This is a genomic window from Bacillus sp. Xin1, assembly GCF_013314535.1.
Taxonomy (GTDB): Bacteria; Bacillota; Bacilli; order Bacillales; family Bacillaceae_G; genus Bacillus_A.
In genome coordinates, this window is record NZ_JABUAE010000027.1 from 1 (window position 1) to 57671 (window position 57671).

The window sequence follows — 57671 nt, forward strand, 5'->3', positions numbered from 1 at the left end:
CATTTTTGCGGAAGTAGTTCAGTGGTAGAATACAACCTTGCCAAGGTTGGGGTCGCGGGTTCGAATCCCGTCTTCCGCTTTTTTACTTCGGGGCCTTAGCTCAGCTGGGAGAGCGCCTGCCTTGCACGCAGGAGGTCAGCGGTTCGATCCCGCTAGGCTCCATTATAAATTAGAAAAAACCTTACATCAAAAGATGTAAGGTTTTTTGTTTATCCTGCTTAATAAGGACAAGTTTCCATTCATTTCGTTTACAATAGAAAGATAGAGTAAAATAGGCTTCGAATTAAAGCTTGTTTGGATACGGGGAATGGGGGGATGAGTGTTGAAAATTGTTATTGCATCTGATTCATATAAAGAAAGCTTACGAGCGATAGAAGTATGTAAGGCTATTGAAAAGGGATTTACTAAAATTTTTCCTGAAGCTGAGTATGTAAAAGTCCCAATCGGAGACGGAGGAGAAGGTACTGTCCAGTCCCTTGTTGATGCTACGGGTGGAAAGATTATTTCACTTTATGTAACAGGTCCACTTGGAGGGCTTGTAGAGGGATTTTACGGCATTTCGAAGGATGAAAGAACGGCTTTTATTGAAATGGCAGCAGCATCTGGATTACATCATGTTCCAGTTGACAAGCGAAATCCTCTCATCACAACAACAAAAGGAACAGGAGAGCTTATATTAGATGCGCTGGATAAAGGCGCACAGCACATCATTTTAGGGCTTGGAGGAAGTGCTACGAACGATGGGGGGACTGGCATGCTTTCTGCCCTAGGTGTAAAGTTTTTAAAGAAAGATGGACAAGTAATAGAACCTGTCGGTGGAAATTTACATTCAATTGATTCTTTAGATTTAGTGAATTTGGATTCTCGTTTAGCACATGTAAAAATAGAAGCAGCGTGTGATGTAGATAATCCTTTAACAGGACAAAAAGGAGCATCTTTTGTATTTGCAAAACAAAAGGGTGCTAGTAGAGAAATGATTGTACAGTTAGATTATAACTTAAAGCATTATGCTCATTTATTAAAACAGCAGTTACATATTGATGTAGAAAAGATTTCAGGTGCAGGAGCAGCGGGGGGATTAGGTGCAGCAGTTGTTGCTGTACTACAAGGGGAATTAAGAAAAGGAATTGAAATTGTATTGGATTATACAAATTTTGATGAACATATAAAAGAAGCCGATCTTGTCCTTACCGGTGAAGGAAGAATAGATGTACAAACAGCTTATGGAAAAGCTCCAGTTGGGGTTGCTAGGCGTGCGAAGCAATTTCATATACCTGTTATAGCTATTGGAGGTTCTGTACTATCTAACCACATTTTAGTGTATAAAGAAGGAATAGATGCTGTGTTTAGTGCCACATCAAGTCCAATGACACTAGAAGAAGCTTATATAGTAGCAAAGGAAAATATTGAAATAACCGCACGAAATATCGCATCTGTATGGAAACTAGCATCAGAAAAACGTCTCTAATATAGGAGGCGTTTTTTTATTTTCAATTATTTATGAATACATGTGCAATGAGGTTTCTGTAGAAAAGGTTCATTTTATACATGAAATTTCTTTAGGATATAGATTTCTACGTAGATATGGGTGAATAGAGTGTATATACATACAAAAAAATGTCGAGTTGAGTCAGACTATATAAAAGATTTAAAATATTTAGTGAAGGCATAAAAGGGGGAGACTATCTATGAAGAAAGAAATTTCAATCGTTGGAGTTCCAATGGACTTAGGACAAATGCGTCGCGGGGTTGATATGGGACCAAGTGCAATTCGTTATGCGGGAGTAATTGAAAGAATTCAAAATATTGGGTATGACGTAGAAGATATCGGAGACCTATGTATTGAAAGAGAACAGGAGATAGATGAAAATACAAAATTAAGAAACCTTACACAAGTTGCAAATGTTTGTGATGAACTAGCAAGTAAGGTTGATCGTATTATAGAAAAAGGTCGTTTTCCACTGGTACTAGGTGGAGACCATAGTATTGCTATTGGGACACTTGCAGGAGTGGCAAAGCACTATAAAAATTTAGGAGTTATTTGGTACGACGCACATGGGGATTTAAATACGGAAGAGACATCGCCGTCTGGTAACATTCACGGCATGTCACTTGCAGCGAGCTTAGGATATGGACATCCTTCACTCGTTAATTTATATGAAGAGTATCCAAAGATTAAAAAGGAAAACGTTGTTATTATCGGTGCACGTGCATTGGATGAAGGTGAAAAAGATTTCATTCGTAATGAAGGAATTAAAGTATTTACAATGCATGAAATTGATCGTATGGGTATGACTGCTGTTATGGAAGAAACAATTGCTTATTTATCTCATACAGATGGTGTTCATTTATCATTAGATTTAGATGGACTTGATCCACATGATGCGCCAGGAGTTGGCACACCTGTAACTGGTGGGCTATCGTATCGTGAAAGCCATTTAGCGATGGAAATGTTAGCAGAGGCTGATATTATTACATCTGCTGAGTTTGTTGAAGTAAATCCAATTCTAGATGAGAAAAATAGAACGGCAACAACGGCGGTAGCTTTAATGGGTTCTTTATTCGGTGAAAAACTAAAGTAAATGTAAGAAAAGCAGCTGAGATGCTGCTTTTTTTATTTTAAAATGAGAGTATAATAGTGAGTTATATTATACCGTTCTGCAAAAAAAAGTTCGACATCTTACCAATTTCCACCAAGGCGGTAATGTCGTTTGTAATTGTCGTTTCTTTCATGTATGGTATAATTAACTAGTTGTTGTAAATACATACAGATAGAGCAGAATAATAATATTTCAGTATATGGATAAAATTGCTCAGAAGTAGGAGGAAGGGTTAGCATGCCTTTTGGAGATATGAACCTTTTGAAATATCTCAGTACGATATTAGACATCGCCGTTGTGTGGTTTGTTATATATAAGCTAATTCTTGTAATCCGAGGCACAAAAGCTGTTCAACTTTTGAAAGGGATTACAGTCATTATTATCGTTCGTATATTAAGTTATTTATTTGAGTTGCATACATTGCAGTGGCTCACAGACCAAGCTTTGACATGGGGATTTTTAGCCGTAATTATTATTTTCCAACCAGAGCTTAGACGAGCGCTTGAACAATTGGGAAGAGGAAGCTTATTCTCCCGTGCAATTGGTCAGGAAGAAGAAGAATATGAAATCGTTGCGAATGCAGTGGCAAAGGCAACCGAATATATGGGTAAACGACGTATTGGTGCGCTTATTACGTTATCTAGAGAAACTGGAATGGGAGATTATGTGGAAACTGGAATTCCTTTAAATGCGAATGTCTCATCAGAACTTCTTATTAATATCTTTATTCCAAATACGCCACTTCATGATGGAGCAGTTATTATGCAAGGAAATACGATTAAAGCAGCAGCTTGTTACTTGCCATTATCGGAAAGCCCGTTCATATCAAAAGAATTAGGAACGCGCCACCGGGCTGCGATGGGAGTTAGTGAAGTCACTGATAGCATTACAGTAGTTGTATCAGAAGAAACAGGCCAAATTTCTTTAACTAAAAATGGAGAATTACATCGTAATTTAAAAGTCGAACAGCTGAAAGAAATGCTTTTAGCAGAGTTTAGTGGAAATGTGAAAACAACTTCTTCATCTTTATGGAATTGGAATTGGAGGAGAAAGCGTCATGGATAAGTTAATGGAGAACCACTGGTTTTTAAAAGGAATTTCATTACTATTGGCGTTCATGCTTTACATGTCAACGAATTTGTCAGACAAAAATACAACAGGGAATAAGAATACATCACCGTTTCCAACAGGTGATATAACTGAAACAGTGTCTAACATTGTAGTAGCAGTAAACTACGATGAAGATAAATATATTGTAAACGGCATCCCGAAGTATGTAAAAGTAAAATTGGAAGGACCCAAAAACGTGATTACTGCAGCAAGATCACAACGCGAGTTTGGTGTATCTTTAGATTTACGTGGGTACTCTACTGGAACATATGATGTTCCTTTAAAATATACCGGGATGGAAAACAATTTAAAAGCAACCGTTCAACCAGAGAAAGTTAAAGTTACGATTCAAAATAAGGTGAAAAAATCATTTCCTGTGGAAGTGAAGTATTCAAATGAGAATCAAATGCCGGGTGGTAGTATGGGGGCTAATCCAACTATTAAACCAGGGACTGTTGAAGTTACCGGTACAGAAGAGGAACTAGCAAAAGTTGCGCTTGTCAGGGCGTATATTGATTTGAAGGGGATAACAAAAACAGTCACAAAGACAGCTGAAATTGTATTGTATGATGAGGATGGACGGAAGTTAGACTTACAAGCAACACCGTCTAAAGTAAATGTTACAATCCCAGTTTCAAATTCAACTGCGACAAATAATATTGAGAAAACAGTTCCATTAACTTATGTGAAAAAAGGAAATGTACCGGAAGGGCTAGCTGTTACAAATATCAGTATCGAGCCAAATGAGGTGACAATAGCGGGTCCCAAAGATGTTTTGGATAATATAAAGTCCTTGGAGGGCGTCGAAGTAGATCTTAGTAAAATTACGGAGTCTACAACATTCGATGCCTCTGTTTTATTACCGAAAGGTGTAACAAATGTAAGTCCCAGCCAAGTCAAGGTTTCTGTCGAAGTGCAAAAGCAAAAAAGTACAAAGCATAAGACAATCGACGGCATTTCTATACAAAAAAATGGACTATCAGATGAATTCACTTTACAACTACTTTCTCCGCAAAATGGAGAGATAAGCGTTGATATTTCAGGGGAAGCAAGTATAGTAGATAAAATAACAGCAGCACAAATAACAGCGGCAATTAATCTACAAAATATATCTCCTGGTACGCATGATATTCCAATTCAGGTTAGTGGTCCTAATGGTATTTCAATAGAAGCGAAACAAAAAAATGCGAAGGTAACTCTTGTTAAGAAAGAAAAACCAGATCAAGAAGTACAAGGTAAGCCAGAGCAACCAGATTCACCAAAAGATAATGAGACTGAAACAGAAAAACCAAAAGAAGAGGATCAAAACAAAGAACCTGAAAAAGAGAATGAAGAAAAACAAGAGGAAACTCAAAAACAAAAAGAGCAAGAAAAAGGAGCGAATAGCAATGGGTAAATATTTCGGTACAGATGGTGTGCGCGGTGTCGCGAATGAGGAATTGACGCCTGAATTAGCGTTTAAGATTGGACGTTTTGGAGGATATGTATTAACAAAAGATACAGATCGTCCAAAAGTTATTATCGGTCGTGACACACGTGTGTCTGGTCATATGTTAGAAGGGGCGTTAGTAGCAGGTCTATTATCAACTGGAGCTGAAGTTATGCGCCTTGGCGTTATTTCAACTCCTGGAGTTGCTTATTTAACAAAAGCACTAGATGCACAAGCAGGTGTTATGATTTCAGCATCTCATAACCCAGTACAAGATAACGGAATTAAATTCTTCGGTTCAGATGGATTTAAACTAACTGATGAGCAAGAAGCAGAAATTGAGGCTTTATTAGATAAGGCAGTAGATGAATTACCACGTCCAACAGGAACAGAACTTGGACAAGTGAACGATTACTTTGAAGGTGGACAAAAATACTTACAATACATTAAACAAACTGTAGAAGAAGATTTCTCAGGCTTACATATTGCTTTAGATTGTGCACATGGGGCAACGTCTTCTTTAGCACCATATTTATTTGCAGATTTAGAAGCTGATATTTCTACAATGGGAACTTCACCAAACGGCATGAACATTAATGATGGTGTTGGTTCTACGCATCCAGAAGGCCTAGCAGAACTAGTAAAAGAAAAAGGTGCAGATATTGGACTTGCATTCGATGGCGATGGAGACCGTTTAATTGCAGTAGATGAAAAAGGAAACGTCGTTGATGGCGATCAAATTATGTATATTTGTGCAAAATACATGAAAGAAACTGGTCAGCTAAAACATAACACAGTTGTTTCAACAGTTATGAGTAACTTAGGTTTCTATAAAGCGCTTGAAGCAAACGGTATTACAAGTAATAAAACAGCAGTTGGTGATCGCTACGTAATGGAAGAAATGAAACGCGGTGGTTATAACCTTGGTGGTGAACAATCTGGTCATATTATCTTACTTGATTACATTACAACTGGAGATGGAATGTTAAGTGCACTTCAGCTTGTAAACATTATGAAAATGACGAAAAAACCATTGTCTGAGCTTGCAAGTGAAATGACAAAGTTCCCACAATTATTAGTGAACGTTCGTGTAACAGACAAAAAATTAGCATTAGAAAATGAAAAAATTAAAGAAATTATCCGTGTGGTAGAAGAAGAAATGAACGGAGATGGTCGTATCCTTGTTCGTCCTTCTGGAACAGAACCACTTATTCGTGTAATGGCAGAAGCACCAACACAAGAGATTTGTGACGGATATGTACATCGTATTGTAGAAGTTGTGAAAGCTGAAGTTGGCGCTGAATAATTCGTTGATTCTATACAAAAAAGGAGCACAAAGAGTGCTCCTTTTTCATATGTTTTATAGACAATGAAAAATTTTTATTGACGGTTTATGTTGTTTGTTATAAGATTGTCTTGTTCTTTTTCTCAAAGTAAATATAGGAATTTTAAAAGCGCCAGAACTACAAGTTGTGTAGTTGACGAGGAGGAGTTTTATCGAGGTTTCGGCGGATGACTCCCGGTTGTTCATCACAACCGAAGGCTTTTACTTAAATCACTAAGGTGACTTGGTGGACAAAGGTAAAAGTGTGATGAGAGAAAAGGAACGGATGAATACTAGCTGTATAAGAAGTATACGGACTTAAACCCAATCGAGAGGAAGGTGAAAGCCGTTACAGACTTACAGGGCTAGCAATATGTAATCCGTTTTTTATATATAAATAATGGGATCGGACTATGTCGTTACATGTTCGCAGAGCAATGTAAGCATTTGTAACGGCGACTAAACATGTGTGGAATCGTAGGATTTATTGGAGAGCAGGATGCAAAGGAAATTTTATTAAAAGGTTTAGAAAAGCTAGAATACCGCGGATATGATTCAGCGGGTATTGCAGTACAAGCAGAGAACGGTGTTGTTTTATACAAAGAAAAAGGCCGTATTGCAAAACTTCGTGAAATCGTAGATGGGGACGTAGCAGCAAGCGTGGGAATCGGTCACACACGCTGGGCTACACACGGTGTTCCAAGTACAGTAAACGCACATCCGCATCAAAGTACATCAAAGCGCTTTACGCTCGTTCATAATGGTGTAATTGAAAACTATGAACTAGTGAAAAAAGAATATCTTCAAGATGTAACGTTTGTAAGTGAAACAGATACAGAAGTTATCGTGCAGCTTATGGAACAGCAAGTAAACACAGGATTAAGTGTAGAAGACGCATTCCGTCAAACGTTATCGATTTTACATGGTTCTTATGCGATAGGGTTACTTGATGCTGAAAATCCAAACATGATTTATGTTGCTAAAAACAAAAGCCCGCTATTAGTAGGTGTTGGTGACAACTTTAATGTTGTTGCGAGCGACGCAATGGCGATGTTACAGGTTACAGATCAATTTATCGAGTTAATGGATAAAGAAATGGTAATCGTAACACAAGAAAGTATTACAATTAAAAACTTACAAGGTGAAACGATTGAGCGTGCACCGTTTACAGCGGAATTAGATGCAAGTGATATTGAAAAAGGAACATATCCTCATTTCATGCTAAAAGAAATTGATGAGCAACCACTTGTAATCCGTAATATCATTCAAAAATATCAAGATGAAAATGGCGAAATTGAATTAAATGAAGACATTCGTAATGCGATTTTAGATAGCGATCGTATTTATATTATTGCATGCGGAACAAGTTATCATGCAGGGCTTGTTGGAAAGCAATTCATTGAGAAATTTGCAAAAGTACCTGTAGAAGTACATGTAGCAAGTGAATTCTCTTACAATATGCCATTATTAACAGAAAGACCATTCTTCATTTACATTTCACAAAGTGGTGAAACTGCAGATAGCCGTGCAGTACTTGTACAAACAAATGAAATGGGTCATAAAGCATTAACAATCACAAACGTACCAGGTTCTACGCTTTCTCGTGAAGCAGATTACACATTACCTTTATATGCAGGACCAGAAATTGCAGTTGCTTCTACGAAAGCTTACACAGCTCAGCTTGCAGTGCTTTCAATCTTAGCAGCTGACATTGCAAAAGCTAAAGGTGAAGTTCTTGATTTCGACTTAACACACGAATTAGGTCTTGTAGCGAATGCAATGGAAGTGCTTTGTGATCAAAAGGAAGAAATGGATGCACTAGCAAAACGATTTTTGGCAACAACTCGCAACTGCTTCTTCATCGGACGTAGCGTAGACTTCTTCGTAGGATTAGAAGGGGCGTTAAAATTAAAAGAAATCTCTTACATCCAAGCAGAAGGATTTGCTGGTGGAGAATTAAAACACGGTACAATCGCGTTAATTGAACAAGGTACACCAGTTATCGCACTTGCTACACAAGAGCACGTAAACCTTGGGATTCGCGGTAACGTGAAAGAAGTAGTAGCACGCGGAGCAAACCCATGTATCATCTCAATGAAGGGCTTAGAAATGGAAGGTGACAGCTTCGTACTACCAGCTGTACATGAAGCATTAGCACCGCTTGTAGCAGTTATTCCATTACAACTTATCTCATACTACGCAGCGCTTCACCGTGAGTGTGATGTTGATAAGCCTCGTAACTTAGCTAAGTCTGTTACGGTTGAGTAGGAAATTAAGCAATTTATAATCTTTTTGTAGATTTAAAATAAAGTCGCGATGTTTATAAAAAAGTTGCGAAGCTTCGCCCCTTTGGATATGGTTATCTAAAGGGGTGTTTTTGTGTCGAAAAGAAAAAGAACATCTAAAATCGATAAGTGGATTAAAGAGGGGCGAGAAACTGGCAGTGGGGGAGATTATCAGCCTTGGCTTAAAATTCAAGATGTTTCCTCATTAGGTCGGTCGACAAGATTAAAAGGTATAAAAACCGGCAGACAACATGAGTTTTTATCGGATTTGGAACGGAACTACTTTTATCTGACTGAATTTTCTGATTTTATTTTGGATATTCGTGAACAATTTCCTTTATTACCACAAGAAGAGACGATAGATTACTAGACATTACGAGGGGGGGTATTAATAAAAATGATTGAAAAAACATATCTAAGTATAGAAGAGATTATTTCATTACCAACCTTATCAGGTACAAATATAAGTGATGATGGCAAAAACGTAGCATTTGTCAAGAAGACAGCTAACTGGAAAGACAATAAATATAGGAATCATGTATGGATATATGAAAAAGATAAGGGGCAGAGCTACCCATTAACAACTAGGGATATAGATAGTACATACCCATTATGGTCTCCAGATTCTAGATATATCGCATACCTTAGCCCAGTTGGTGACAGGGATAATAAGAAAAATCAGATCTTTGTTAAGTCAATAGATGGTTATAGTGGGGTTCAAATTACTGATGAGAAAGAAGGGGTCAGTAAATTCAAGTGGGAGCCTACTGGCAAGGGTTTTTATTATGTTGCACAGTCAAAAGAATCTGAGGCGATAAAGAAACGTAAGGAACTATATGGAGATTTCCATCATATAGGTAAGGAATACAAGAATAATTGTTTATATTACATTGAAAAAGAAAAAGTGATAGAAAATGATAAATATGAACACCCGAAAAATTCTGATAGTGCTGGTAAGAATAAAGATGAGCACGAAAATAGCGTTGTTTATCAACTAACTGATGGTAAGGATTTTCATATCCATGAATTTGATATTTCAAATGATGGGAAAAAGGTTGTATTAATGGCTACACCAAGCCCAAATATGGGAGATTATATTAATGGAGATCTATACATACTAGATATTAAAGCTGGAGAACTACAAAAGATGAATATAGATAAGTTGTTGGGAGGGAGCGTTTGCTTTTCTCCTGAAGGCAGCAAAATATGTTACTCAGCAAGCATAAGGGAGAAGGATTACTATAAGACCCATATACAAGACAGTACATTAGAGATATATGATATTAATAATGAGGAGCTAATTCAACCTTTAACAGATTTTGATAGTACGGTTATTCCATTACGGTGGACAGCTAAAGGAATTTTAATTAGATGGCAGAATAAAACTAATTATCTTATTGGGTTGTTATCTGAGAATGGCACTGTGGAAATGTTAAGCGAAAAAGTAGATAGCTTTATAATGGATGCTTCTATAACAAGGGATGGAAATCATATATCCTATAGTAAGGCTATTACAAATGAAACCTTTGAAGTCTATTTAGACGATAAAAAAATAACGAATGAAAATAGCTTTTTCAAAGGAAAGCTTAAAAGTAACAGGGAAATAATCTCATGGCAAAGTAGTGATGGTCTTGAAATAGAGGGAGTTTTATCAACCCCAGTAGAGTTTGACGCAAATAAAAAATATCCCTTATTAGTGGTAATCCATGGTGGTCCAGCTTGGGCATCATTTCCAATATTTTCAGACTGTTTTAATGAGAAATATCCTATTGAACAGTTTATCGAAAAAGGCTTTATAGTTTTAGAACCAAACTACAGGGGAAGTTCTGGTTATGGTAATGAGTTCTTAAAAGCAAACTATAGAAAACTGGGAATTGCTAACTACGATGATGTTATATCTGGAGTGGATAAACTAGTTGACAAAGGGATTGCAGATAAAGATAGAGTAGGGGTTATGGGATGGAGCAACGGAGGATATATATCAGCTTTCTGTTCTACATTTAGTAGTAGATTCAAAGCTATTTCAGTTGGAGGTGGAATTACTAATTGGAGTACCCATTATGTAAATACAGATATACCTTACTTTATTAGGATGTATTTAGGAAATAATCCATGGAATGATCCAGAGATATATACTAAAACATCACCAATGACATATATTGGATCAGCCCGTACCCCCACTTTAATCCAGCATGGCGAAAAGGATGCAAGAGTCCCAACTCCAAATGCATATGAGCTATATCAAGGATTAAGGGATATGGAAGTTGATACAGAATTAATTATATTTAAAGGAATGGCATATAGTTCTGACCAGCCAGGAATTAATGTGGCTATTATGAAGCAGAATTTGATGTGGTTTTCACACTATATTCTTGGAGAAAGTATGAAAGATTTTAGGGTTTTATAATGGATATCCTTACAGGATACATAAGGATGAAACAGTCTTCATAAGGAAGCTTTTTTTCTTATTTAGCCTGTGATTGTAGCTCTATGATTTCCATGTGAATTTCCACTGTATAATACTCTAGCAACTACATTGACTTACAATTGTATAGCAACGTTATGGTATTAAGCTCCCTTTACCTTTATAGGTGTACGGAAACGATTCGTGTAAAAGCTGCAATAGGATAAAAATGTGGATCAGATATGGAAATTTCCAAATCTAATGCTAAAAATTGCGTGGAATCAGCCTATGTTTACCGATCATGGCACATTTATTATTGGTTTTAGCATTGCCAAACATCATTTGGCAGTTGCACCTGAAAAGGTAGGGATTGATCATTTTTCTGATGAAATTGTGCAGGCTGGCTATGATTACACCAAGCAGTTGGTACGTATCAAATGGGATAGTCCGGTTGATTTCTCATTACTTGAGAAAATGATCAAGTTTAATATTTTGGATAAGGCAGACTGTTCAACTTTTTGGTGGAAATAAAAAAGCGGATTATTAAGGATGAACTGAACCCCGAATAGGTCCACTTTTTTAGTGTCCACTATTCGGGGGTTGGTATTTCAGTAGGATTATTGGTGATAACTCAAAAATTTGCATATGGAATGTTAGAATTACAAACTCCAATCTATTTCATTTTTTCAGTTGGTTTGTATATTTTTGCTTTGTATCATTATTATAAAAGTCATGTTAAAAAACTTCAGGCACCAATAAAGGAATCAAAATCACTGAAAGGAAAGAGCGGTTTTAGGGTAGTGGCTTTTGTAGGATTAGGTCAACTCATTGCTAATATCAGTCTTGGTTTTGCAACACAACAGATGGTAGCAATTGTATTAATGTGTGTATACTCAATGCTTTCGTTTATTTTGTATCATTTCATTATGGAGCTTCATAGGTATTATTATTTACGGAAGCATATAGAAGGTGAGGGGAAAATACATACAACCTATTAAAGAGACTCTATTGCATGTTAAGTATATAATTGCATTCCTCTTATAGTCATTAAAGGCTAGGGAAAATAGAAGTTGTTGTAAGCAGGTGAAGTATACAATGCCACTTAATACATACTTTTAAATCCTCCAATTTTCACTTTAGATAGTGAACTATATTCAAAAATCAACTATCGGGGAGCTTTAGTTGAATAAAAATAATTAAACTTTATTCGAAACCTACATAATAATGTGGCTTTGAAATAAAGTCACGGTGTTGTCCTCCTTTAGATATGATTATCTAAAGGAGGATTTGTTATGTTCAAAAGAAAAAACAATTGAAGGTGAATGAAAGGAGGTTATGATACAGGAACAGGCTATTGGTATATGAAGTGCATAGAATCAGAAACATTTTTAAGTTTTGTTAGGATTATCTAAAGTTATTACTACATTTCCTTTTTTGTGCCCTTTCTCTACATATTTATGAGCTTCAGGAATTTGTTCTAGTGGATAACGTCTATCGATGACGGATGTTATTTTCTCTGCCTCGATAAGCTCTTTGAGGAAAAGTAAATCTTCAGTACGTACTTTTGCTATCATTCCTTCGACTGACACGTATGTCCCGTTCGAAGTGAGTGCTTTCTTGCAATTAGATTTGGTGTTTTTCCCGACTGCATCAAAGATAATCTCATAGCGTTCTTCTCTTTCTGTAAAATCTTCTTTCGTGTAATCAATTACGTTATCAGCCCCTAAAGATTTTACTAACTCTAAATTTGTAGTACTACAGACCCCGGTAACTTCTGCCCCAAAGTATTTGGCAAGCTGTACCGCGGAAGTTCCTACGGCTCCAGAAGCTCCATAGATAAGAACTTTTTGCCTACTTTGGATAGTTGCTTTTCTAAGAAAATGTAATGCTGAAGTTCCACCAAAAAGAACAGCAGCGGCTTCCTCATAATTCATGTTTTCCGGTTTCGGTGCTAACAATCCATCTTCAGGTATACATGTGTACTCAGCGTAAGCCCCAACACTCATCCCCGTTAATGCAAAAATTTGATCCCCTTTCTTGAATTGTGTTACATTTTTTCCTATCTCTTCAATTTCTCCTGCCAATTCTACCCCCAATATAGGTTTTCTCGGCTTTCTAAGACCTAGGATGATTCGCATGGGAATCCAGTACAAAAGAGGACTATTGAAACCTCGAATTCTACAGTCCCCAGATGTTACTGTTGTCGCATGAATTTTTACTAGTACCTCATTATCCTTGGGGATAGGTTTTTCGACCTCTTTGAGTTGAAGAACATCAGGTGGTCCGTATTTTGTGCATACAATTGCTTTCATAGCGAGCCTCCTTTAATCATTTTAATCCCATGATATTTTCTCTATTTTAAAAAAATGCTCTTTTCTATTGTTCTTTTATAGAGTTTATTTCACTTTAGTGGATATATGATGTGATAGATTTAGAACTTGCATGTTGACATAAAAATCATTCAGGAATATAATTTTTATTAATTTAAAAATTCAATAAATAAATTCACTTATCAAGAGAGACTGAGGGACAGGCCCTATGACGTCCGGCAACCTCCGAAATTCGGAACGGTGCCACTTCCTGCAGAATGGATTCATTCTGAGAGATAAGCCATCATATAATTTTTATGGACGATGCCTCTTTCAGATGAAAGAGGCTTTTTTATGTTGTAAAGGAGGGGGAGTATAAAATTTAATAGTTTTTTGAATGGATATAACTGTTTCCAAGCATTTTTAATGCTATATTGCACGGAAAAATAATTAGAAGAGGTTGGATTATTATGGAATATACAAATGAAGATAGTCAAACAAAGCTGCAAAGAACGATGAAGAGTAGACATTTATTTATGCTTTCATTAGGGGGAGTAGTTGGGACAGGGCTCTTTCTAAGTTCGGGATACACGATTAATCAAGCAGGTCCAATCGGAACAATGATTGCATATTTAATTGGTGGTTTGATTATGTATTTGGTGATGTTATGCCTTGGAGAGTTAGCGGTTTCAATGCCAGTTACTGGAGCTTTTCATACATACGCAACGAAATATATAGGACCTGGGACTGGCTTTACGATTGCTTGGATGTATTGGCTTACTTGGACTGTTGCATTAGGTTCGGAATTTACGGCTTCAGGTCTACTTATGCAAAGGTGGTTTCCCGATACTTCGGTTTGGATGTGGAGTGCAATATTTGCTGCAACCATTTTCCTTTCCAATGCTTTTTCAGCAAAATTCTTTGCAGAATCAGAGTTTTGGTTTTCCAGTATTAAAGTAGTCACCATATTATTATTTATTATTTTAGGTGTGGGAGCTATGTTTGGTATTCTTTCTATGAAAGATGTATCTTCAGCACCTATGCTATCAAACTTTATTGGGGAAGATGGGTCTTTTCCAAATGGTTTCTTTCCAATTTTCATGACTATGCTTTCAGTAAGTTTTGCTTTTTCAGGAACAGAATTGATTGGTATTGCGGCTGGAGAGAGTATAGACCCAGAGAAAAATGTACCGCGGGCAATCAAAAATACTGTTTGGAGACTCTTTATCTTTTTTATTGGTACAATCTTTGTTCTTTCAGGGTTAATTCCTTGGAGAGAAGCTGGAGTAATTGAAAGTCCGTTCGTTGTAGTCTTTGATAGGATTGGTGTACCGTATGCCGCAGATATTATGAATTTTGTTATTTTGACGGCATTACTTTCAGCTGCGAACTCAGGGTTGTATGCCTCATCTCGTATGCTATGGTCCCTTTCAAAAGAGAAGATGATCAATCCTTCTTTTGCAAAATTAACATCAAAAGGAATTCCTCTTCATGCTTTAATTTTTAGCATGATCGGTGGATGTTTATCTCTTCTTTCTAGTATAGTTGCACCTGATACTGTGTATATCGTTCTTGTATCTATTTCGGGTTTTGCGGTGGTCGTTGTTTGGATGGGAATTGCAGCTTCACAATTTATGTTTCGGAGACGTTTCTTAGAACAAGGTAATTATGTAGAGGATTTGAAATATAGAACCCCTCTTTATCCAATCGTTCCTATTGCGGCTTTTCTATTATGTTTTGCATCTTGCATTGGTATAGCTTTTGATCCTAATCAAAGGATAGCTCTTTATTGTGGTATTCTATTTTTAGCTTTATGTTATTTTACATATTACTTAAAAAGTAATAGAAATCGCCCACGGGCAATAAAAAAATTGAATGATGCAAGATAATGGACTCTTTTTGGTTAAAGCTCTTTGGATTTTAAAATCATTATGAAAAGGCGTGTGATTCCTATGAATAATTATCGTAACGTAAATCCGATAGAAAATATTTTAAGAGAATTTCCATTGATGATACTAGATGGTGCAATGGCTACGGAGCTTGAGCGTCATGGCTATGATTTGAATGATAATCTTTGGTCCGCGAAAGTTCTTATAGAAAATCCAGAGAGTATAAAACAAATACATATGGATTACTTTAGAGCAGGTGCGGATTGTGCGATTACTGCCAGTTATCAAACGACTGCCGAGGGTTTTATCAAAAGGGGATTGAGTGAGGCAGAAGCATTCCAGCTTATCAAAAAATCTGTTCAGATAGCTACAGAAGCTAGAGATGAATTTTGGTCAGACAGTAGCAATCATTTTAACCGCCCAAAACCTTTGGTTGCAGCATCAATTGGGCCATATGGTGCCTTTCTAGCTGACGGCTCGGAGTATCGAGGGGATTATAATGTAACGGAAGATGAATTAATGGATTTTCATAGAGAGCGTATGGAGATCCTTATTCATGCCGGGGCAGATGTCCTTGCTTGTGAAACGATACCGTGTTTAATAGAAGCTAAGGCAATTGCTAGATTATTAGAAGGGTTTTCGGGAACTTATGCGTGGATTAGTTTCAGTGCAAAGGATGAACTGCATATTTGTAGTGGAGAATTAATTACAGATTGTGCAAAATGGTTGGATAAGAGTGAACAAGTAGCAGCTGTGGGAATAAACTGCACACAACCTCGATATATTCCTTCTCTTATAAAAGAAATACGTCACCAAACTAACAAACCAATTGTTGTGTATCCCAATTTAGGTGAAGAGTATGATCCGAAAACTAAGACCTGGCATGGAGCACCAGTTCAAGAGGACTATGGGACTAGTGCTCAAATTTGGTATGAATGTGGAGCGCAATTAATTGGTGGATGTTGCAGGACGAAACCTGAAGATATAAAAAGAATTGTAGGTTGGGCACGAGAAAAATTATAAAACATGTGGATGAAAAAGAAGATCGTAAAACCTGTCCTTAAAAAGAGTGGATTTTACGATCTTTATTTTTAATATTTTAGGTTAATGCATCTGTGTAATCCCCTGCATAATCCCACCTATACTCATTAAAGCAGTTGTAATGATAAATAACACAATCACAAGTACCATAACTTTCTTCTTATGTAATTCCGTTAAAATATATAACCCAATACCTAAAACGATATAGTACCAAATGGCGAATACATCTATCCTTTGCGCCATAGCATGTAAGATGAGGTTATCGGTTAATAAGGATGCTAAACTCGTATAGGAAATTTGATAATTTCCTAGTAAAATAGCGATGGTTCCGTTCAATAACATCCCAAGTTTCATAATGAATACGGAATAGAGCGTAACGCAAAGTAATTCTTTATAAGTCGTGTCGACTCCAAAAAAGATCATGATGTTTTTATAGAAGATAGGGGCGAAAAACACGGATATTATGCCGCTAACTGCAGTAAAGCCGAAAGTGGTTAAGAAAGTAATATGAGTAGGGATTTGAAAAGCAGAATTACTATTCATTTGTTTTATTGCAGGATTATTTAGTGTGACATATGAGAAAAGAGCACTTGTAATAATTGTTAAAAGTAGGATTATGAATAACGGTACTATAATTGGCTTGTGAGTACGCATTCTTTGGAATTGTAGTGCGGGTGATGTAATCATGCTGAATAAAGATGGTTTTTTCATTAAATCATTTTTAAAAGCTGTATTTGTTTCCATATGTATGCTGTCTCCCTTTATGAATTTATTTCCAATTTTATCATAAAGATATTTTATATTCCCATTTTTACCTCATTACCCCTTATTTGGTATACTAAAAGGAAAGACACAATAAAAGGAGACATTACCTTTGATTAAATTTATAGTTTTAGCCATTCTCACATTGTTTTTGATTCCATGGACAAGGAGCGGTAAGCCACTTCGTACAGTGGATAAAGAAGGATCTGAGAAAGTTGTAAAGAAAAAGGCGGCAACGACTTTAGTTATTCCGATTCTACTTTGGATTGGTATTGCAATCTATGAATATCTTTGGTTAATTGATGACCGCGTGGATTCGATTCTTACGCATTATTCTGTTGTAATTGCAGTATTAATTGGAGTAGTCCTGGTTTCTCAGGAGAGAAAAGGGAGATTAGAAGTTAAGTTGAAAGCGGCAGTAATGTTTGCTTTACTTGTATCTTACGGCTATTTTGGTTACTTGCATGATATAGTAATCTCGCAAAATAAATATGATTCAGTTGTAAAAGTAGAAAAAGATATTTCAGAGCCATTTACTGAAAATGACCAACCGTTTACTGTTCCTCCGAAAACGGCAGAAAATAAGATGAAAAAGGTATTTGGGGATATTCCAAAAGTCGCGTATTTTGAATTAGGGGAACTTACACCACAAATGGTGAATGGAGAAGCGTTATATGTAGCTCCAATCGAGGTTTCTGGATTCTTTAAGGCTCGTAAGGCAGAAGCAATTCCAGGTTATGTGACGATGTCAGGTACAAACCCTGATGCGGAGGCAAAATTACATCTTGGTTATAAAATGAAATACGTACCAAGTATGTTTTTCGGTAATAAATTGGAACGTGTTGTTCGAAAAGCAGAACCAAGCCTTATCTTTAAAGGAAAACCGAAGTTTGAAGTAGATGATAAAGGCAAACCATACTATACAATGACATATGGTGAATTTATTTCAGGTCGATCTGGATTTGAAGTACAAGGTGTTGTAGTTGTAGACGCGCAAACAGGTGATGTAAAAAGATATGATAAAGGGCAAGCACCTAAGTTTATTGATGGTGTCTTAAATCATGAAACAGCAGCAATGCTAAATACGTATTTCGGTAAGTTCATACATGGTTTTTGGAACACGAAGTTTTCTCAAAGTGATGTAAAGATTCCAACTGAATGGGGAACGAAGGAAGGGGTTACACCAATATTCGGGAAGGATAGAAAATTGTATTACTTTACAGATTTCACTTCTCCAAAAGAGGGTGTCGATTCCGCTTTAGGTTACTCCTTAGTGGATGCACGTACAGGAAAGCTTTATTACTATAATGGAAAAGAAATAAAAGGAATTATGGATGGTTCAGCTGCTACAGAAGTGGTGGATAATTCCTTCAAGAGGGAGAAATGGCATGGAACAATGCCTGTAATTTATAATGTATATGGTAAACCGTCTTGGATTGTACCTGTTATTGATGACGGAGGGTTAGTACGTGCTCATACCGTGATCTATGCTTCAAACGCAAAAGTATCTGCGACAGGTTCAACGCAAAAAGAAGCGCTTGAAAAATATAAAAGTGTGCTAACAGGAAGTGGTGATTCATTCCGTCCAACTTCTAGTGGAAAAGAAGCACAAAAAGAAGGCGTTGTACAACGTGTTTATAAAGAGAAATCTGGAGAAAATACAATTGTCTTTGTACTACTAGAAAATGAGCAAAAAGTATTTATGATTTCTGCAAAAGATTTCCCATATGCTATGTTTACAGAAGTTGGAGATCTAATTCAAATCACATATTTAGACACAGGAGAAACAATGTCTTCTGTATCTAAATTTACAAATGGCAACTTGAAAAAGTAAAGCGATAGAGATTCTATCGCTTTTCTCTTTTCGTTGCATAGGAAAGTACGATATACTTGACGTATATTTAATGTTGTAACTATAATTGTTACGATTTGAAGTTTATATTAGAAAGGGTGAATGATGGAAGTGAATGAAGTTAATCACGATGTATATAAACCTGTAAAAGCAAACAGGTTATGGACGATTCTTGTATTAGGGACACTTACAGCAATTGGACCATTGTCCATTGATATGTATTTACCGTCTTTACCAAAGCTAACGGATGATTTACAAACGAATGCTTCTCTCGCTCAGCTTACTTTAACAGCTTGTTTACTAGGGCTTTCGGTTGGACAATTATTTGTTGGGTCAATTAGTGATATTTATGGACGGCGCAAACCGCTTATTATTGCTCTTATTATTTATGTTGCATCTTCTTTACTTTGTGCTGTTGCACCATCTATTTGGAGTTTAGTGTTATTACGTTTCTTACAAGGAGCTTCAGGTTCAGCTGGGATTGTTATATCTCGTGCGATGGTACGTGATATGTACTCAGGCTCTGAGATGACGAAGTTTTTCTCACTACTTATGCTAGTAAATGGAGCAGCACCGATTTTGGCTCCAATTATTGGAGGACAGTTATTGCAGTTTACATCATGGCGTGGAGTCTTTATCGTTCTTGGAGCGATAAGTGTATTTATGTTAATATCCGCTACTTTTGTATTAAGGGAGACATTACCTCTTGAAGAGAGGGAGACAGGCGGTTTAACAGGAACATTATCAACATATGGAAAGTTATTAAAAGACCGTTTATTTATGGGATATGCTTTGTCCCAAGGTTTAGTGTCAGCGGCGATGTTTGCTTATATTTCGGGATCACCGTTTGTGTTGCAAAATATATACGGAGCAACACCACAAGCATTTAGTTTATTCTTTGCCATTAATGGTATTGGTATTATTATTGCCAGCCAAATTACCGGGCGTTTAGCAGGGAAGTTGAGTGAGAAAACATTGTTTGTAGCAGGTATTGGTATTGCTGCATTTGGTGGTATTTCCTTACTTCTTACGATTGTATTAGAAATCGGACTAATTGGTGTTTTATGCTCATTATTTCTTGTTGTGTCAAGTGTTGGGGTGGTATCGACAACAGGTTTTTCACTCGCGATGAGAAACCAAAAACAAGCTGCTGGTACAGCTTCTGCTTTACTTGGATTGTTACAGTTTATTTCTGGAGCACTTGTTGCACCTTTAGTGGGGATTGGAGGTAGTAATACTGCACTTCCTATGGGTATTGTAATTGCTCTTTGCGAAGTGGGCGCAGTTTTATGTTATATCTTTATGGCAAATCGTAGTGAAAAGCAGCTAGTACTTCAAGAAAAGCAAAATATAAATGCATAAAGAATGCTGAAAAAGAGCTGATTCAAAATTTGTTTTGGATCAGCTTTTTATGTGTGCTTACATTTATATAAGATGTAAGGAAGGAGTTATGGAGATCCTGGTCGTATAAAGTGACGATACTGTGACAAAAATGGTGGTGTGTGTATAAAAATAGGATCATAAGTACAAAGTTTGAATGGTTCTCGTTATAATAGCAAGAGGAGACAAGTAGTAAACGTAGATAAAAGGAGAGTAACAAATGAAGAAAGTATGGGGTATTGCCTTGCTTGGAAGTATGCTTCTTCTAGCAGGATGTAATGGAAACAAGGATGTAAAAGAATCAAAAGAAAAAGTAGAGCAGTCAACTGCTCAGTCAGAAGAGATGAAAGCATATCGTGATGTGCATAAGAAGTACGATGAAAAAATGAACAAAGAACTAAATGAATCCCTGAAGTTATGGGAAGAAGCAAAAGAAAAAGGTGGGAAAGCTTTAGTTCATCCGAAGTTTAAAGAAGATGTACAAAAAGTAACAGCAAGTATGCTAGAAGATATTGATCATGTTCGTAAAGAAATTCGTGTTCCGGAATCAAAAGAAGAAGAACATAAGCTATATATTGGCTTCTTAGATGAAACAGAACAAGCAATAAAAAAATTAGAGAAATTAGCGAAAGAAGAAGATTCATCATTAATTCATGATATAGAGGTTCATTTCTCGACAGCTTCAACATACTATAAACGTTTTCTGAAAGAATTTCAAAAATAACCTTGCGATGCGCAAGGTTATTTTTAGAATGTTGGGAAACCAGAACTGGAAGACTCTTGTTTTTTGTCGTTTTTTATCGATTGGTCGATATCCCTTGTCGAATCTCCGATATATTTATATATTGTGAGAAATGGTCTATATATTTGAAAAACCGCTGATAAAATTTCATTGACCATTTTAAACCAAAAGATTCTCGGGATTTCACTATGTTTCTTCTGCTATTTTTTCTTTTTCCCATCCCCGTTTTCATCTTCAGCTACTAAAACTTTCTGTTCTTCGTGAAATTCTGAAATTGTTTGACTGGTAATGTTGTCAAAAGGGGTGTAAAAGGAAGTGATATTTTTCCTTTTTATAAATAGTTTATAGAAGCCGATTACAACTAATATTACAATTGTTAACGGTAATCCTATAACGGCCATAAGTAAAGGATCCATGGTAAATCTCCTTTTTATATCTGGTTTAGAATACATGATTGGCTCTGAACCAAGTTTACGATATGCCAAAAAATAAACAGAAATAAAGAAGTAGGCAAATCGCCTACTTCTTTATTTTATTTCCTTCTTATACTCTTTCTTCGTTCCATCTGAGAAAACAACTTCTAATTCGAACTTTTGATAGTCTTTATCAAGTTGGAATACGTCGACAACTTGATCGATTACTTCTTGATCTGGAGTATCTTTATCGAATTTTAATTTTTGAAGAAGAGGGCCTAGTTTTGTTGCAGCTTCATCACCTGTTAATTTTGCATCTGTTTTATGATCTTCAATTTTAGCTTCCATTTGTTTTTCGTTTGCTTTATTTTTGTAGTCTGCGTCATAATCTTTTTTCGTATCTTGATAGTCAGTATCTAAACTGAATTCATTAAAATTAAGCTTTAAATCTTGCGTTGCTTCCTGCTTTGTTTCTTCAGTTGTTTTCTTGTTCTCAGATGCTGCATTATCCTGAGTATTTGCGTTACACGCTGTCATTACGGGTACAAGCATAAGAGTTAAAAGAATTGAAAGTAGAATTCTCATTATATATTCCTCCTTATTGTATCTTTCCTTCTATATAAGTTTTTCCCATTTTTATGTAATTATGTATGTATTTGAGATAAATTATTTCCCGTGACGTATGTGGCGACTGGTTATTTTACGATAGTATTTGATGGTGGGAATTTAAATAAGAATATTATTTCTCTATTATTTATAATTGTCATCAAACAAATTGTAGCTTTGATTGTTGGGGGGTATCATGTGTATCAAAAGGAAAGAGATATGTGGAAAAAGAAGCCGAAAAAAGGCATCCTCTTGAAGGATGCCCTTTTTTCTTGAAATTGAAGCTTTTGCTAAAATGAAATGTTACAAGAGTAGTTTACTTCTCAACTTTTGCCCATTTGAAGTTAAGTGGCCCCGCAAAATCAACTTCAACTATGCCTTTGACATAAGAACGCTCTAAGTATGTTGTTCCATTTTGATAAAGAGGAGAGATAACGGCATCTTTAAATAAGATTTTTTCTGCTTGTTTTAAAGCTTCCCAACGAGCTTTTTCATCACCGGCTAAGTCATTTTTTACTTTTTGGATTAGATCATCAAATTCTTTGTTAGAATAGTGATCTAAGTTGTATGAGTTATCAGTTGTAAATAACTCTAAGAATGTAATTGGATCGGCAAAATCCGGGCTCCATCCGTCAATAGCAATCTCATAATTTCCTTGTAGTAATAATGTGACTTGTTGTTTACGTGGTTGAGGCTTAACATTTACTGTTAATCCTTCTAAATTTTTCTCTAGTTGTTCTTTTAAATATTCACCTGTTTTTCTAGGTAGATCGCCATCACTTGTTAATAATTCAATTGAAATTTTATCAGATCCTAATTCTTGTTTTGCTTGTTTCCAAAACTGTTGCGCTTCTTTTGTGTTTTCTTTTGTTAAATTACCATTCTCTTCGCGGAAGTCTTTTCCATTTGGCTCTTTGGCGAAATTTTTTGGCACTAGAGAATAGGAGGGTAGAGAGCCATCATTTAAAAGCACATTTACAAATGCTTTCTTATCTATCGATTTATCGATTGCTTGACGAACATTTATATTTTGTAACGTTTTATTTTTCTGGTTCATACGTACAAATTGTACCCCAACATCTGGTCGTTCTTTAAAGTTACTATCTTTGCGATATTTATCAACAAGATCAGATGTTAAAGTAAGTCGATCAATTTGTTTTGATTCATATAAATTAACAGCTGTTGAATGATCTTTGACAACATTAAAATTAATTTCTTCAAGTTTCACATTATCCTTATCCCAATAGTTGTTATTCTTCTTGAACTTAAAGCTTTGTTCATGTTTCCAATCACTTAATGTAAAGGCACCATTATAAAGAATCGTGTTATCTTCTAAAGCATATTTATCACATTGTGATTTGAAGAATGCTTCATTAATTGGTAAGAATGTTGGAAATGCCGTTAAACTAATAAAGTAGGGAACAGGGCGCTCTAATTCTACTTCAAAAGTGTGATCATCGATTGCTTTTACTCCAAGCTGATCGGCCGTAAGTTCTTTATTATTAATCTTTTTCGCATTTTTTATATCAAAAAATAGAAATGCATATTCAGAAGCTGTCGCTGGATCAACGGCACGTTGCCAAGCAAAGACAAAATCTTTTGCTGTCACAGGAGTACCGTTTGACCATTTCGAATCTCGTAAATGGAACGTATATTTTGTTTTATCAGAACTTACCTCATGAGATTTTGCCACACCAGGAACAGGCTTATTTCCTTCACCGAGGTTATATAAACCTTCAAATACGTTTCTCATTACTTGACCAGAGTCAGTATCTGTAGCACGTGCAGTATCCATCGTACGAATTTCTGTACCAGTGGCTAAGTTCAACACTTGTTTATCAGGAGCTTTATCCTTTGCTTTTGCTCCGCTTGTTTCGTCTTTATAGCTACCGCATCCCGTTAATAAAATACTTGCTCCTAAAACAGATGCGACAGCAGGTACAAATCTCTTTTTCATGTAAAATTCCTCCCTAAATTGTTTGGTTATTAGTTGATGAACAATTTGTGAGGGAAAGAAAAATTCCCTCTTTTCTTATCGAGAAAGAGGGAATTTTGTTTACAAGGCATGTACCTGTATATAAACGAAGTCCCTCATTCTATCTTTCAAGCATAATGCTTGCAGGAAGTGGCACAGTATTCAAAGTGAACCTGTTGCCGAGGTTTCAAAGGGCCAGTCCCTCCACCTCTCTTGATACAATGAGTAAACATAATGATTTGTATTAATTTTTTGTTTATTTGATTATTAGAAATATTACACCCGGACAAATGAACTGTCAATAAAACGAAATATAGTTTAAATTTTCAGTTTTTTATAAGTGTAATATAAAAATAAGAGTCACTGTGCAATTACACAGTGACTTTTCTCTTAAAAATCAAAATTATCAGGGTCTGGGCCAACACGATGATTTTCATTTAACGACTGAATTGCTTTCATGTCATCTGCGCTCAATTTAAAATCAAAGATGTTTGCATTTTCGATAATACGGTGTTCTTTAATTGATTTAGGAATTGTTACAACTTCATTTTGTAAATCCCAGCGTAAAATGATTTGTGCTGTTGATTTGTTATATTTTGTAGCAATTTCTTGCAATACTGGATGGTCGAGTAATTGACCTTGCATTAATGGTGACCAAGCTTCTAGTTGAATAGTATGTTCTTTACAGAAAGAGTGAAGTTCTTCTTGTGTTAAGCGTGGATGATATTCAACTTGATTAATCATCGGTTTAATTTCAGCGATTTCTAGTACATCTTGTAAGTGATGGATTTGGAAATTGCTAACACCAATAGCCCGAACACGGCCTTCTTTATATAGTTTCTCTAATGCCTTCCACGTTTCTGTATATTTTCCTTTTACAGGCCAGTGTACTAGGTATAGGTCTAAATATTCTAGCCCTAGTTTTTCTAGTGATGTTTCAAAAGCTTGTAATGTTGATTCATAGCCTTGATCACTATTCCATACTTTTGAAGTGATAAATAATTCTTCGCGGGGAACTCCGCATTCACGAATTGCCTGTCCAACGCCATCTTCATTTTTATACACTGCAGCTGTATCGATACTGCGGTATCCATTTTTAATAGCAACTTTTACAGAATCGATTACCTGTGTACCATCTTCAACTTTAAAAACGCCTAAACCAAACCAAGGCATTTTTACACCATTATGTAATGTTGTGCAATCTTGTAAGCTTGTTACTGTCATATTAATTCCCCCTAGCTTTTTTATTTGTTGCTTCAATTGCTTGGTGAATCATCTTTGAAAAATTATATTCATATAAAACTTTTAAACCTTCTGCAGTTGAGCCACCTGGTGTAGTCACTTGTTCACGAAGCATAGCTGGATCTTGTTCTTGTTCTAGCATAGCGGCAGAACCAGTAATCATTTGAATGACAAGGTGTTTTGCGGTTGCTTCATCGATTCCATAGCTTTTCGTTGCTTCAATTAATCCTTCAGCAAAGTGGTAAAGGAATGCTGGGGCACTTCCAGTTACAGCGGTAAGCTGATGTACCTCTTCTTCTGTGCATAGCTGTGCTGTACCAATTCCTTTTAAAAGTAGTTGCAGTGTTTCTTGATGTTCTTTATTTACGAAATGTCCCATTGTATATAGAGAAATAGACTTCCCAATTGTTGCAGCTGTATTTGGCATGATCCAGGCAACTGGTGTACCTTGAGGAAGTCTTTTTTCTAAATAAGATGGACCAATCCCGGCAGCAACGGTTACAACAAATTGATGAGTTAGAAGAGGTGATAATTCTGCTAATAATTGCTCATGTGCAGCAGGTGGCATTGCTAAAACAATGGTATCTACAGTTTGGATGTATTGTTTCCAATCACTCGTAGTTGAGATGTTATATTTTTTTTCTAATTGCTTAAGCTTTTCTATGTTACTTCGATTGGATACAATAATCTCTTCGATATGTTCATTACTTGTTTTGAGCAGTCCGGCGAAGATTGCTTCCGCCATACGACCGGCACCAATAAATAAAATTCTATTTTTCTTTGACATATCCTTTATTCCTTTCTGATTAGAATATGGTATAAAAAACGATAACATCTTTAAGAGATTTTTGTAAAAAGAAAAGTCTTATAAATAGAGTTTCATAATTAATAATAGGAAACCCCCGAAGCAGATATGCTTCGGGGGTTTGATTTATAGCTTGTGCAATTATGCTTTTGTCATACCAAGTAAAACAGCACCGCCGATAATTAGAACACTACCAAGTGCAATAAATATCATTTGACGCTTTGTTTTCTTTTCGCCTAAGAAGACGATTGCTCCAAATGTAGAGATAACGATACCAGTTTGAGATAATGGGAAACTTGTTGCTACTCCAACTCTTGGTAAAGAAAGAAGTAAGAATAAGTTACCTGTTCCCCAAAGTAGGCCAGATAAAGCATTACGAATTGCATATTTGTTAAATGGTTTATGTTTAGATGTCAATACAACTGCTCCAACAAACATACCGACTGCTTGCGGTAAAATAGCAGACCAACCATCGATATTGTACCAACGAATAATAATTACATATACAAGGTAGCCGAATGTAGAAACAATTAAAGTTAAAAGTCCTTTTTTCAATTGTCCTGGTGGCTGTGCATTTTCTTTATCATCTAATGAAGTGAAGACAACGCCGACTACAATTAAAAGGATTGCAATCGTTCCCAGAATGATCGTAGTAGTAGTAGTCCACTCACGGAAAGCGATAACACCAAAGATAGAAGTTGCAACAAGTTGCATACCAGTAGAAATCGTTACAGTTGTTGAAACACCTAGTTTTTCAACTGTTTTTAATTGGTTTACTTGTCCTAAAGCCCAGAATAAACCTGAAATAAATCCAACAATTAAGATTGTCATTGTTAAAGCAGGTTGAGTAAATACATACATAATTGTTGCGAAGAATAGAGCACCGATTGTCATACCTACCGTTTGGCTATATGCACCACCGCCCATTTTTACGCTTACTAATAAGATATTTCCCCATGCAATTGCAGGAAGAAGCGCTAATAAAATGTCCATTACAAGACTCCCTTCATTTTTCTATATTAATATAATTTAATTTCGTTCTAACGATCGGTAATTCCCCACTGAGAAAGTAGAAGATTACCGATTGTTAAAACAGGATGAAGAATTTATGATATAAATGCGTTTTCATTTCTTCATTTTTTCAAACACCTCCATATAATAACAGGAAAGTACCCGATTTAGAAAGTAAATTCAAATAGAATGTATATTTCTATAAATATTAAAATTCTGTTATTTTATTATAATAAAAAAAGACCTCAATTTTTGAGGTCTTTTTTATAAAGGGGGTTGGGGAAATAAAGTTACTTAGCTCTTTTTAACAAATGGGAAGAGGGGGGACAACCTAATTCCCATCGGCTTTACTTTATGACTTAATTATATGTAATACGGGAAGTGGTAACTATCGAATTAGCTTACAGTAGGATTACAGTTTTGTAAGGTTGGGATAAAGCGAAACTCTAATCAATGAAGGATTACTATACTCGAATAGCGAGATGAAGTATTTCATTCTACAAAACAATTTATTTTTCGGGAAATAAAAAGGCAGCCTTTGTCGAAAGCTACCTTAAGAAGTAGTAATTTTTTTGTTAATGAGTTGGATGCATAGTAAGAAAATGAGTGACATACCAACAGTTATGATAACGAGTGTCCAAGCAAGCTGCATATTACTTGCGTCAATTGCCATGTAAATGGCTGTAGGAATTGTTTGTGTCTTTCCTGGAATGTTACCAGCAAACATAAGTGTTGCTCCAAACTCACCAAGTGCGCGTACAAAGCTTAAAATCATTCCGCTAAGTAATGCAGGAAATGCAAGTGGTAGTGTGACGTGTAAAAAAACTTGATATTCACTCGCTCCAAGGTCGCGGGCACCATCTTCAATTTGCTTGTTTGCAATAGAAAAACCTGTCTTTGCTGATTGATACATCAGTGGGAATGAAACGACTGTTGAAGCGATGACAGCTGCCCATGATGTAAACATAATAGAGTGTTGAAATAATGATTCAATCCACTTTCCAACAGGGCTGTTATTCCCAAAAATAATAATAAGAAAGAACCCAATAACAGTTGGTGGAAGTACCATCGGTAACAGAAAAATAGTTTCTAATAACACTTTATAACGCCATGAGGAGCGAGCTAATACTCGTCCAATAACTGTGCCAAAAATCATAACAATAATGGTGGCGAGTGCAGCTACTCGTAAAGAAAGAAAAACAGGCGACCAAAGTGTATCAAATGTCATAGTAGTTACGATAGGATTGTAAATCCATATTTTTTAAAGATAGATTGTGCATCTTTTGACTGTAAATATTCATAAAATGAAGTCGCCTCTTTCTTATGCTTTGATTCTTTTATAACGCCTACAGGATAATGAATCGGTTCATGAGAATTAGCAGGTGCTGTACTTACAATTTTTACTTTGTCTGAAATAAGAGCATCTGTTTTGTATACAATGCCAGCGTCTACATTACCTGTTTCTACATATGTTAACACTTGGCGGACGTCTTTTGTTAATACGATTTTGTTTTGAAGGTCGTTCCATAGGCTTTCATGTGTAAGAGAAGCTTTTGCATATTTTCCAGCTGGGACAGATTCAGGTGTACCAATTGCTAGTTTCTTCACTTTTTCTTCCTTTAATTCTTGAAATGTTTTAATGGAGCTTTCTTTTGGAACGACTAAAACGAGTTCATTTCCAAGAAGATTTTTCCCCTCTTTTTCATTAATAAATCCTTTTTTGACGAGCGTTTGAAATTTATCTTCTGCTGCAGAGAAGAATAGGTCAGCAGGAGCACCTTGTTCAATTTGCTGCTGAAGTGCACCAGATCCGCCAAAATTAAAGGAAAGCTTTATGGTTGGTTCCTTTTGTTTATATTGTTTTTCGATTTCTTTGAAAGCGTCTTGTAAACTGGCAGCTGCAGATATTGTAAGTTCAACTGTCTTTTCTTCTTTTGCGTTTGTTTGGTCCTTCTTCGTTTCGTTCGTACATGCCACGCTAAAAACAAGAAGGAAAGAGAACATAAGTACCCCGATGTACCGTAATGTAAATTTGTTCATACATATAATCCCCTTTCTTTATATCCTATTTAATTATAACTAATTATATTTAATTATAAATAGATATAATTAAATATAATGTGAAATAAATCACTTTTTGAAAAAATAGGAGAAATTTTCTTTCTTTGTTACAATGAAAAGAGAAAGTGAGGAATCGTCTATGGATCATCATTCCTACACAACGGAAGAGGTAGCAAATCGACTAAAAGTCTCAAAGTTAACAGTGTATGATTTAATTAAAAAAGGTGAACTGCCTTCTTACAGGGTTGGTAGACAAATGCGCATTGATGCAGTTGATTTAGAACAGTATATTAAGCAAATGAAAACGGGGAAAGTGCAGATTACTTCTATGAAACTAGAGGTGAAGCATAGGGAATCTTCCTGTGTAATTAGTGGACAAGAGCTAACATTAGATATGCTAGCGAAGCATCTTGAAAGGCTTTTACCAGGTTCTAGTATGCTCCGGGCTTATCAGGGGAGTTTAATGAGTTTAATTAAAATGTCTCAAGGAGAAGGAAGTATCGTTAGTTTACATTTGTTTGATGGAGATACGAGGGAATATAACATTCCATATGTAAAACGAATTTTAGTTGGACAACCATGTATTGTAATGAACTTATTAGCGAGAAATGTTGGGTTTTATGTACAAAAAGGAAATCCAAAAGGAATACAAACGTGGGCTGACCTGAATCATTCATCGATTCAATTTGTGAATCGTGAAAAAGGATCAGGAATTCGTGTACTAGTAGATGAACAGGTGAGAATTCAAAATGTAGCGAAAGAAAATATTCGAGGCTATGATTCGGAAGAGTCTAATCATCTTGGTGTTGCCTCTCAGATTGCTAACGGAAAAGCTGATGTTGGCATAGGGGCAGAAAAGATAGCACAAATTGTGAATGTAGATTTTATTCCGCTTATGAAAGAACAATATGACTTGGTAATTTTAAAAAATAAAGAAAACGAACAACTTATTGAAGCAGTAAAAGAAATATTGCAATCGACAGAATTTCAAAATGAACTGCGAGCAATTGGTGGGTACGATATAAGTAAAACAGGTCAAATTATATATGAAACAAATTGAAAAAATCTGCTTGTCTTATAGACGAACAGATTTTTCTCTATATAAAGGGGTTAGGGGAAACAATTTTATAACACAAGACCTTGTGCAAGCGCATAAATAAAAGCTGTAAGAAGAGCTGAGCCACTTGCAAGTCCGATAAAGTCAAATTTGTTAAAAGTAATGTTGTTCATAGGTACCTCTCCTTATTTGTTTAAAGTTGTAGCAACTGCTTTTGCATCGATTAGGGCAGATAGCACCATGCCCATTGTATTTACGAATTTGTTTGTTTTCATTTTGTTCATCATGCATATCCGCTCCTTTTCGAATTGTTGTTACCCTTGTTTCTGTCTTAATTATATGGGATATGAGCAGGAGTAACTATCGAATTAGCTTACGGGAGGATTACAATTTTGTAAGAAAAAAGACATTCGTGTAAGAATGTCTTTTAAAGCATATTGATATGATGGTGCTCTTCAATTGTCTTTAAAAAGCTCCGCATTGAGTTTGTCAGATAGGTATCTTTACGGCGTATAAAGACCGTTGAAATACTCCCGTATTTTTCAGGAATCGGATGGCAGTGAACTTTTCCTGTAGTAGAAAGATGCCTAACAGCGGATTGTGGCACGAGTGTAATTCCAAGACCAAGTGCAACGCTATTTAAAATCGTTTCTAGTATGTTGAATTCCATAATTCTTTTTGGAAGCAAGCCTTCATCTTTGAGCCAGCGTTCTAGTTTGGAACGATATCCGCATCCTTGATTAAAGACAAGAAGTGGCGTTGTAATAAATTCCTCTATATGAAAAGCTTTATTTTTTGTGACAAGAACAAGCTTTTCAGTACAAACATCGTATTGTTCTAATAGTGGGTGTTTAATGGGTCCTGATATGAAAGCACCATCTAATTGATGATCAATTACTTTTCTCATAAGTTTCTCTGTTAAACCAGCTTGCAGCGATAAATCGACGTTTGGGTACTTTTTGTAGTAAGAAGATAGGATGGTAGGTAATGTGCTTACTGTTTCGACTGTGCCGATTTTTAAAATACCAGATGGTATACTACTATCTAAAAATACCTGCTTCAGTTCATCGACATCTTGCAAAATTTTATTGACGTAAGTGAGCATCTTTCTTCCTTCTGCAGTTAATGTCATTCCTCGTTTATGTCGATAAAAGAGCGGTGTTTTCAATTCATTTTCTAGTTGTTTAATACGAGCTGTCACGTTAGACTGCACATAATTTAATTCCTTTGCGGCATTGCTAACACTTCCATGATCGGCAACACTTTGGAAAATTTGTAAATCTCGTAGTTCCATTCCGCATTCCCCCTTGTTGTCAAATATCATTATAAGTGATAGATAGCATCATTTTGAATCATTTTACGTGATATATTTTTTCTTTTACAATTCTCATTGTGCAATGCATCGAGAATTACATAGAAGCGGGGGATTACGTGAGAAAAGGTCAAATGATAATAGGTGCACTGGCATGTTTAATTGCAAGCATGTCATGGGGAGCAATGTTTCCAGTTGCAGATCATGCGCTAGAATATATAGATCCATTTTATTTTTCGTTCATTCGTTATGGAGCAGTAGCAATTGTATTAATTGCATTATTGTTAATGAAAGAAGGCAAGAAGGCATTTCGTTTAGAAGGAAAAGGAAAGTTACTCGTTTTCTTTGGAACAATGGCGTTTACTGTATATAATGTACTTGTTTTTTTAGGACAAATGTTGATGGAGAAGCCTGGCGTTATGGTAGCGTCTATTATGGAGGCGCTTATGCCGATGATTTCAATTGGTATTCTATGGGGATATAAGCAGATAAAGCCGAAGAAGTACATGATGACAAGTATGGTTATTGCTTTTATTGGAGCTGTTTTTGTGATTACAAAAGGTGATATGAGTTTCTTCCTTACATTGAAAGATAATCTATTTTCGTTAGTATTTATTTTTATTGGTGTTGTGGGTTGGGTAATCTACACGATGGGTGGCCAATCATTTAGTGGCTGGTCGACACTTCGCTATTCTACATTGACATGTGTATTTGGTACCAGTGTAACAGGTGTTATAACGATAATCATTACACTGTTAGGGTATGTGCCAGTACCGAGCACGGAAACGATTTCTATCGTCAAGTACGATTTATTATTTATGATGACATTACCAGGTATTGTAGCGCTACTTGCTTGGAACTACGGTGTGAAAATTTTATCATCTATTAATGGGATTTTATTTATTAACTTTGTGCCCATTACTACATTGGTCATTATGATGATGCAAGGGTATAAAATAACAACTTTTGATATAGTAGGAACATTGCTTGTTATTACAGCTCTTATTCGAAATAACGTATGTCAGCGTAAAGAAGAAAGCAAGAATAAGAACATTTTACAAGAGGAGCCGTTGCGCCGGGCTGTCTAATAGGCAACGCATTTGGAGGATTTTTTATATGTTAGAGAGTCTATTGTTTTTCTTTGCGATTGGAATTGCCTGTGAGCTGGCAGCGATTAATCGAAATGGTCGTAAGAAGATAAAACAACAAGCAGAAATGATACAGCTTTTAAAAGAATTATATGAAAGAAAAGCATCATAAGAAAGACGACTGGGCATAGTCGGTCGTCTTCTTTATTACTATCTATATAAAGGGGAAAGGGGACACAAATTTAAATGAGCGTAGCAGCATAAATGAAAGCTGTAAGAAGAGTTGCGCCGCTAGCAAGTCCAATAAAATCTAATTTGTTAAAAGTAATATTGTTCATTATTATCTCTCCTTACTTGTTTAATGAAGTAGCAACTGCCTTAGCATCGACAAGAGCGGATAACACCATGCTCATTGTATTTACAAATTTGTTCTTTTTCATTTGGTTCATCATGTATATCCGCTCCTTTTCGAATGGTTGTTTGTTACTTTCTGACTTAATTTTACGAGATATAGAGGAAAGTCACTATCGAATTAGCTTACAGAAAGATTACACTTTTGTAAGAATTAAATTTTGAAAATTAATACTTAATTTTATTACCAACTACTAAAGGTTAGTGTTATAATTGTTTTAAAGATAGGATTAAACTTTGGATTTTTAGAAAGGGACGAAACGAATGTATAAACTAATTACATTTTTGTTGAAATATATATTTAAAACGCTTGGGAAAGTAGAGGTTCAAGGAAGAGAAAAATTACCTGAAGGTGGACCATATGTTGTTGCGTGCACACACACAAGCTTTATGGATGTATTAATGTTGGCGGCGGGGATGTATCCAACAGAAATTCATTATATGGCGAAAAAAGAATTGTTTGAAGGTAAGTTTACAAATTGGTTTTTTAAGAATGTGAATGCTTTTCCAGTAGACCGTGCGAATCCAGGGCCAAGTACGCTAAAAATTCCATCCCGTTTATTAAAACAAGGTAAAGTAGTAGGGATTTTTCCAAGTGGAACGAGATCGACAGAAGATGTTTCTTTAAAAGCAGGAGCTGTTACAATTGCAATGCGCTCTAATGTTCCTTTAGTACCGGCAGCTTATGTCGGGCCATCAAGTGTAAAAGAATTAATAAAAGGAAAAAGAGCACAGTTGATTTTCGGTGATCCGATTCAAGTAGGAGTAGGAGAAACATTAGATAGAAAAACAGCGATGAAAATGATGACGGATCAATTGAACGAAACATTTGAAGAACTAACAGAAACATTAAAAAAAAATAGCAATTAGGAAAAGACGACCGGGCATAGACGGTCGTCTTTTCATTACTATCTATATAAAGGGGAAAGGGGACACAAAATTATAGGAGCGTAGCAGCATAAATGAAAGCTGTAAGAAGAGCAGAGCCGCTAGCTAGTCCAATAAAGTCAAATTTGTTAAAAGTAATGTTGTTCATCATAATCTCTCCTTACTTGTTTAATGTAGTAGCAACTGATTTCGCATCGATAAGAGCAGACAACACCATGCTCATTGTATTTACGAATTTGTTTGATTTCATTTTGTTCATCATGTGTATCCGCTCCTTTTCGAATGATTGCTTGTTACTTTCTGACTTAATTGTACGAAATGTAGAGAGAAGTCACTATCGAATTAGCTTACAGAAGGATTACACTTTTGTAAGAAAACGATACGGAGCTGTAATGTTAGGTATATTGGACACAGACTCATGGAATTCATTAAGTTAAAGGGAGAGGTGAACATATGGCCAATATTAAAGATATTGCAAAGCTAGCTGGTGTTTCCGTTACGACTGTTTCACGAGTGTTGAATGACCATCCATACGTAAGTGAGAAAAAACGGCAAGCAGTTCTAGAAGTAGTGGAGAAATTGAATTACTCACAAAATGCAAATGCGGTTCATTTATCAAAAGGAAAAACGAATATTGTTGGTGTGATTTTGCCCTATATTGACCATCCGCATTTCGATAGGATTGTTGGAGGAGTTATGGAAGGGGCATTAGCTCATAATTACCGAGTTCTTCTTTGTCAAACAAATTATAACAAGCGAGAAGAAAGAGAAAGTTTACATATGTTGAAAACAAAACAACTAGACGGTATTATAATTTGTTCACGTGCGAATGATTGGGATGTAATTAAGCACTATGCTTCTTATGGAACGATTATTGCTTGTGAAGAGACTGATGTTTTTGGCATATCCAGCGTATATATAAATCATTTTGGGGCTTTTCAATTAGGGATGAATTATTTGATCAAGAAAGGCTACAAAAAAATTGGATATTGCACAGGGAGGAAGCAAGGAGCTAGTAGTAAAAAGCGATTTGAGGCCTATAAGCAAGCCTTACAACTGATAGATGAAGAAATTATCGAAAAGCGAATCTTTACGGAATGCTTTACATTAGAAGATGGTGTGAGGGTCGCACATAAGTTAAAAGAGATGGAGAATTCTCCTGAAGCGTTGTTAGTAGCTGGAGATGAAGTTGCTATTGGAATTATGACAGAAGCTAAAAGGTTAGGCATAAATGTTCCGCAGGATTTGGCGATTATTGGTTTTGATAATCAACCCATTTCCCAAGTGTTACAAATCACCACAATTGATCAACATGTGAAAGAGATTGGTAAAAGTGCCTTTGAACTATTTTATAAACAAATAAGCAATGATGATCGGAAACAAGAAAAAGTGGAAATTCCCTATAAGTTGGTAGAACGCTCTACGGTGTAGTTGAAATCCGTTATGTGTAATGACACATAACGGATTATTTTTTTGAAAAATGTTTTGACTGGAAACGCGTTTCATACTTTATAACTGATTTACACCGGTTATGTAGTAATCCATGGATTCTTTTCAAGTGTTACGACAATGAATTGAATTTGGGGGAATATTCATGAAAAAACTATTATTGAATGTAAAAGAGTATTTAGAATCTGATGAACAAATTTTATCTTTTGTGGTAGGAATATTTGAGAAAGATAACTTCACCTTTTCATATCAACAAGGTATATTTGTTGCTACTAATAAGCGAATTCTTTTTTATGGGAAATGCCTGTATTCTCCTATAACATATGAAGAATATTCATATTGTTGCATAGATGACATAGAAATGTTTCCGCGGTTAGTGTTTATCTATAATAGTGAAGTTTTGATGGCTAAGTATATTCAGGCGGGGAACGTGAAGAAGTTTGTTAATGCTGTTAGAGCGAACTTGAATAACTAAACAGACGTTTATGTAAACATAATTATATAGATGTTATAAGAAAAAAGAGTGTGGTAAAAACTATTTCTATGCCTCTGTAAGATAGTGGTACAATGTCAAATGGAGGAGGTTACAACTTATGTTTAATCAACGAATGAAAGAAATTGCATTAATTACAATTGGTTCATTATTATTTGCGATTGGCATTAACTATTTTGCGATTCCAAACCGTTTATCGGAAGGGGGAATCATCGGTTTAACGGTCGTCACCTATTATTTATTTGGGTGGTCACCAGGAATTATGAACTTTGTATTCAATGCGGTTCTATTAGCTATAGGTTATAAATTTTTTGATAAAAAAACGATGGTTTACACAATTCTCGGTATTATAGAAACTTCCTTGTTTTTATATGCAACAGAACACATTGGACACCAGGTAAATAGCGATACGTTATTAGCAGCTTTATTTGCTGGGGTGTTTGTTGGTATAGGATTAGGCTGTATGTTCCGCGCAGGAGGTACGTCTGGAGGATCAGCAATTTTAGCGCAATTAGCAAATCAATATTTAGGGTGGAGCGTTGGAAAAGGTGTTCTTATTATTGATATTGTTGTAATTGTAGGATCGGTATTTATCATTGGACAAGAAAAAGCAATGTATACGCTCGTTGCAGTATTTGTTGGAGCAAAAGTAATCGACTTCATTGTAGAAGGAATTAATACGAAAACAGCAGTTACAATTATATCAAGTCAACCAGATTTAATTCGTGAAACGATTACGAAACATATGACACGCGGTGTGACTGTCTTAGAAGGACGCGGTGGCTATACTGGGAAAAATAAAGAAGTACTATATGTCGTAATTAATAAACAAGAGCTTGTAAAATTAAAACAAGTAATCAGTAACGTGGATGAAGATGCGTTTGTTGTTATTCATGACGTACGAGATGTACTTGGCGGTGGTTTTAAAGCAAGCTAAAAAGATGAACGAGGGATTCGTTCATCTTTTTTATTTTATAATTTGAGGAAGAATCTTCATTAGTTTTTCTTTTATTCGTTTTGCAAAGGGTGGGCTTTTACCCGAAGTGGATATGCTTATAACATATTCATCACTGCGAATAACTGCGGGAGTATGAAAGGATGATTTTTTTCCATCACTTACAACATTCACCCATTGGAAATCGTGTGCAGCTTGTTTGACCATCATATTTACATCATGATGATTTGTTGCCGCATAGATGAGGTGTGCACCTTTAATATCTTCTTCTGAAAATGTTTTTTGTTTCCAAGTAATATAGGAAAGAGACTTCATTTCTTCACAAATATTTGGACTCACTACAGTAACAGAAGCTCCTGTACGCTTTAATCCAGCCGCCTTTCGGTATGCAATTTTCCCACCACCTATAATTACAACCGTTTTGCCCTCAAGATTACACATAATAGGATAGAAGTTATGCATGTACATGTTCCTCCATTCGCTCTAATAAAGCGGACTTCATATAGGAATCAAATTGAAGACAGTTACAAGTTGTAGCGTTCGCGTATTTTTTTGCATACCGATTTATTTTTTGAAGTAATAACCCGGTGAAGAGCAGATAAGGTATGACATATACATGCTTTGCATGTGCTGACTTTTCATTGAGTTCATCAGGAAAAGAAGGTGTTCCCTTTGTTAAGAAGGAGCAGGAAACTGGCAAGGAAATCCTTTGCTCGACAGCTGCTCCAATTTGTTTTAATTCATGTATAGGTTGAGAATCACTGCTACCACGACCGACAAGTAAGATTTCACTATTTTCTATTGGCATAGCTTCACGTATTCGTTTTACGACAAGTTCAATCATAAGCGGATGCGTACTAAAAGGTGGTACAACTGAAAATGTAATGTGTGGATAGAGCTTTTTTATTTTTTCAATTTCAAAAGGGACATCACGTTTATAATGGGCTGCTGCAAATAATAAAACAGGGACAATTAAAACCTCGGTCGCACCGTCTTGGATGGCTTCCGCAATTGCGTTTTGTGCAGTCGGTGTGGTTAGTTCAAGAAATCCAATTTTTTGGATGCTTTCGCTTCGTTCTTTTATAACGGACCGAACAAAGTGAATGAACTGCTCGTTGCCTGCTTGTAATCGGCTACCATGTCCAATATAAACAATGCCTTTCATCTTGCCACCACTTCTTTCTCATCGATGATAGCTTGTAGCTGTCGATCGATAGTATGGAATCCGACCTTATTTGCATATTGCAGAGTGAGTTCATCGGCATATGAGAATGGCAAATGAAGAATATTTATGAAACCAAGGCGTTTTACCTCAGATATAAACGTATCAATGGCAGTACGACCTTCAAATACGATACTATCCCATGCGAATTCCGTTAGCGTACGTGTATGAATTTCATCAAAACGATGATCAATTTGATATTCATGCGTCATAATATGAGAACCCGCACCTATTTTTTCTTGAATGATGGTAATGCGATTGATATTTCGCCCTAAGTAAACCGTTGTTTCGTTAGAAAATCTTGCTGATTCACTTAATAATCCATAGTCCATCAATGCTTTTTGGATAGTGCTATTCATATGTTGTAGTGTTGCTTGTAAGAAGCGAATATCTTTTTGATGCTGCGCACAGGATTGTAATAAGATTGCTACACTTTCGGGTGAACAGAAAACAAGGCGCTCGGCTTTAAATATTTCACAAAGTTGATCGGATGTTAATAGATGTTCTTGCTTTTTGAAAGTGGGTATTTGATATATTTCTGCCCCAGCTGCTTGTAACTCCTGTAATAGTATACTTGTTTTGTTTGTTGCAGAAGCAAATAAAACTTTTTTCCCGTGTAGTAATTTTCTTCCTTGCCAGGCAATTTGTTTACGTAAAGATACAACTTCGCCAACAATTGTCATCGAAGGATTTGAAATATGTTCTTTCTTTACGGAATCGACGATTGTAGAGAGTGTACCTGTAACAACTCTTTGTTTTCCGGTTGTACCCCATTCAATGACTGCTACGGGAGTATCTTTTTTTCTTCCTGTTTGCAGTAAGTTTTCACAAATTACAGGTAGGTTTTTAACACCCATGTAAAAGGCAATTGTATCACTGTTTAAGAGGGCACTGTAATTGACTTGGTCGCTAATTGCGCCTTTTGTATGACCAGTTAACAACGTTACACTATTACTATAGTTGCGATGGGTAAGAGGGATGCCGGCATACGCACTAGCTGCAATACTAGATGTAATACCTGGAACAATTTCATATGGAATATTTTCAGCTGCTAAAGCTGCTGCTTCTTCGCCAACGCGGCCAAAAATAGAAGGATCTCCGCCTTTTAACCGAACGACTGTCTTACCTTCTTTGGCAGATTGAATTAAATGCGTGTTAATCATTTCTTGTCGCATAATATGATTTTTTGGCATTTTCCCGCAGTAAACGAGTTCGCATGTTGGTTTTGTATAGCGAAGTAAACTTTGATTCAATAAGCGGTCATATAAAACAACATCTGCTTTTTTTAGGCAATCTATTGCTTTTTTTGTAATAAGTCCTTCATCACCAGGCCCTGCACCAACTAAATATACGTATCCGTTCATCTCTACACCTCATCTATTTTTACTTGAGAGGAAATCCAAAAGAGGGATTTCCTGTACAAGTTACATGTATATATAAATATCCCCGTCAATAACTTCTACTTCATATGTTTGAATACAACCATCATCAGGTTTTTGAACTTCACCCGTTATTAAGGAAATTTTCCAGTCATGTAACGGACAGAAAACAAATTCTCCAGAAACAATTCCTTCTGCTAAAGGCCCATTTTTATGAGGACACCGATTTTCTACAGCGCGAATGTCACCATTTGAAAGGCGGAATAAGGCGATGGACAAGTCCTTTATTCGCACTTCCTTACCGATTTGCACGGGAAGATCTTCGGCACGCATTATTTTTATTTTCTCTTTCGTTTGTAACATGTAGATCGCTCCTTACTTTACAGTTTCTACTTCATACATGGCTTTTAGTGACTGAGTTTCTAGTGCTTGTCCCCAAGCTTCTTCATATGTGTTACGAGCTTTTTGGAAACGTTCATTTAGCATAGCGACCATTTGCTTATCTTGCAGTATTTCTTTTATGTGATCTAAGCCTATTCGTTCTACCCAAGGAGCAGTTCGTTCGCCATAAATACCAGTTTCACGATAATGTTGTACATAAGCTGTAGCAATACGAAGTACATCTTCTTCCGTAGGGACAATCATGACAAAATCAGCTTCACGTACTTCTGTACCACCGTTACCACCAATATAAAGTTGGAATCCATTTTCAACACAAACGACGCCGAAGTCTTTTGTTAATGCTTCCGCGCAGTTACGTGGACAACCGGTTACACCCATTTTCATTTTATGAGGTGTATCTACCATTTCTAGTGATTGTTCAAGTAACATACCAAGCCCTAATGAATCTTTTGTACCAAAGCGGCAGAAGCGAGAGCCGACGCATGATTTTACATTGCGAAGGGATTTCGAATAAGCATAACCTGAAGTCATATCAAGGTCAGCCCAAACTTTTGGTAAATCTTCTTTCTTAACACCATATAAGCCGATTCGACTTGCACCTGTTATTTTTACGAGCGGTACATCGTATTTTTTCGCAACTTCGGCAATTTTCATTAAATCATCTGCAGTAGTAACGCCACCGTACATACGAGGAATAACAGAAAATGTACCATCATGCTGAATATTACCGTTCATTCTTTCATTCACGAAGCGGGATGATTTATCATCTGCATATGCTTCTGGGCGTGCCATACGTAAATAGTAGTTTAATGCAGGACGGCATTTTGAACAGCCATCTTCATGTGCGAAATCAAGGACATTTCGTACTTCTTTTGGTGATTTTAAACCTTTCTCATGAATTGCTGTGACAACTTCGTCGCGCGATAAAGTTGTACATGCGCACATACCAACAGATTGCGCAGATGCATCGAAGCTATCCCCGAGTGTATGAGATAAAATTTGTTCAACAAGTGGACGACATTTACCGCATGATCCAGCAGCTTTTGTGCATCCTTTTACTTCTTCGAAAGTTGTTAAATCTTGCTCTAAAATGGCATGAACAATAGCGCCTTTTGTCACACCGTTACACCCACAAACAGTGTCATCAGCACTCATGCTTGCAACATCAAGTCCGCTTTCTTCACCCGCTTTGTGAAGTAGAGAGGCTGGTGTGTATTCTTGTATATCTTCTTCTTTTTTCAACATGCTAAAGAGACGTGTACCATCAGCAGTGTCACCATATAAAACAATACCAACGACTTTATTATCACGAATGAATACTTTTTTATAGGAACGTGTACACTCATTAAAAATTGAAATCGCTTTTGTTTTACCATCTTCATAAATTTGTCCGGCAGAGAATAAATCGCATCCTGCAACTTTAAGCTGTGTACCAACAATACTACCTGTATACCCATCTGTTTGTGAGTTCGTTATATGTTTTGCCAGTATGGCACCTTGTTCGTATAAAGGAGCGACAAGACCATAGGCAATACCGTCATGCTCGGCACATTCGCCAACTGCATAGATGGATTCATCATCTGTTTGCATATAGTCATTTGTAACGATACCGCGATTTACAAGTAAACTAGCATCTTTAGCTAACTGTGTATTTGGACGTATCCCAACAGCCATTACAATTAAATCGCATTCTGCAACACTGCCATCTTCAAATTGAATTCCTTCAACGTGATCCGTACCAATAATTTTTACAGTTTTCTTTTCCATAAGAAATTTCATACCCTGTGCTTCTAAATCTTGGCGCAGTAGTGAAGCAGCTTTTGCATCAAGTTGTTGTTCCATTAAGTGTGGCATTAAATGAACAACATGTACGTCCATGCCGAGATTAATAAGTCCTCGTGCAGCTTCTAAACCAAGTAATCCACCGCCTATTACAACGGCTTTTTTATATCGTTTAGCAGCATCTATCATAAATTGTGTATCTTCAATTGTACGAAAGCCAGTTACACCTGGAAGTTCTGAACCTGCAACAGGTAAGATAAAAGCACTAGAACCTGTTGCAATAATAAGTTTGTCGTACATAACAATACGGTTCTTTTCTGTAACAATGACTTGTTCCTCACGATCAATATTCATTACTTTTTCATTTGTATACAGGGTAATGTTATTTTCTTCGTACCAATTGTATTCGTTCATAATAATATCTTGGATGTTTGTTTTTCCTTGTAAGACGTGAGATAACATAATGCGGTTGTAGTTTGGATGAGGTTCATCACCAAAAATAGTAATATTATAAAGCTCTGGATCTTGCTTTAAAATTTCTTCGATACAGCGTATACCAGCCATACCATTCCCGATCATGACTAAACGTTTTTTCATATTCATTTCCCCTCTTAAATGTGAAATGTTTAACAAACTTTTATATTTTTATTATAGAACCTTTAGAAAATAGAGAGTGTGATGTTTATCACAGTTTTGGAGGGTTCACAAATTGTTAAAAATAATATAAAATTCCACTTGGATTCTTACAAAAATGTAAGGGAAATGTAATAGGAATCAATAGTAGAATGAAATGATTCTCTTTAAAATAAGTTTATAGAAAACTACACATAATTGTGTGGAGGAGGAAGCTACCTTGAGGCGGGGAAAAATAAAAAAGAGAGTAATAGCTACTGTAATTACGGCGATAGTAGCAATTATACTACTACTACCAACAAAGCTTGGACCAGTAATTGATAAATATAATCCATTTTATAAAACGAAAGAATATTATACGATTGTAAATGGTATTGGTCAGCACATTGGAAATGATTGGTATGAATATGAATTTGTTGCTTACGATGAAAAAGGAAGAAAACAAACGATAAAGAAAACTGTAAAACATATGTTAAAGAGAGATGAACCTTTGAAGATTTTCGCAAAAGGACGTTATGGTGAATCATTTGTAGAGATAGATGCTCAAAGTATTCCTGTGCAGGCGAGAAGTAAGCTTTTGTCGATGAGGTAAAGTTATTGTAAAGCACTGTTACATTGAGTATGTTACAGTGTTTTTTATTATATATAAATTTAAAAAACAGAAATTTACGATTATAGTTAATTTGTTAAAAGTGATATTGTTCATGACAATACTGTAAGGTACGTGTAAGGTAATTCGATAGTTCGCATTTACGAATTCTATTACAATACAATTAGAAAGTTTGAACATAAAAAACTTTCTGTCTGAAATGATGATGAACGTTTGAAAACCAACTAATGATTGAATAGGTCTTTTCTCTTTATGAGAGGAGGCCATTTTTTTAAACCTTACAACATTGTAAGATTTACGTAAGTTAATTCGATGGCTTGTTTGTCATATTTTTTGCATAATAAAAAAGATAAGAAATTAGGGAGATACTGAGAAGGGGGAAGAATGGGATGCGAAAAGAAGAAGTAGTTAAGTTTCCGATAAAAGATTTCTGTAGCTACTTTACTGTTGCTGCCATATGTATTGGACTTTTTGATATAATTACAAATTTAATTATTAAATAATATAGATAAATACAAATTGAAAACCTGACATAAAACCATTCTTTATAGGTGGAAGAGAGCGTCCGGCGGTGGATAGAAGCGGTCAGTGCCTTTTTTGCCCCCATGCCACGTGAGAGCAAAAGGAGAAAGCGAGTGAAAAGCTTCTTTTGTTTTCATGGACGCGACTTAGGTGCTTGAAAATGAAAATGGATATATATATGTTAAAAACAAGAAGAAGAGCCCTTCTTGTTTTTTTATTGTCCTTAATTTGGAACGGTGTATTAAAATATATAAATAAGGATTGGGGAAACGACATAAAACCATTCTCTTTAAATGGTAGAGAGGATCCGCCGGTGGATAGAAGCGGTCAGTGCCTTTTTTAGCCCCATGCCATGTGAAAACAGAAGGAGGAAATGAGTAGAAGTCTCTTTTTATCTTTCATAGCCGTAATTTATATGTTGGAAAATCAAATTGGATTTATATAGATAAGAGAGGTGATAGAAATGAAGTGGATTGATAGTCATATCCATTTGGATCAATATAAGCATAAAGAGCAAATGAAACTAATTGATGATGTGAAAAGGAGTACTGAGATTGCTGGATTGATTGCGGTGTCCATGAACTATCGTTCTTGTCAACAAACACTGTCTTTAGCGGGGCAACATCCATTCGTATACCCGGCACTAGGATTTCATCCAGAGCAGGAAATTAACAAAAAAGAATGCGGAAAAATTTATAAGTTAATTGAAGAAAATGTAGAACGGCTTGTTGCGATAGGTGAGGTGGGCTTACCGTATTATTTACGTCAAGAAAAGAAAGATATTGTAATAGGGCCTTATATAGAAATATTGGAGAAATTTATGGCTTTAGCGAAAAGGTATGGCTTACCAATTGTGCTACATGCAGTTTATGAAGATGCTGACATTGTATGTGATTTACTTAAGCAGTATAAGATTTCACGTGCACATTTTCATTGGTTTAAGGGACGTAAAGAAACGATGGAACGAATGATTCAAAACGGATACTACATTTCAATTACACCGGATGTTTTACAGAAGGAGAAAATTAGAAAAATCGTATCGTTCTATCCACTAGAATATATGATGGTAGAAACTGATGGACCTTGGGAATTTCAAGAAAATATGATGACGCATCCAAACATGATTCAAGATGTATTGAAAGAAATAAGTTTGATCAAAAATATTTCTATAGATAAGACCACAGAACAAATTTATGAAAATACGGCCTGCTTCTATGGGAAAAGGTAGGGGGCAGGATGAGGATAAATCTCTATCTTTTCTTTCTATGGTATATGGATATCGCTTCTATTATTTTCTATAATTTGTATTATATAGAAAACTTAATAAAAGGAAATGGGGAAAAAGAGTGGGGAGAGCATATAAAAAATGGCTGTTGCTATTATGACGGCAGCCATGTCAATTTCTGTATTGGGATGTGAAACAGAGAAGAAAACTTCGACTACAAGTATGGGGCAAGAAACAAAAGAAGAACAAATTGATTCAGTAGTAAAAGAACAAATGAAAGAAAATGAGAAAAGGGGAAATGCAGTTGGCAATATCTCTAATAAGGGAAAAATGGCAGATAGTGATGGCTGGGTCTATTATGCGGTAAATGGTGATAAAAACACGGGGGGCATTTATCGTACGAAAGATAAGTTTCAAACATCGGAGCTTGTCGTAAAGGGAATAAATGCTTCTTATATAAATATAAAAGATAAGACTTTATATTTTATCCATTGGGATCAGGACAAAAATACAAATACAAATGTAATGCCTTCTTTAATGAAATATGATATTTCTACAAAAAAACTAGATACGCTGAAAACAAATACAAATTATGTTTACGTAAAGGATCAATCGTTGTTCTATCAGAAAAAGTATTCTGAACATGGTGGATTTGATATTGTAGGAATTGTGAAAATGGATTTGAAAACAGGACAAGAAGAGGAGTCACCGATTAAAACATCTGGTTGGGCTGAAACAATCGATGATAATATTGTGTATTGGAATAAATTTCGTGGCACACAAGTAAGTAAAGGTGACCAAACTTGGTCAAAGGAAAGTTTTGCAGAAATATCTAGTAGTACATACCATAAAGAAAAACTATATGCAATTGTAGATTTTTCGCTAAGTTTAGATAATCAAAAACGAGATAATGGTATATATGAGTTGGATATTCAACAAAATAAAGAGACATTAGAAATAAAAGATGCTTTAAAGATGAATATAAAAGGAGATTTCTTCTATTACTTAAAAAAAGACGGTGTCTATAAGCGAAATATTACTGGTGGCAATGAAAAGAAAATTTATGATGGCGTTGTTGAACCATCTAAATCTTATTTATACTTTATAGCCGGTGATATGTATTTGTATACAGATAATGGTCTAATTCTAAATCTTGATACAAAAAGATCAAATGAGAAGCAAGAGAAAAAACCATCTGATGATGTAATACTACAAAAGGTAGTTAACGCTCAACAAGAAATTATTAAAATTTCAGTTTCAGCATCACCAGAGAATACGAAACCAATAGACCGTTTTTCATATGGAGAATTAACACCTCCTGCATATAATACGAAGACAGCATTAGAGACATCATTAGCTACTTATTTCTCAACAGATTTTATTACGAAGTATATGAAAAGTGAATATGTGAAAGAAATAGGCGGAAAAATGCATTATGTTGTTGGAGATTTAGGATCTGGAGCAGGTACTAAATATACAAAAATTATTTCTGCTAAGCTAAAAGAAGGAAAAATCTTGGCAACGGCAGAAACGTATAATGATTATGAAGATGCGAAAAAAGAAGTAGAAATAGAGTTTATCTATGAAAATAAGCAATGGGTAGTAGATAAAATGCCTCGTTTTGATTTGGAATAAAAAATACCAAGCACAAATTTGTGCTTGGTATTTTTTATCCCGCTATTTTAGGGCAGTAATACTCCCACCTCAAGTTCTGTCAGAAGCAAAGAAGTTAGGCGGGAGATAAATTGCTCGTAAAAGCTCTCCCGCTGATTCAAGTCTCATTTTATGATTCAAGTCGCTTTGCCCGTCGTACTAATAAAAGAAATACAATCATGATGATGCCAAGTATGAGGAAAAAACCATACTTTTTCAGAGGTTCAATCGTGTCACTTAAGGAAAAAGGTTTATCAATATGGATACCATCATTATTAGAGGTAATATGAATATCTTTCATTTTCACTTCATTCGATTCTCTTTGTAAATCAATCCATTCTATATTTGGAATGTCCTCTAATTCACTTAATAGTTCCTTGAAAGGTTTAACTCCTAAGTATGGATGATAAAAAGCACCAATGATACCATCTGATAGTTTTGTGACCGATAGGGCATGTTCTTTCATCTTAGAAGCTGCATGAGGCTGATTAGGTTCTATGAATCCGACAGTTTCAGGGAGTAGATTCATTCCGTGTAAAAAGGATGGCTTACTTGGAAAGGCTGGTGCGTGCATGGCCTTCCATGTTGCATCACCTAACTGTAATTGCCCTACATAAGTTGAAAAGTAACTTGATAATATCTCATATCCTTTTTGTGAAATTGCATAGTGTGGTGCTTCAAAAGCAAGTGGATATAATTTAGCTAATACGAGTTCCTCAATTCCTTTTTCAATATGCTCTTTTATATACGATTCCTCGAATTTTTTACCATTTTCTATATATTGCGTATAAGCAGTATCTGACTTAAAATCCTGTCTCTCTTTTGGTTGTTCATGTTTAGGATAACGGATAGGTTGATCGGTTTTTACATCCCAAAATTCAAATCCTTCTCCTGTTTCACTATCATAAAATTGATGGGTATAGCCATGCATAACAACAGAACCGCCGTTACTCTGCATAAAACGTAATACATCTATTACCTCAGGCTTATCTTGCAAGTGTATTGTCTTTCCGGTACTTGGATCCGTATATACTGGGATGACAGCAATCATATACGGTATATTTTTTTCTTTTAATAATTCAGCGATTTCTTGTAATTGCTTTGTATCAGTTGCTGGGTGTATATCCTCTAAGCGTAAATAAGCACGATGTTTACTAGTTCCTGGCTGTTGGCCAAAGTAAGAAAAGAGCATTTCGCCAACATAATGAGATGTCCAATCAAAAAGCTGGGATGTTGCTACGTAGTATGATTGATTTTGTTTGACGATAAAGGGATATGTACCGTTTGAACCAATTGCATATGCAATTGGAGGTTCTCCCGTTGTATCAAACTGCTGAATTAAACGCTCTTCATGCAAGTTGTTTTTGATATGACGTGTAGGGTATTGCAAGCTCCGGATCTGTACTTCCTCTTCCTTAAGTGTAATAAAGGAAAAACGATTTGGTAATTGTTCTATATTTTTCCCGAGAAATAATAAAGGGCCTGAAAAACTTTCTAAAAATTGTTTTGTTTCATCAGACAAGGGTTCTTTTTTCTCTCCTATGTAAATGATATGTGTATAAGAGGATTGTGCGATGTGTTCCATTGGTTGATCTACATTTTTCAGTGTCACATTATCTGTAAAGTGTCCAAGTAGCATATTTAAAATTTGAATGTTATTTGTAACTTGTCCGTCTTCTGTGCTATATAAAACTAGTACTTTTGGCTCTTTTGTTATTTGAGCAGAAGTATGGATAGGAACGAGTAGTAAAATGGTGAGAAAGAGTAATAACTTCCTTTTCATGTAGTCAGTCTCCTATTCTTTATGTAGAATTCAATTTACAATTATATATAAAGGAAAAGATGGAATCCATTCGAAATAGATATTGGTAAAAAATACATGTAATTAAACTGGAGAAATGATCTTACATTTTCCCTCCAGTTTTACCGTTTATTTTTCACAAAATCAGCCTTAAGCATGATGTTAAGATAAATGCTTGTTTGATATGATTAGAGGGTAATAAGTTGATAGATTGCAGGTAAAATTGTAAGGAAGGGCTGAAAGGGGACAAATTTCAGCAGAGAAAGAGGTAGAGGTAGTGAAAAAATTCTTTGTAGGATTTTTAGTTGTTCTTGGGATGTATTTGTATTTCCAAGGAGAGTCTGAAGGAATGGAAAGATCGAAGAATCAAGTAAGTTATGTTGATTCAGAGGAAGCTAAACAAATGAAACAAATTATTATTGAAGAAGCAAAAAAAGTAAATCTTCCAGAATGGATACCTCTTACAATTGCCGAGCATGAAAGTCGTTTGAATCCACGAAGTATTGGGGACAATGGTACTTCTTTTGGATTGTTTCAGTTACATCGAGGTGGGGGGCTTGCTCCCGATCACTTAACGGACGAGCAGTTGAAAGATCCGCGGACAAATGCTCAAATTGCTATGCCTTACTTAATGAAGGGATATAAAAGAGGTGTAGAAAAAGGGCTGACAGACTTTGCATTACTGAAATATATAGCCAATACATCCGGATGGCCAGGTAATTTAGGACCTGAGTGGACTGATAAAAATATGAAGTATAACGTTGGGCTAGAGGACGTGTACTATCGAAATAAAGGAATAGTGAAAGAGTAGGGGCCTAGGCACCTACTCTATTTTTCTATTAGAAAGAGCTCTTTTGTATAAAATATTGTGCGAGTTGTTGCTTCACATCTTCTAACTTTGTAGAAACTTGAGGGATTTTATATCCGACATATAAAGGTGAAACAACAAAACGTGGAACGACTTTACAAATGATTTTTTCATTCAGGTGATAGAAGAATAAGTTATAGCTACTGCATCCTTTATGAAAGTCCGTGAGTATGTAACGCACAGTTTGCTGAATATAATGTGCCATTATATCAATGAATTTTATGTTTTCAATAACGATGTTAAACTCGGTAAAACCAATAATTGGTCGTGTAGAAATATTAAGTTCGATTTGTTCATTCTTTTTTACAATGACGCCTTGAAAATTTTCAGGTGCTACGTTTTCTAAGTAGTCTACATATTTCATTCCGATAATTTGCATATGCGCATGATGCAAACTTCCACCTGAAAAGGGACCGTGATTTTTATATAAAATAACGGAAGTAAATTCATCGCTACTTTCTAAAGCAATCCAATGTTTAATTGAGAAGCGAATTAACTTTCGCATATGTTCTTCTGTATAGGTTGCGATATGATCATCGCAATTATCTGTTTCAATAAGAACGGTTTGAAATGTATCTTTCAGTGTAGGAAATTTATTTTTCAGCCAAATAATAGAACCGTCTGTTTCTAAAATATCAGTGAGGTTTTCCGTATCACAAAAAGGACAAGCTGTATTTTTATTACGGATGCTCTCGGGTTTTTGTTTGCTAATATCATTTAAAAAATAAAGTTGTTGTTTATCCATTCGTATATGCCCCTTTGAAAATATATGTAAAATTCCCGTTTACTCTATTCGTGAAAAAGGAGAAGAAATCCTGTATAGACGAAAGAAACAAAAAATAAAAGACAAGATATCCGAGTTGCACCTGGGTATCTTGTCTTTTATTTTTTCTGTAATAATGTATATGGATAATATAAAGTGTTTTCGTTTTGTTTCTTTTTTCTATTTTTTAGTGTGTACAAAGCAACGATTGTGCTTGCGATTGTAATCATAGCTTTCTTCATATTCCTTTACCCCTTTTACTTTTCATTTAATTCTTGGCTAACTGCTTTTGCATCAATTAAAGCATGGAGAATCATTTTTACCATGTTCATCATTTTCCTTCCTCCTTTTATAGTTGGTTAAGTTCTTTTACAACTGCTTGTCCATTGACTAGTACCTCAAAGATTGCTTTTACGATTTCTTTCATCATGATTTTTTCCTCCTTTTAGTTGTCACTTGTTTACATCTTTATTGTATAAGGAGGCACGGTTTCGTACTATCGCTTTCCATTACGTGAACATAACAGTTTTGTAAGAGTGGATGTAATTTGTTGAAATGTTTAGTCTATCTTCATTATTTTCAGAAAAATGACTATTCAAACATGAAATGGGGCAGTATAATAAAAGGGTAAGTATTAATTTCTGTACGAAAGGAGTGAATGAGGTGAAACGTTCTTTAGCTGCGCGCGCAAAATTTTTAGATTTTATTTATTTTTGTCGTGCGATTTTTCATGATGTGGTTGCGAACGGGATACGTATGCCCTTTTTTAGCAATTGCATAGTAGCTATTGAACGATAGAAATCTCTTCACCCATTTTATAAACGTGTGAAAAGGGAGGCTATTTGGCTTCCTTTTTCTATGCAAAAAGCCATGGGGAAAGTTTCTTTCCCCATGGCTTTTTTACGTTGAAAGGAGTACGGAAAATGACAATTTGTAGTGTAAACAATGTAAAGAAATCTTTTGGTGGAAACATCATATTTGAAAATATATCGCTCGAAATTAAGACTGGTGAACGCATTGGATTAGTTGGGCGAAATGGTAGCGGAAAGACGACGATTTTTCAATTGTTAACAGGAACTGAGAACGTAGATGCGGGTGCTATTCATATGAAGAAAGGAACCCGTATTGGTCACGTAGCACAAATTCCGAAGTTTGCTGATGAAATGACTGTATATGATGTGTTAAGCGCTGCTTTTGTAAAAGAGAAAGAATTGGAAACAGAAATGCGTAGTTTAGAGAAACGTATGGCGGAGGAACAAGATTCAATTGGCTTAGAGAGGTTGATGGGAAAATACGGTGCGGTGCAAGAGGAATTTGCATTTTTAGGTGGTTATGAAATAGAAGCAAATATCATGAAGGTAGCAAATGGTTTACAAGTGAAGGAGCTATTTCCACGAATTTTTACGCAGTTAAGTGGTGGAGAACAAACAAAGGTGAGTCTGGCCTATATGTTATTACAGAAACCAGATTTATTGCTGTTAGATGAACCAACGAATCATTTAGATTTATTTGCAGTGGAGTGGCTTGAACAATTTTTAAAAGAGTATACAGGGACAGTTGTTGTCATTTCGCATGATCGTTATTTTCTTGATGAAGTTGTTACGAAGATTTTTGATTTAGAAGACGGAGAACTTCACGTCTATCATGCGAGTTATTCGCAGTTTGTGAAAGAAAAAGAAGAAAGACTACTGCAAGAGTTTCAATCTTATCAAGAACAGCAAAAGAAAATAAAGAAAATGAAGGAAGCAATTAAGCGTTTAAGAGAATGGGCGAATCAAGCGAATCCTCCGAATGAAGGATTGCATAAAAGAGCTCGAAATATGGAACGTGCGCTAGAACGGATGGAGAAGTTAAAGAAACCAATTATAGAAAGAAAACAGATGGGACTTCAGTTTGAAGGGAAAGAGAGAAGTGGGAAAGATGTTGTTTTAATGAAGGAAGTTAGCAAAGGGTTTGCTAATCATACTTTATTTCAAGAAGCTAATTTACACGTTCGTTTTCAAGAGCGTGCCGCTATTGTTGGGCGGAACGGTACAGGAAAAACAACATTATTAAAATTGTTATTAGAGGAAATAAAACCGGATGCTGGTGAAATTCGAATTGGTAGTGCTGTGAAAGTTGGATATTTATCGCAGCATACTTATGTAAACATAAAGGCTAATGTATTGGAAGCTTTTCGTGAGTGTGTACCTGTAACAGAGGGAGAGGCAAGACATATATTAGCACGCTTCTTATTTTACGGACCGGCTGTTTTTAAGAAGGTGAATCAACTTAGCGGAGGAGAACGGATGAGGCTAAGATTATCACAGCTAATGTACCAAGATGTAAACTTTCTCGTGCTAGATGAGCCAACGAATCACCTAGATATTGAATCAAGAGAGGTGTTGGAGGAGGCGCTTGAACAATATAAAGGAACGATTCTCGCTGTTTCACATGACCACTACTTTTTAAATAAATTATTCGAGAAAACGTATTGGATTGATGAACATAGATTATTTGAATTTGCGGGGAATTATGCTTGGGCACGTCAGAAATGGGCAGAAAGAATAGAGAAAGAAGAAGTGAAACAACAAGAGACTCCAAAAATTAAAGGAATGAATATAAGAGTAAAAGAGAAAGAATTTAGTGGTATAGACGAACTTGAAAATAAGCTTATGCATATAGAAGAAGGGATATATAGACTGGAGTGTGCAATGGGAGAAACAAGTGAGGTTGAAGTATTGGAGCGGTTATATAAAGAAAAAGCAGAGAAAGAACGATTACGGGCGGAATTATATAATCGATTAGATAGTATGATGGAATAGATGAAAAAACGAGTCATCCTCTCAACATATGTGGGGGTGACTTGTTTTTCTAATGTCCATTAAACCGAGGTGGTAATGGTATAATTTTCTTGTTGTTATATTATGAGGACAGTTTATCCTGCATTAAAGGGCAGTAATACTCCCACTTCAAAATTCGGCGAAAGCATTGTCCAACTCTAGCGGCTAGAATCTCCGGTCGTTTCGCCCCCTCGGACGAGGCAAAAAGCGCCTCTCTGCCAGGGGCGCGGGCGTCCTACGATTCTGAGCGAGCCGCTTCCGCTTTTCTAAAGAAGGTAGGTGGGAGATAAACTGCCCGTAACAGCCCGATTGGTAAGGGCTGAGAATCAGTGGGGGATGAAAAAAAACCCCACTGATTAAAGTCTCACTTTATAAAAAAGTTAGTGTGATTGAAAATAATATTTCAAAATGCGAGGAGAATTTTATGTTAGGGTATGCGCGTATCATTACGATTGTTATTATTTGCATTGTATATATGATTTATGTTTCACGTGAAACAGTAGATTTGAAAATCTTTGTTGGTTTTTCATTATTTGTTTACATTGTAAATCACATTTTACTTATGCAACCACATCAAGGAAAGCGGCGTGATATATATATATTACTTTCAAATGGAGTAATTACAGCTCTGTTAGGATTTTTATTTCCAGAGACAACTTTATATTTAATTATATTTGGAATTGATGCAGTAGGATTATTTATAAATGCACAGCGGAAAATAGTTGTATATTTTTTTGTGAGTTTTTTCTTTGTATGTTGGTTTGCTATTTTACTATATACATATTGGTATGTTGGAGAGATAAGGGTTTGGGAAAATGCCATTAATTTTATGTTCATTGTCTTCAGTGCTTTAGCGGGAAACTTAATTAAAAAACTTACAGTAGCTCACCAAACTGTTGATGATCAATATGAAAAATTGGCATTATCACATACAGCTCTAAAAGAAGCGCATGAACAGTTGCAGCTCTATGCAAAAGAAGTAGAGGAATTAACTACAGTTCGGGAGAGGAACGATATTGCCCGAGAAATTCATGATACAGTCGGTCACAATATGACGGCATTACTTGTTCAGTTACAGCTAGCGGAGGCCCTATGGAAGCAAAAGTCGGATGTTACGGAGGATGTTTTACATACATGTCATGAGTTAGCTAGAAAATCTCTTCAAGAAGTAAGAGCCTCAGTACGTGCATTGAAGGAAGAGAAAAGTCTAGGAAACATAATAGAAAGCATGAAGGAAATGCTAAATGAATTTTCAAAGATAACAAAAGTACAAGTAAACTTTTATTTACAAGGGGACCCAATTATCATTCCGCTGTCATTACAACCTACATTGTTGCGTACTATGCAGGAGTCATTAACGAATGCAAAACGCCATGGGAAAGCTAGTTTATGTGAAGTGAAGTTATCTTGTCTGGATGAAAAAGTGATATTATCGATCTCTGATAATGGTATCGGTGTAAATGAAGTAAGTCCTGGTTTTGGATTAATGAATATGAAAGAGCGCGTAGAAGAACATGGTGGAATGATTCGATTTGAGAGTGAAAATGAAAAGGGATTTCGATTAAAGGTTGAATTCCCACTTAAGGAAAAAATGTGGGTAATAGGGGGAACGATATGATTCGTATTATGATCGTTGATGATCAGTCACTGATTCGAGATGGTTTAGCAATGCTATTAAATTTACATTCAGAACTTGAAGTGGTGGGAACAGCGAATGATGGAGCCGAAGTAGTACAAAGGGCAGAACAATTACAACCTGAAATTATTTTAATGGATATTCGTATGCCTGGTATCAATGGAGTTGAAGGAACTCGTCTCATAAGGGAAAGGTTTCCTAATATGAAAGTTCTTATGCTGACGACATTTAATGATAGCGAACTTATTTTTGAAGCTTTGGAACAAGGAGCAAGTGGTTATTTATTAAAGGATATGGAGACAGATGTAATTGTTCAGGCAATATTAACAGTCCATGGAGGCGGAGCTGTTCTTCCGCAAGATATAACCGCTCAAATTGTGAAGGAATTAAAAAGAACAAAAGTAATGGATATATCAGAGCAGAATCAGCCAAAGCAAATGGAACAATTAACAGAGCGTGAGGTAGATGTATTAAGGGAGCTTGGATTTGGATTAAACAATAAAGAAATTGCAGAAAAGTTGTTTATTACAGAGGGAACTGTAAAAAATCATGTGTCTAATGTAATTAGTAAGCTTGAGCTGAGAGATCGGACACAAGCAGCTATATACGCGGTGAGATATGGTATTACAACATACACATGACTTTTAGCATAGAGAAGAACGAAAAAGTAGCAAATGATGCTGCTTTTTTTATTTTATATTTCTATCCTAAGGGTGATGGAAGAAAGAGGATATTTTTTTACAATGAGATCGAAGGTGAATGCAAAGGGGCTGAATCGACATGTTAGTCGTAGATCATATTACAAAATCGTTTGGGAAGAAAGAAGTTGTAAAGAATGTATCCTTTGAAGTGAAGAAAGGAGAAACATTTGGCTTGCTTGGTCCAAATGGCGCAGGAAAGTCGACGACGATATCAATGATTTGTGGGCTGATTCCATATGATGGTGGTGATATTAAAGTTGGAGGGAAATCTGTAAAAGAATATCCGTTAGATGCAAAAAGGAAAATCGGAATCGTTCCTCAAGATATTGCTTTATATCCTACACTTTCAGCGAAAGAAAATTTAATCTTTTGGGGGAAAATGTATGGGTTAAGCGGGGCTGTTGCAAAGAAACGAGCCGATGAAGTATTAGCATATGTAGGGCTACAAGATCGTGCAAAAGATAAAATTGAAACATTTTCAGGGGGCATGAAACGCCGAATTAATATTGGTGCAGCATTAATGCATGAACCAGAGCTATTAATTATGGATGAGCCGACAGTTGGGATTGACCCGCAATCGCGAAATCATATTTTAGAAACGGTAAAGGGATTAAATGAAAAAGGTATGACCGTCATTTATACAAGTCATTACATGGAAGAAGTGGAGTATTTATGTGAACGGATTGCGATTGTAGATCACGGAAAAGTAATTGCATTAGGAACGAAAAGGGAATTATGCAACCGTCTAGCAGATGGCTTTATGGTGAAGGTGCAATTGAATTGCTTTACCCAGGAGCTATTGAAGAATGTAAAGGCAATCCCCACTGTAGAACGGGTTGTCGTCGATGAGAAAACAAATACTCTTGATATTGGACTGAAGAACGGGGGAGCTGTTGGTACTGTTGTTTCGGTAGTTGTAGAGAATCAGGCACAAATTTTAAAGCTTGAAGTACAAGAACCAAATTTAGAAGCTCTTTTTTTACAGTTAACAGGACGTTCACTTCGTGATTGAGGAGGTTAGAAGCTTATGAAAAGTTTTATTATTGCATGGAAAGATTTAAAAATTCGTTTCATAGATCGGCGTGGATTTATGATGATGTTAATTATGCCACTTCTATTAACAGCTATTTTAGGATTAGCACTAAGTAACATATTTGATAACGGAGGGTTACCGAAAACGGTAATTGGTTACTATCAAGAAGGTGCAGATGATTTTGCTGATGTATTTCAAAAGGATGTATTACATTCAAAAGAAATAAAAGACGATGTGAAAGTCGAAATTGTAACCTCGCAAAAAGAGTTAGAGAATCTGCTAAAGAAACAGAAGGTTGATGTAGGAATCATCATTCCAAGCGGTTGGAGCGAACATATAAAGGATGGAAGATTAAAAGAACCGAAATTGATTACTGATCCATCAAAAGATATACAAACAAAAATTGCTGAATCACTCATTCGTTCTTTTACAGATCGTGCACAAACAATTGCTGTTTCTACCAAGACTGTCGTAACAGATGTAGCAAAATTACAGTCTGGCAGTATGGAACAGGTTGCAAAAGAGATAAGTACGAATTTGCAAACAGTGGCGACGTCCAATACCGACGGAGTTGAAAAAGGAACAATCGGTAAAAAAACAGTGACTGCGATGCAATATTATGCCGCTGCAATGTTAGTGATGTTTTTATTATTCAACATAACAGTAGGAGCAAAATCCATTATAACGGAGCAACGAACAGAAACATTAGCAAGGCTATTAAGTACACCGACTAGTTCACTGGCTATTTTAATAGGAAAGTTTTTTGGAACTTTATTGTTCGCATATCTTCAATTTGGTGTGTTTGTAGTTGCTACCCATTACGCATTTCATGTGAATTGGGGTGAAGATGTTTCACAAATTGCGGTAGTAGGAATTGCGTATGCGATTTGTGTTTCTGGTTTATCTATGCTTATCGCGGCATTGATTCATGAAGAAAAAACAGCTGATTTAATGGGTGGCATTGGAATTCAGTTGTTAGCTATATTAGGAGGATCAATGTTACCAATCTATGTATTTCCGGATACTCTTCAAACGATTGCTGGCATTGCTCCGAATAAATGGGCACTTACAAGTTTCTTAAACATTATGTCAGGTACATCTTGGTATGCGTTACTTCCAGTTATCTTAAGTTTATCTATTGTAGGTGTTGTTTCTGTTATTATCGGAACATTTCGTTTACAAGCGAGATAGGAGGAGAATCAATGAAGAAAGTTTGGGCGCTTTGCTGGCTCGAATTAAAACAGATTTTAATTAAGCCACAGAGCTATATACTCATGTTTGGAATGCCGATTATTTTTACACTTATTTTTGGTGGGCTTTTAGGTGGAAGTGGAAACGAAAAAGTAAATATTAGTTTAGTTGACCAAGATGGGTCTATATTATCTAACTCCTACTATAAAGAAATAGAGAAAAGTGATTTGGTTTCTATAGAAAAGGTAACATATGAAGAAGCAAAACAGAAAATCGAAAATAAAAAGTCCTCGGGTATTGTGATAATCCCAAAAGAATTTCAAAAGAGTATGGCAGACGAGAAGGTAGAGAAGGTTAAATTCCAATCAAGCGCTGATTTTACAGGAGGAGCATCTGTAGAACAAGTGTTACAAAGCGCAATGAAAAAGATGAAAATAGAGGTAGCAGCAGCAAGGGATGCGGAGAAAAGAGGAGGAACGTCTTGGGAGAAGCTGTATGAAACGATCGATACAAAGGCAGAACCAGTTTCGCTTCA

51 protein-coding genes, 2 tRNA genes, 5 pseudogenes and 2 riboswitches (1 of these 60 running past the window's edge) are annotated in these 57671 nt (G+C 35.9%); of the genes and pseudogenes, 36 read left to right on the forward strand and 22 right to left on the reverse strand.

Annotation, left to right across the window (positions count from 1 at the left end):
• Positions 1 to 7: 7 nt before the first annotated feature.
• The 13 genes and pseudogenes from HRG09_RS19755 to HRG09_RS19810 all read left to right on the forward strand — a co-directional run.
• Positions 8 to 79 (forward strand) — tRNA-Gly (locus HRG09_RS19755).
• A 10-nt stretch (positions 80 to 89) separates the two neighbouring features.
• Positions 90 to 162 (forward strand) — tRNA-Ala (locus HRG09_RS19760).
• 160 nt (positions 163 to 322) lie between these two features.
• A complete protein-coding gene (locus HRG09_RS19765) occupies positions 323 to 1468 on the forward strand; it encodes a glycerate kinase (protein ID WP_174102576.1) in 1146 nt (381 codons plus the stop codon).
• A gap of 220 nt (positions 1469 to 1688) precedes the next feature.
• The gene (gene rocF, locus HRG09_RS19770) at positions 1689 to 2582 is read left to right on the forward strand and encodes an arginase (RefSeq protein WP_174102577.1); all 894 of its coding nucleotides are present in this window, start codon (positions 1689 to 1691) and stop codon (positions 2580 to 2582) included.
• 255 nt (positions 2583 to 2837) lie between these two features.
• Positions 2838 to 3665 (forward strand): diadenylate cyclase CdaA, encoded by an 828-nt coding sequence (cdaA, locus tag HRG09_RS19775; RefSeq protein ID WP_174102578.1) that lies wholly within the window; start codon positions 2838 to 2840, stop codon positions 3663 to 3665.
• Complete coding sequence (locus HRG09_RS19780) at positions 3658 to 5106, forward strand: CdaR family protein (protein WP_174102579.1); 1449 nt, start codon at positions 3658 to 3660, stop codon at positions 5104 to 5106. The genes cdaA and HRG09_RS19780 overlap by 8 nt, the downstream gene beginning before the upstream one ends.
• Positions 5099 to 6445, forward strand: a complete 1347-nt coding sequence (gene glmM / locus HRG09_RS19785; protein WP_174102580.1) for a phosphoglucosamine mutase — start codon at positions 5099 to 5101, stop codon at positions 6443 to 6445. Before HRG09_RS19780 ends, glmM begins: the two co-directional genes overlap by 8 nt.
• Positions 6446 to 6731: 286 nt before the next feature.
• Positions 6732 to 6916: pseudogene (locus HRG09_RS29080) on the forward strand (hypothetical protein).
• Positions 6917 to 6928: 12 nt separating this feature from the next.
• Positions 6929 to 8731: a glutamine--fructose-6-phosphate transaminase (isomerizing) gene (gene glmS / locus HRG09_RS19790; protein ID WP_174102581.1), complete on the forward strand. Its 1803-nt coding sequence runs from the start codon at positions 6929 to 6931 to the stop codon at positions 8729 to 8731.
• A 111-nt stretch (positions 8732 to 8842) separates the two neighbouring features.
• Positions 8843 to 9109: pseudogene (locus tag HRG09_RS19795) on the forward strand (TnsA endonuclease N-terminal domain-containing protein); the annotation flags it as partial.
• Positions 9110 to 9139: 30 nt separating this feature from the next.
• A complete protein-coding gene (locus tag HRG09_RS19800) occupies positions 9140 to 11155 on the forward strand; it encodes a S9 family peptidase (RefSeq protein ID WP_174102628.1) in 2016 nt (671 codons plus the stop codon).
• A gap of 243 nt (positions 11156 to 11398) precedes the next feature.
• A pseudogene (locus HRG09_RS19805) lies at positions 11399 to 11683 on the forward strand (iron chaperone); the annotation flags it as partial.
• A gap of 65 nt (positions 11684 to 11748) precedes the next feature.
• Positions 11749 to 12150 (forward strand): annotated as a pseudogene (locus tag HRG09_RS19810) (hypothetical protein); the annotation flags it as partial.
• Between the two features lie 390 nt (positions 12151 to 12540).
• Here the strand turns inward: HRG09_RS19810 and HRG09_RS19815 are convergent.
• Entirely contained in the window at positions 12541 to 13464 is a 924-nt protein-coding gene (locus HRG09_RS19815; RefSeq protein ID WP_174102583.1) for an NAD(P)-dependent alcohol dehydrogenase, read from the reverse strand.
• 194 nt (positions 13465 to 13658) lie between these two features.
• Positions 13659 to 13764, forward strand: a riboswitch (SAM riboswitch).
• A gap of 167 nt (positions 13765 to 13931) precedes the next feature.
• On the opposite strand from HRG09_RS19815, the gene HRG09_RS19820 reads away from it, so the two are divergent.
• Positions 13932 to 15350 carry an amino acid permease gene (locus tag HRG09_RS19820; protein ID WP_217448108.1) on the forward strand — a complete coding sequence of 473 codons (1419 nt, stop codon included), beginning with the start codon at positions 13932 to 13934 and terminating at the stop codon, positions 15348 to 15350.
• Positions 15351 to 15413: 63 nt separating this feature from the next.
• Positions 15414 to 16373 (forward strand): homocysteine S-methyltransferase, encoded by a 960-nt coding sequence (gene mmuM, locus HRG09_RS19825; protein ID WP_174102584.1) that lies wholly within the window; start codon positions 15414 to 15416, stop codon positions 16371 to 16373.
• A gap of 81 nt (positions 16374 to 16454) precedes the next feature.
• Here mmuM and yknW read toward each other — a convergent pair whose 3' ends face one another.
• Positions 16455 to 17135 (reverse strand): YknW family membrane protein, encoded by a 681-nt coding sequence (yknW, locus tag HRG09_RS19830; protein WP_174102585.1) that lies wholly within the window; start codon positions 17133 to 17135, stop codon positions 16455 to 16457.
• Between the two features lie 133 nt (positions 17136 to 17268).
• Here yknW and HRG09_RS19835 point away from each other — a divergent pair, with 133 nt between their 5' ends.
• The 3 genes from HRG09_RS19835 (at position 17269) to HRG09_RS19845 (ending at position 21109) form a co-directional block, all read left to right on the forward strand.
• Complete coding sequence (locus HRG09_RS19835) at positions 17269 to 18987, forward strand: DUF3981 domain-containing protein (RefSeq protein WP_174102631.1); 1719 nt, start codon at positions 17269 to 17271, stop codon at positions 18985 to 18987.
• A gap of 120 nt (positions 18988 to 19107) precedes the next feature.
• Entirely contained in the window at positions 19108 to 20367 is a 1260-nt protein-coding gene (locus HRG09_RS19840) for a multidrug effflux MFS transporter (RefSeq protein ID WP_174102586.1), read from the forward strand.
• 238 nt (positions 20368 to 20605) lie between these two features.
• A complete protein-coding gene (locus HRG09_RS19845) occupies positions 20606 to 21109 on the forward strand; it encodes a hypothetical protein (protein ID WP_174102587.1) in 504 nt (167 codons plus the stop codon).
• Positions 21110 to 21327: 218 nt separating this feature from the next.
• On the opposite strand, the gene HRG09_RS19850 is transcribed toward HRG09_RS19845, so the two are convergent.
• From HRG09_RS19850 to modA, 8 genes are all read right to left on the reverse strand, one after another.
• Positions 21328 to 21543, reverse strand: coding sequence for a DUF3951 domain-containing protein (locus HRG09_RS19850; RefSeq protein ID WP_174102588.1), 216 nt, complete (start codon positions 21541 to 21543; stop codon positions 21328 to 21330).
• A gap of 111 nt (positions 21544 to 21654) precedes the next feature.
• Positions 21655 to 22125 (reverse strand): YusW family protein, encoded by a 471-nt coding sequence (locus HRG09_RS19855; protein ID WP_174102589.1) that lies wholly within the window; start codon positions 22123 to 22125, stop codon positions 21655 to 21657.
• Positions 22126 to 22462: 337 nt separating this feature from the next.
• On the reverse strand, positions 22463 to 24103 hold the full coding sequence (locus HRG09_RS19860) for a peptide ABC transporter substrate-binding protein (protein ID WP_174102590.1): 1641 nt from the start codon (positions 24101 to 24103) through the stop codon (positions 22463 to 22465).
• Between the two features lie 136 nt (positions 24104 to 24239).
• Positions 24240 to 24344, reverse strand: a riboswitch (SAM riboswitch).
• Positions 24345 to 24511: 167 nt separating this feature from the next.
• Complete coding sequence (locus HRG09_RS19865; RefSeq protein ID WP_174102591.1) at positions 24512 to 25345, reverse strand: aldo/keto reductase; 834 nt, start codon at positions 25343 to 25345, stop codon at positions 24512 to 24514.
• A gap of 1 nt (position 25346) precedes the next feature.
• The gene (gene proC, locus HRG09_RS19870) at positions 25347 to 26150 is read right to left on the reverse strand and encodes a pyrroline-5-carboxylate reductase (RefSeq protein WP_174102592.1); all 804 of its coding nucleotides are present in this window, start codon (positions 26148 to 26150) and stop codon (positions 25347 to 25349) included.
• A 159-nt stretch (positions 26151 to 26309) separates the two neighbouring features.
• A complete protein-coding gene (locus HRG09_RS19875; protein ID WP_174102593.1) occupies positions 26310 to 27161 on the reverse strand; it encodes a GRP family sugar transporter in 852 nt (283 codons plus the stop codon).
• Positions 27162 to 27732: 571 nt separating this feature from the next.
• Positions 27733 to 28407, reverse strand: a complete 675-nt coding sequence (gene modB / locus HRG09_RS19880; RefSeq protein ID WP_174102594.1) for a molybdate ABC transporter permease subunit — start codon at positions 28405 to 28407, stop codon at positions 27733 to 27735.
• 5 nt (positions 28408 to 28412) lie between these two features.
• A complete protein-coding gene (gene modA, locus HRG09_RS19885; protein ID WP_174102595.1) occupies positions 28413 to 29219 on the reverse strand; it encodes a molybdate ABC transporter substrate-binding protein in 807 nt (268 codons plus the stop codon).
• A gap of 133 nt (positions 29220 to 29352) precedes the next feature.
• Here modA and HRG09_RS19890 point away from each other — a divergent pair, with 133 nt between their 5' ends.
• A complete protein-coding gene (locus HRG09_RS19890) occupies positions 29353 to 30300 on the forward strand; it encodes a substrate-binding domain-containing protein (RefSeq protein WP_174102596.1) in 948 nt (315 codons plus the stop codon).
• A 65-nt stretch (positions 30301 to 30365) separates the two neighbouring features.
• Here the strand turns inward: HRG09_RS19890 and HRG09_RS19895 are convergent, their stop codons facing one another.
• Positions 30366 to 30470, reverse strand: coding sequence for a DUF3948 family protein (locus HRG09_RS19895; protein ID WP_174102597.1), 105 nt, complete (start codon positions 30468 to 30470; stop codon positions 30366 to 30368).
• A 254-nt stretch (positions 30471 to 30724) separates the two neighbouring features.
• Positions 30725 to 31591 carry a LysR family transcriptional regulator gene (locus HRG09_RS19900; protein WP_174102598.1) on the reverse strand — a complete coding sequence of 289 codons (867 nt, stop codon included), beginning with the start codon at positions 31589 to 31591 and terminating at the stop codon, positions 30725 to 30727.
• A 137-nt stretch (positions 31592 to 31728) separates the two neighbouring features.
• On the opposite strand from HRG09_RS19900, the gene HRG09_RS19905 reads away from it, so the two are divergent.
• Both HRG09_RS19905 and HRG09_RS19910 read left to right on the forward strand, forming a co-directional pair.
• Entirely contained in the window at positions 31729 to 32697 is a 969-nt protein-coding gene (locus HRG09_RS19905; protein WP_174102599.1) for a DMT family transporter, read from the forward strand.
• Positions 32698 to 32725: 28 nt separating this feature from the next.
• Positions 32726 to 32869, forward strand: coding sequence for a YrzO family protein (locus HRG09_RS19910; protein ID WP_174102600.1), 144 nt, complete (start codon positions 32726 to 32728; stop codon positions 32867 to 32869).
• Between the two features lie 70 nt (positions 32870 to 32939).
• Here HRG09_RS19910 and HRG09_RS19915 read toward each other — a convergent pair whose 3' ends face one another.
• Positions 32940 to 33035, reverse strand: a complete 96-nt coding sequence (locus HRG09_RS19915; protein ID WP_174102601.1) for a DUF3948 family protein — start codon at positions 33033 to 33035, stop codon at positions 32940 to 32942.
• Between the two features lie 337 nt (positions 33036 to 33372).
• On the opposite strand from HRG09_RS19915, the gene HRG09_RS19920 reads away from it, so the two are divergent.
• The gene (locus HRG09_RS19920) at positions 33373 to 33978 is read left to right on the forward strand and encodes a lysophospholipid acyltransferase family protein (RefSeq protein ID WP_174102602.1); all 606 of its coding nucleotides are present in this window, start codon (positions 33373 to 33375) and stop codon (positions 33976 to 33978) included.
• Positions 33979 to 34048: 70 nt separating this feature from the next.
• Here the strand turns inward: HRG09_RS19920 and HRG09_RS19925 are convergent, their stop codons facing one another.
• Positions 34049 to 34144: a DUF3948 family protein gene (locus tag HRG09_RS19925; protein ID WP_174102603.1), complete on the reverse strand. Its 96-nt coding sequence runs from the start codon at positions 34142 to 34144 to the stop codon at positions 34049 to 34051.
• Between the two features lie 305 nt (positions 34145 to 34449).
• On the opposite strand from HRG09_RS19925, the gene HRG09_RS19930 reads away from it, so the two are divergent.
• The 3 genes from HRG09_RS19930 to HRG09_RS19940 all read left to right on the forward strand — a co-directional run bounded on the left by HRG09_RS19930 (position 34450) and on the right by HRG09_RS19940 (position 36875).
• The gene (locus HRG09_RS19930; protein ID WP_174102604.1) at positions 34450 to 35427 is read left to right on the forward strand and encodes a LacI family DNA-binding transcriptional regulator; all 978 of its coding nucleotides are present in this window, start codon (positions 34450 to 34452) and stop codon (positions 35425 to 35427) included.
• Positions 35428 to 35590: 163 nt separating this feature from the next.
• Complete coding sequence (locus tag HRG09_RS19935; RefSeq protein WP_174102605.1) at positions 35591 to 35920, forward strand: PH domain-containing protein; 330 nt, start codon at positions 35591 to 35593, stop codon at positions 35918 to 35920.
• A gap of 118 nt (positions 35921 to 36038) precedes the next feature.
• A complete protein-coding gene (locus HRG09_RS19940; protein WP_174102606.1) occupies positions 36039 to 36875 on the forward strand; it encodes a YitT family protein in 837 nt (278 codons plus the stop codon).
• Positions 36876 to 36905: 30 nt separating this feature from the next.
• On the opposite strand, the gene HRG09_RS19945 is transcribed toward HRG09_RS19940, so the two are convergent.
• Genes HRG09_RS19945 through nirB form a run of 5 tightly spaced genes read right to left on the reverse strand, consistent with a single transcriptional unit; the run spans position 36906 to position 42275 of the window.
• Entirely contained in the window at positions 36906 to 37355 is a 450-nt protein-coding gene (locus tag HRG09_RS19945) for a precorrin-2 dehydrogenase (RefSeq protein ID WP_174102607.1), read from the reverse strand.
• Entirely contained in the window at positions 37348 to 38058 is a 711-nt protein-coding gene (locus HRG09_RS19950) for a sirohydrochlorin chelatase (RefSeq protein ID WP_174102608.1), read from the reverse strand. Before HRG09_RS19950 ends, HRG09_RS19945 begins: the two co-directional genes overlap by 8 nt.
• Positions 38055 to 39479, reverse strand: a complete 1425-nt coding sequence (locus tag HRG09_RS19955) for a uroporphyrin-III C-methyltransferase (protein WP_174102609.1) — start codon at positions 39477 to 39479, stop codon at positions 38055 to 38057. The genes HRG09_RS19950 and HRG09_RS19955 overlap by 4 nt, the downstream gene beginning before the upstream one ends.
• A gap of 60 nt (positions 39480 to 39539) precedes the next feature.
• A complete protein-coding gene (gene nirD, locus HRG09_RS19960) occupies positions 39540 to 39857 on the reverse strand; it encodes a nitrite reductase small subunit NirD (RefSeq protein ID WP_174102610.1) in 318 nt (105 codons plus the stop codon).
• 12 nt (positions 39858 to 39869) lie between these two features.
• On the reverse strand, positions 39870 to 42275 hold the full coding sequence (nirB, locus tag HRG09_RS19965) for a nitrite reductase large subunit NirB (RefSeq protein WP_174102611.1): 2406 nt from the start codon (positions 42273 to 42275) through the stop codon (positions 39870 to 39872).
• 271 nt (positions 42276 to 42546) lie between these two features.
• On the opposite strand from nirB, the gene HRG09_RS19970 reads away from it, so the two are divergent.
• From HRG09_RS19970 to HRG09_RS19980, 3 genes and pseudogenes are all read left to right on the forward strand, one after another.
• Positions 42547 to 42903, forward strand: coding sequence for a YxeA family protein (locus tag HRG09_RS19970; RefSeq protein ID WP_174102632.1), 357 nt, complete (start codon positions 42547 to 42549; stop codon positions 42901 to 42903).
• A gap of 1003 nt (positions 42904 to 43906) precedes the next feature.
• Positions 43907 to 44671 carry a TatD family hydrolase gene (locus tag HRG09_RS19975; RefSeq protein WP_174102612.1) on the forward strand — a complete coding sequence of 255 codons (765 nt, stop codon included), beginning with the start codon at positions 43907 to 43909 and terminating at the stop codon, positions 44669 to 44671.
• Positions 44672 to 44789: 118 nt separating this feature from the next.
• Positions 44790 to 46303, forward strand: a pseudogene (locus HRG09_RS19980) (DL-endopeptidase inhibitor IseA family protein).
• A 148-nt stretch (positions 46304 to 46451) separates the two neighbouring features.
• Here HRG09_RS19980 and HRG09_RS19985 read toward each other — a convergent pair.
• The gene (locus HRG09_RS19985) at positions 46452 to 48104 is read right to left on the reverse strand and encodes a DUF2334 domain-containing protein (protein WP_174102614.1); all 1653 of its coding nucleotides are present in this window, start codon (positions 48102 to 48104) and stop codon (positions 46452 to 46454) included.
• 295 nt (positions 48105 to 48399) lie between these two features.
• Here HRG09_RS19985 and HRG09_RS19990 point away from each other — a divergent pair, with 295 nt between their 5' ends.
• Entirely contained in the window at positions 48400 to 48933 is a 534-nt protein-coding gene (locus HRG09_RS19990; protein ID WP_174102615.1) for a transglycosylase SLT domain-containing protein, read from the forward strand.
• Between the two features lie 28 nt (positions 48934 to 48961).
• On the opposite strand, the gene HRG09_RS19995 is transcribed toward HRG09_RS19990, so the two are convergent.
• Both HRG09_RS19995 and HRG09_RS20000 read right to left on the reverse strand, forming a co-directional pair.
• Positions 48962 to 49735: a DUF4931 domain-containing protein gene (locus HRG09_RS19995; RefSeq protein WP_174102616.1), complete on the reverse strand. Its 774-nt coding sequence runs from the start codon at positions 49733 to 49735 to the stop codon at positions 48962 to 48964.
• Between the two features lie 137 nt (positions 49736 to 49872).
• Positions 49873 to 49995 (reverse strand): hypothetical protein, encoded by a 123-nt coding sequence (locus tag HRG09_RS20000; RefSeq protein WP_000710037.1) that lies wholly within the window; start codon positions 49993 to 49995, stop codon positions 49873 to 49875.
• A gap of 421 nt (positions 49996 to 50416) precedes the next feature.
• Here HRG09_RS20000 and HRG09_RS20005 point away from each other — a divergent pair, with 421 nt between their 5' ends.
• From HRG09_RS20005 to HRG09_RS20035, 7 genes are all read left to right on the forward strand, one after another.
• Positions 50417 to 50551 carry an RAxF-45 family protein gene (locus tag HRG09_RS20005; RefSeq protein ID WP_309232263.1) on the forward strand — a complete coding sequence of 45 codons (135 nt, stop codon included), beginning with the start codon at positions 50417 to 50419 and terminating at the stop codon, positions 50549 to 50551.
• Between the two features lie 125 nt (positions 50552 to 50676).
• The gene (gene abc-f / locus HRG09_RS20010; RefSeq protein WP_174102618.1) at positions 50677 to 52557 is read left to right on the forward strand and encodes a ribosomal protection-like ABC-F family protein; all 1881 of its coding nucleotides are present in this window, start codon (positions 50677 to 50679) and stop codon (positions 52555 to 52557) included.
• A 442-nt stretch (positions 52558 to 52999) separates the two neighbouring features.
• A complete protein-coding gene (locus tag HRG09_RS20015) occupies positions 53000 to 54193 on the forward strand; it encodes a sensor histidine kinase (RefSeq protein ID WP_174102619.1) in 1194 nt (397 codons plus the stop codon).
• A complete protein-coding gene (locus HRG09_RS20020) occupies positions 54190 to 54852 on the forward strand; it encodes a response regulator (protein ID WP_174102620.1) in 663 nt (220 codons plus the stop codon). The genes HRG09_RS20015 and HRG09_RS20020 overlap by 4 nt, the downstream gene beginning before the upstream one ends.
• A 139-nt stretch (positions 54853 to 54991) precedes the next feature.
• Positions 54992 to 55924, forward strand: coding sequence for an ABC transporter ATP-binding protein (locus HRG09_RS20025; RefSeq protein WP_174102621.1), 933 nt, complete (start codon positions 54992 to 54994; stop codon positions 55922 to 55924).
• Positions 55925 to 55939: 15 nt separating this feature from the next.
• Complete coding sequence (locus HRG09_RS20030) at positions 55940 to 57136, forward strand: ABC transporter permease (protein ID WP_174102622.1); 1197 nt, start codon at positions 55940 to 55942, stop codon at positions 57134 to 57136.
• Between the two features lie 11 nt (positions 57137 to 57147).
• Positions 57148 to 57671, forward strand: the beginning of a protein-coding gene (locus HRG09_RS20035) for an ABC transporter permease (RefSeq protein ID WP_174102623.1). The gene runs 622 nt beyond the window's last position; only the first 524 of its 1146 coding nucleotides appear in the window; its start codon is at positions 57148 to 57150; the stop codon falls past the right edge of the window.

What these genes read in the sequence shown, in the direction of transcription:
- rocF (WP_174102577.1), top strand. Translation starts at nt 1,689, where the DNA reads ATGAAGAAAGAAATTTCAATCGTTGGAGTTCCAATGGACTTAGGACAA.
- cdaA (WP_174102578.1), top strand. Translation starts at nt 2,838, where the DNA reads ATGCCTTTTGGAGATATGAACCTTTTGAAATATCTCAGTACGATATTA.
- HRG09_RS19780 (WP_174102579.1), top strand. Translation starts at nt 3,658, where the DNA reads ATGGATAAGTTAATGGAGAACCACTGGTTTTTAAAAGGAATTTCATTA.
- glmM (WP_174102580.1), top strand. Translation starts at nt 5,099, where the DNA reads ATGGGTAAATATTTCGGTACAGATGGTGTGCGCGGTGTCGCGAATGAG.
- glmS (WP_174102581.1), top strand. Translation starts at nt 6,929, where the DNA reads ATGTGTGGAATCGTAGGATTTATTGGAGAGCAGGATGCAAAGGAAATT.
- HRG09_RS19815 (WP_174102583.1), bottom strand. Translation starts at nt 13,464, where the DNA reads ATGAAAGCAATTGTATGCACAAAATACGGACCACCTGATGTTCTTCAA.
- HRG09_RS19820 (WP_217448108.1), top strand. Translation starts at nt 13,932, where the DNA reads ATGGAATATACAAATGAAGATAGTCAAACAAAGCTGCAAAGAACGATG.
- mmuM (WP_174102584.1), top strand. Translation starts at nt 15,414, where the DNA reads ATGAATAATTATCGTAACGTAAATCCGATAGAAAATATTTTAAGAGAA.
- yknW (WP_174102585.1), bottom strand. Translation starts at nt 17,135, where the DNA reads ATGGAAACAAATACAGCTTTTAAAAATGATTTAATGAAAAAACCATCT.
- HRG09_RS19840 (WP_174102586.1), top strand. Translation starts at nt 19,108, where the DNA reads ATGATGGAAGTGAATGAAGTTAATCACGATGTATATAAACCTGTAAAA.
- HRG09_RS19845 (WP_174102587.1), top strand. Translation starts at nt 20,606, where the DNA reads ATGAAGAAAGTATGGGGTATTGCCTTGCTTGGAAGTATGCTTCTTCTA.
- HRG09_RS19850 (WP_174102588.1), bottom strand. Translation starts at nt 21,543, where the DNA reads ATGGATCCTTTACTTATGGCCGTTATAGGATTACCGTTAACAATTGTA.
- HRG09_RS19855 (WP_174102589.1), bottom strand. Translation starts at nt 22,125, where the DNA reads ATGAGAATTCTACTTTCAATTCTTTTAACTCTTATGCTTGTACCCGTA.
- HRG09_RS19860 (WP_174102590.1), bottom strand. Translation starts at nt 24,103, where the DNA reads ATGAAAAAGAGATTTGTACCTGCTGTCGCATCTGTTTTAGGAGCAAGT.
- HRG09_RS19865 (WP_174102591.1), bottom strand. Translation starts at nt 25,345, where the DNA reads ATGACAGTAACAAGCTTACAAGATTGCACAACATTACATAATGGTGTA.
- proC (WP_174102592.1), bottom strand. Translation starts at nt 26,150, where the DNA reads ATGTCAAAGAAAAATAGAATTTTATTTATTGGTGCCGGTCGTATGGCG.
- HRG09_RS19875 (WP_174102593.1), bottom strand. Translation starts at nt 27,161, where the DNA reads ATGGACATTTTATTAGCGCTTCTTCCTGCAATTGCATGGGGAAATATC.
- modB (WP_174102594.1), bottom strand. Translation starts at nt 28,407, where the DNA reads ATGACATTTGATACACTTTGGTCGCCTGTTTTTCTTTCTTTACGAGTA.
- modA (WP_174102595.1), bottom strand. Translation starts at nt 29,219, where the DNA reads ATGAACAAATTTACATTACGGTACATCGGGGTACTTATGTTCTCTTTC.
- HRG09_RS19890 (WP_174102596.1), top strand. Translation starts at nt 29,353, where the DNA reads ATGAAAAGAGAAAGTGAGGAATCGTCTATGGATCATCATTCCTACACA.
- HRG09_RS19895 (WP_174102597.1), bottom strand. Translation starts at nt 30,470, where the DNA reads ATGAACAACATTACTTTTAACAAATTTGACTTTATCGGACTTGCAAGT.
- HRG09_RS19900 (WP_174102598.1), bottom strand. Translation starts at nt 31,591, where the DNA reads ATGGAACTACGAGATTTACAAATTTTCCAAAGTGTTGCCGATCATGGA.
- HRG09_RS19910 (WP_174102600.1), top strand. Translation starts at nt 32,726, where the DNA reads ATGTTAGAGAGTCTATTGTTTTTCTTTGCGATTGGAATTGCCTGTGAG.
- HRG09_RS19915 (WP_174102601.1), bottom strand. Translation starts at nt 33,035, where the DNA reads ATGAACAATATTACTTTTAACAAATTAGATTTTATTGGACTTGCTAGC.
- HRG09_RS19920 (WP_174102602.1), top strand. Translation starts at nt 33,373, where the DNA reads ATGTATAAACTAATTACATTTTTGTTGAAATATATATTTAAAACGCTT.
- HRG09_RS19925 (WP_174102603.1), bottom strand. Translation starts at nt 34,144, where the DNA reads ATGAACAACATTACTTTTAACAAATTTGACTTTATTGGACTAGCTAGC.
- HRG09_RS19930 (WP_174102604.1), top strand. Translation starts at nt 34,450, where the DNA reads ATGGCCAATATTAAAGATATTGCAAAGCTAGCTGGTGTTTCCGTTACG.
- HRG09_RS19935 (WP_174102605.1), top strand. Translation starts at nt 35,591, where the DNA reads ATGAAAAAACTATTATTGAATGTAAAAGAGTATTTAGAATCTGATGAA.
- HRG09_RS19940 (WP_174102606.1), top strand. Translation starts at nt 36,039, where the DNA reads ATGTTTAATCAACGAATGAAAGAAATTGCATTAATTACAATTGGTTCA.
- HRG09_RS19945 (WP_174102607.1), bottom strand. Translation starts at nt 37,355, where the DNA reads ATGCATAACTTCTATCCTATTATGTGTAATCTTGAGGGCAAAACGGTT.
- HRG09_RS19950 (WP_174102608.1), bottom strand. Translation starts at nt 38,058, where the DNA reads ATGAAAGGCATTGTTTATATTGGACATGGTAGCCGATTACAAGCAGGC.
- HRG09_RS19955 (WP_174102609.1), bottom strand. Translation starts at nt 39,479, where the DNA reads ATGAACGGATACGTATATTTAGTTGGTGCAGGGCCTGGTGATGAAGGA.
- nirD (WP_174102610.1), bottom strand. Translation starts at nt 39,857, where the DNA reads ATGTTACAAACGAAAGAGAAAATAAAAATAATGCGTGCCGAAGATCTT.
- nirB (WP_174102611.1), bottom strand. Translation starts at nt 42,275, where the DNA reads ATGAAAAAACGTTTAGTCATGATCGGGAATGGTATGGCTGGTATACGC.
- HRG09_RS19975 (WP_174102612.1), top strand. Translation starts at nt 43,907, where the DNA reads ATGAAGTGGATTGATAGTCATATCCATTTGGATCAATATAAGCATAAA.
- HRG09_RS19985 (WP_174102614.1), bottom strand. Translation starts at nt 48,104, where the DNA reads ATGAAAAGGAAGTTATTACTCTTTCTCACCATTTTACTACTCGTTCCT.
- HRG09_RS19995 (WP_174102616.1), bottom strand. Translation starts at nt 49,735, where the DNA reads ATGGATAAACAACAACTTTATTTTTTAAATGATATTAGCAAACAAAAA.
- HRG09_RS20000 (WP_000710037.1), bottom strand. Translation starts at nt 49,995, where the DNA reads ATGAAGAAAGCTATGATTACAATCGCAAGCACAATCGTTGCTTTGTAC.
- abc-f (WP_174102618.1), top strand. Translation starts at nt 50,677, where the DNA reads ATGACAATTTGTAGTGTAAACAATGTAAAGAAATCTTTTGGTGGAAAC.
- HRG09_RS20015 (WP_174102619.1), top strand. Translation starts at nt 53,000, where the DNA reads ATGTTAGGGTATGCGCGTATCATTACGATTGTTATTATTTGCATTGTA.
- HRG09_RS20020 (WP_174102620.1), top strand. Translation starts at nt 54,190, where the DNA reads ATGATTCGTATTATGATCGTTGATGATCAGTCACTGATTCGAGATGGT.
- HRG09_RS20025 (WP_174102621.1), top strand. Translation starts at nt 54,992, where the DNA reads ATGTTAGTCGTAGATCATATTACAAAATCGTTTGGGAAGAAAGAAGTT.
- HRG09_RS20030 (WP_174102622.1), top strand. Translation starts at nt 55,940, where the DNA reads ATGAAAAGTTTTATTATTGCATGGAAAGATTTAAAAATTCGTTTCATA.